Annotated in this window: 47 protein-coding genes (2 of these 47 only partly in view); 20 read left to right on the top strand and 27 right to left on the bottom strand. The window is 69.6% G+C overall.

The genetic code is table 11. From position 1 onward, the window contains the following. Positions 1-753 carry the 5' portion of a hypothetical protein gene (locus HUA74_RS06390; RefSeq protein WP_174453826.1) on the bottom strand. It extends 507 nt beyond the left edge of the window, so 753 of the gene's 1260 nt are visible here — the first part of the coding sequence; it begins with the start codon at positions 751-753; the stop codon falls past the left edge of the window. 261 nt (positions 754-1014) lie between these two features. Here HUA74_RS06390 and HUA74_RS06395 point away from each other — a divergent pair, with 261 nt between their 5' ends. The 5 genes from HUA74_RS06395 (at position 1015) to HUA74_RS06415 (ending at position 4835) form a co-directional block, all read left to right on the top strand. After that, positions 1015-1491 (top strand): hypothetical protein, encoded by a 477-nt coding sequence (locus HUA74_RS06395; protein ID WP_141640396.1) that lies wholly within the window; start codon positions 1015-1017, stop codon positions 1489-1491. A 182-nt stretch (positions 1492-1673) separates the two neighbouring features. Further along, positions 1674-2081, top strand: coding sequence for a DUF962 domain-containing protein (locus HUA74_RS06400; protein ID WP_141640397.1), 408 nt, complete (start codon positions 1674-1676; stop codon positions 2079-2081). 183 nt (positions 2082-2264) lie between these two features. Beyond that, positions 2265-2987 (top strand): YebC/PmpR family DNA-binding transcriptional regulator, encoded by a 723-nt coding sequence (locus HUA74_RS06405; RefSeq protein WP_174453827.1) that lies wholly within the window; start codon positions 2265-2267, stop codon positions 2985-2987. A gap of 280 nt (positions 2988-3267) precedes the next feature. Next, positions 3268-3918, top strand: a complete 651-nt coding sequence (locus tag HUA74_RS06410) for a hypothetical protein (RefSeq protein WP_371817202.1) — start codon at positions 3268-3270, stop codon at positions 3916-3918. Further along, positions 3915-4835, top strand: coding sequence for a type VI immunity family protein (locus HUA74_RS06415; RefSeq protein ID WP_254624185.1), 921 nt, complete (start codon positions 3915-3917; stop codon positions 4833-4835). The genes HUA74_RS06410 and HUA74_RS06415 overlap by 4 nt, the downstream gene beginning before the upstream one ends. 31 nt (positions 4836-4866) lie before the next feature. On the opposite strand, the gene HUA74_RS46585 is transcribed toward HUA74_RS06415, so the two are convergent. The 3 genes from HUA74_RS46585 to HUA74_RS06430 all read right to left on the bottom strand — a co-directional run bounded on the left by HUA74_RS46585 (position 4867) and on the right by HUA74_RS06430 (position 13896). After that, positions 4867-5343, bottom strand: a complete 477-nt coding sequence (locus HUA74_RS46585) for a hypothetical protein (protein ID WP_174453829.1) — start codon at positions 5341-5343, stop codon at positions 4867-4869. Positions 5344-5761: 418 nt separating this feature from the next. Beyond that, on the bottom strand, positions 5762-10135 hold the full coding sequence (locus tag HUA74_RS06425; RefSeq protein WP_174453830.1) for a discoidin domain-containing protein: 4374 nt from the start codon (positions 10133-10135) through the stop codon (positions 5762-5764). A 380-nt stretch (positions 10136-10515) separates the two neighbouring features. Then, positions 10516-13896 (bottom strand): peptidoglycan-binding protein, encoded by a 3381-nt coding sequence (locus HUA74_RS06430; protein ID WP_174453831.1) that lies wholly within the window; start codon positions 13894-13896, stop codon positions 10516-10518. A 335-nt stretch (positions 13897-14231) separates the two neighbouring features. Here HUA74_RS06430 and HUA74_RS06435 point away from each other — a divergent pair, with 335 nt between their 5' ends. Next, positions 14232-15590: a hypothetical protein gene (locus HUA74_RS06435; protein WP_174453832.1), complete on the top strand. Its 1359-nt coding sequence runs from the start codon at positions 14232-14234 to the stop codon at positions 15588-15590. Then, a complete protein-coding gene (locus tag HUA74_RS06440; protein WP_174453833.1) occupies positions 15587-15937 on the top strand; it encodes a DUF2019 domain-containing protein in 351 nt (116 codons plus the stop codon). The genes HUA74_RS06435 and HUA74_RS06440 overlap by 4 nt, the downstream gene beginning before the upstream one ends. A 98-nt stretch (positions 15938-16035) precedes the next feature. Here HUA74_RS06440 and msrA read toward each other — a convergent pair whose 3' ends face one another. Then, entirely contained in the window at positions 16036-16692 is a 657-nt protein-coding gene (gene msrA, locus HUA74_RS06445; protein WP_141640403.1) for a peptide-methionine (S)-S-oxide reductase MsrA, read from the bottom strand. A gap of 136 nt (positions 16693-16828) precedes the next feature. On the opposite strand from msrA, the gene HUA74_RS06450 reads away from it, so the two are divergent. Next, on the top strand, positions 16829-18436 hold the full coding sequence (locus tag HUA74_RS06450; protein WP_174453834.1) for a Sapep family Mn(2+)-dependent dipeptidase: 1608 nt from the start codon (positions 16829-16831) through the stop codon (positions 18434-18436). A 3-nt stretch (positions 18437-18439) separates the two neighbouring features. Here the strand turns inward: HUA74_RS06450 and HUA74_RS06455 are convergent, their stop codons facing one another. After that, positions 18440-20506: an ATP-binding protein gene (locus HUA74_RS06455; RefSeq protein ID WP_174453835.1), complete on the bottom strand. Its 2067-nt coding sequence runs from the start codon at positions 20504-20506 to the stop codon at positions 18440-18442. A gap of 278 nt (positions 20507-20784) precedes the next feature. Here HUA74_RS06455 and HUA74_RS06460 point away from each other — a divergent pair, with 278 nt between their 5' ends. Both HUA74_RS06460 and HUA74_RS06465 read left to right on the top strand, forming a co-directional pair. Next, positions 20785-21747, top strand: a complete 963-nt coding sequence (locus HUA74_RS06460) for an ornithine cyclodeaminase family protein (protein ID WP_174453836.1) — start codon at positions 20785-20787, stop codon at positions 21745-21747. Then, the gene (locus HUA74_RS06465) at positions 21744-23111 is read left to right on the top strand and encodes an MFS transporter (RefSeq protein WP_174453837.1); all 1368 of its coding nucleotides are present in this window, start codon (positions 21744-21746) and stop codon (positions 23109-23111) included. Before HUA74_RS06460 ends, HUA74_RS06465 begins: the two co-directional genes overlap by 4 nt. A gap of 3 nt (positions 23112-23114) precedes the next feature. On the opposite strand, the gene HUA74_RS06470 is transcribed toward HUA74_RS06465, so the two are convergent. Then, positions 23115-23357 carry a hypothetical protein gene (locus tag HUA74_RS06470; protein WP_141640408.1) on the bottom strand — a complete coding sequence of 81 codons (243 nt, stop codon included), beginning with the start codon at positions 23355-23357 and terminating at the stop codon, positions 23115-23117. A 312-nt stretch (positions 23358-23669) separates the two neighbouring features. Here HUA74_RS06470 and HUA74_RS06475 point away from each other — a divergent pair, with 312 nt between their 5' ends. Together HUA74_RS06475 and HUA74_RS06480 are read left to right on the top strand one after the other, a co-directional pair. After that, the gene (locus tag HUA74_RS06475) at positions 23670-25601 is read left to right on the top strand and encodes a glycoside hydrolase family 15 protein (protein WP_174453838.1); all 1932 of its coding nucleotides are present in this window, start codon (positions 23670-23672) and stop codon (positions 25599-25601) included. A 100-nt stretch (positions 25602-25701) separates the two neighbouring features. Next, positions 25702-25995: a hypothetical protein gene (locus HUA74_RS06480; protein WP_174453839.1), complete on the top strand. Its 294-nt coding sequence runs from the start codon at positions 25702-25704 to the stop codon at positions 25993-25995. Between the two features lie 41 nt (positions 25996-26036). Here HUA74_RS06480 and HUA74_RS06485 read toward each other — a convergent pair whose 3' ends face one another. Both HUA74_RS06485 and HUA74_RS06490 read right to left on the bottom strand, forming a co-directional pair. Then, positions 26037-26762, bottom strand: a complete 726-nt coding sequence (locus HUA74_RS06485; RefSeq protein WP_174453840.1) for a hypothetical protein — start codon at positions 26760-26762, stop codon at positions 26037-26039. A 96-nt stretch (positions 26763-26858) separates the two neighbouring features. Beyond that, positions 26859-27785, bottom strand: a complete 927-nt coding sequence (locus HUA74_RS06490) for an NmrA/HSCARG family protein (RefSeq protein ID WP_174453841.1) — start codon at positions 27783-27785, stop codon at positions 26859-26861. 197 nt (positions 27786-27982) lie between these two features. Between HUA74_RS06490 and HUA74_RS06495 the strand changes: the two genes are divergently transcribed. Next, complete coding sequence (locus tag HUA74_RS06495; protein ID WP_141640413.1) at positions 27983-28588, top strand: hypothetical protein; 606 nt, start codon at positions 27983-27985, stop codon at positions 28586-28588. A 14-nt stretch (positions 28589-28602) separates the two neighbouring features. Here the strand turns inward: HUA74_RS06495 and HUA74_RS06500 are convergent, their stop codons facing one another. The 10 genes from HUA74_RS06500 to HUA74_RS06545 all read right to left on the bottom strand — a co-directional run bounded on the left by HUA74_RS06500 (position 28603) and on the right by HUA74_RS06545 (position 39379). Continuing rightward, on the bottom strand, positions 28603-29043 hold the full coding sequence (locus HUA74_RS06500; protein WP_254624955.1) for a DUF2203 domain-containing protein: 441 nt from the start codon (positions 29041-29043) through the stop codon (positions 28603-28605). Positions 29044-29107: 64 nt separating this feature from the next. Then, positions 29108-30064 (bottom strand): hypothetical protein, encoded by a 957-nt coding sequence (locus tag HUA74_RS06505; protein WP_174453842.1) that lies wholly within the window; start codon positions 30062-30064, stop codon positions 29108-29110. A 143-nt stretch (positions 30065-30207) separates the two neighbouring features. Continuing rightward, complete coding sequence (locus tag HUA74_RS06510; RefSeq protein WP_174453843.1) at positions 30208-31371, bottom strand: alkaline phosphatase PhoX; 1164 nt, start codon at positions 31369-31371, stop codon at positions 30208-30210. Positions 31372-31487: 116 nt separating this feature from the next. Further along, entirely contained in the window at positions 31488-33425 is a 1938-nt protein-coding gene (locus tag HUA74_RS06515) for a beta-propeller domain-containing protein (protein WP_174453844.1), read from the bottom strand. A gap of 123 nt (positions 33426-33548) precedes the next feature. After that, complete coding sequence (locus tag HUA74_RS06520) at positions 33549-34046, bottom strand: endonuclease V (protein ID WP_254624956.1); 498 nt, start codon at positions 34044-34046, stop codon at positions 33549-33551. A 70-nt stretch (positions 34047-34116) separates the two neighbouring features. Further along, the gene (locus HUA74_RS06525; protein WP_174453845.1) at positions 34117-35403 is read right to left on the bottom strand and encodes a DUF1444 family protein; all 1287 of its coding nucleotides are present in this window, start codon (positions 35401-35403) and stop codon (positions 34117-34119) included. Positions 35404-35424: 21 nt separating this feature from the next. Continuing rightward, positions 35425-36150, bottom strand: a complete 726-nt coding sequence (locus HUA74_RS06530; protein ID WP_141640419.1) for a c-type cytochrome — start codon at positions 36148-36150, stop codon at positions 35425-35427. Next, entirely contained in the window at positions 36147-37388 is a 1242-nt protein-coding gene (locus tag HUA74_RS06535; RefSeq protein ID WP_174453846.1) for a YncE family protein, read from the bottom strand. The genes HUA74_RS06530 and HUA74_RS06535 overlap by 4 nt, the downstream gene beginning before the upstream one ends. Beyond that, positions 37385-38014, bottom strand: a complete 630-nt coding sequence (locus tag HUA74_RS06540; RefSeq protein WP_141640421.1) for a hypothetical protein — start codon at positions 38012-38014, stop codon at positions 37385-37387. The genes HUA74_RS06535 and HUA74_RS06540 overlap by 4 nt, the downstream gene beginning before the upstream one ends. Before the next feature lie 12 nt (positions 38015-38026). Next, positions 38027-39379: a hypothetical protein gene (locus HUA74_RS06545; protein WP_174453847.1), complete on the bottom strand. Its 1353-nt coding sequence runs from the start codon at positions 39377-39379 to the stop codon at positions 38027-38029. Between the two features lie 218 nt (positions 39380-39597). Between HUA74_RS06545 and HUA74_RS06550 the strand changes: the two genes are divergently transcribed. Beyond that, positions 39598-40812: a cyclic nucleotide-binding domain-containing protein gene (locus HUA74_RS06550; RefSeq protein WP_174453848.1), complete on the top strand. Its 1215-nt coding sequence runs from the start codon at positions 39598-39600 to the stop codon at positions 40810-40812. Positions 40813-40839: 27 nt separating this feature from the next. Then, a complete protein-coding gene (locus HUA74_RS06555) occupies positions 40840-42018 on the top strand; it encodes a cyclic nucleotide-binding domain-containing protein (RefSeq protein WP_141640424.1) in 1179 nt (392 codons plus the stop codon). Positions 42019-42129: 111 nt separating this feature from the next. Here HUA74_RS06555 and HUA74_RS06560 read toward each other — a convergent pair whose 3' ends face one another. Next, entirely contained in the window at positions 42130-43323 is a 1194-nt protein-coding gene (locus HUA74_RS06560) for an OmpP1/FadL family transporter (protein ID WP_174453849.1), read from the bottom strand. 27 nt (positions 43324-43350) lie between these two features. Further along, positions 43351-46233 (bottom strand): hypothetical protein, encoded by a 2883-nt coding sequence (locus tag HUA74_RS06565; protein ID WP_174453850.1) that lies wholly within the window; start codon positions 46231-46233, stop codon positions 43351-43353. A gap of 192 nt (positions 46234-46425) precedes the next feature. On the opposite strand from HUA74_RS06565, the gene HUA74_RS06570 reads away from it, so the two are divergent. Continuing rightward, complete coding sequence (locus HUA74_RS06570) at positions 46426-46950, top strand: hypothetical protein (protein ID WP_174453851.1); 525 nt, start codon at positions 46426-46428, stop codon at positions 46948-46950. Here HUA74_RS06570 and HUA74_RS46590 read toward each other — a convergent pair whose 3' ends face one another. Beyond that, complete coding sequence (locus HUA74_RS46590; RefSeq protein WP_141640427.1) at positions 46951-47766, bottom strand: flagellar motor protein MotB; 816 nt, start codon at positions 47764-47766, stop codon at positions 46951-46953. Between the two features lie 131 nt (positions 47767-47897). Further along, complete coding sequence (locus tag HUA74_RS06580) at positions 47898-49892, bottom strand: patatin-like phospholipase family protein (RefSeq protein WP_141640428.1); 1995 nt, start codon at positions 49890-49892, stop codon at positions 47898-47900. A 177-nt stretch (positions 49893-50069) separates the two neighbouring features. Here HUA74_RS06580 and HUA74_RS06585 point away from each other — a divergent pair, with 177 nt between their 5' ends. Beyond that, positions 50070-50387: a CBS domain-containing protein gene (locus HUA74_RS06585; RefSeq protein WP_141640481.1), complete on the top strand. Its 318-nt coding sequence runs from the start codon at positions 50070-50072 to the stop codon at positions 50385-50387. A gap of 257 nt (positions 50388-50644) precedes the next feature. After that, on the top strand, positions 50645-51340 hold the full coding sequence (locus HUA74_RS06590) for an NTP transferase domain-containing protein (protein ID WP_141640429.1): 696 nt from the start codon (positions 50645-50647) through the stop codon (positions 51338-51340). Between the two features lie 109 nt (positions 51341-51449). On the opposite strand, the gene HUA74_RS06595 is transcribed toward HUA74_RS06590, so the two are convergent. Further along, on the bottom strand, positions 51450-52379 hold the full coding sequence (locus tag HUA74_RS06595; RefSeq protein ID WP_174453852.1) for a hypothetical protein: 930 nt from the start codon (positions 52377-52379) through the stop codon (positions 51450-51452). A gap of 347 nt (positions 52380-52726) precedes the next feature. Between HUA74_RS06595 and HUA74_RS06600 the strand changes: the two genes are divergently transcribed. Next, positions 52727-53137 carry a response regulator gene (locus HUA74_RS06600; protein ID WP_174453853.1) on the top strand — a complete coding sequence of 137 codons (411 nt, stop codon included), beginning with the start codon at positions 52727-52729 and terminating at the stop codon, positions 53135-53137. Here the strand turns inward: HUA74_RS06600 and HUA74_RS06605 are convergent. The 3 genes from HUA74_RS06605 to HUA74_RS06615 all read right to left on the bottom strand — a co-directional run bounded on the left by HUA74_RS06605 (position 53127) and on the right by HUA74_RS06615 (position 56381). Then, positions 53127-53996 (bottom strand): hypothetical protein, encoded by an 870-nt coding sequence (locus tag HUA74_RS06605; RefSeq protein WP_174453854.1) that lies wholly within the window; start codon positions 53994-53996, stop codon positions 53127-53129. The two genes, HUA74_RS06600 and HUA74_RS06605, sit on opposite strands and share 11 nt — an antisense overlap. A 186-nt stretch (positions 53997-54182) precedes the next feature. Beyond that, positions 54183-55685, bottom strand: coding sequence for a hypothetical protein (locus tag HUA74_RS06610; RefSeq protein WP_174453855.1), 1503 nt, complete (start codon positions 55683-55685; stop codon positions 54183-54185). Between the two features lie 315 nt (positions 55686-56000). Further along, positions 56001-56381, bottom strand: a complete 381-nt coding sequence (locus HUA74_RS06615) for a hypothetical protein (RefSeq protein WP_141640434.1) — start codon at positions 56379-56381, stop codon at positions 56001-56003. 178 nt (positions 56382-56559) lie between these two features. Between HUA74_RS06615 and HUA74_RS06620 the strand changes: the two genes are divergently transcribed. Further along, positions 56560-56658: the 5' end (the start) of an HAD family hydrolase gene (locus HUA74_RS06620; protein WP_174453856.1), read on the top strand. Its footprint extends 750 nt past the window's final position; 99 of the gene's 849 nt are visible here — the first part of the coding sequence; the start codon lies at positions 56560-56562; its stop codon lies off the right edge, out of view.

The raw sequence follows: 56658 nt of genomic DNA on the forward strand, positions 1-56658 counted from the left end.
GTGGTTGCGCGCGATGAGCCGCGCATGCGCGAGCCCAACACGAGAGTTCTCCAGCACCGCCTTGACGACGGAAGGCAGCGGGTCGAAGCACAGCGCGGACAGCTCCGGGTCCTCACACGCGCGAGCCAGCGCCACGCGTTGATCCTCCGTTTGCGGATGCAACCGCGTCTCGAAGAGCTGGCGGAAGTTGCCCAGCGCGACTTCAGGCACGTCCTCCGTGTCCTCTTCCGGAGCCTCGCCGTCAGGGGCTCCGGACTCCGAGGAGTCGGGCTCCTCCGCCTCCTGGGGCAGCAGGTCGAGCATCGGCAGCTCCTCGTCGTCCGGCGACGAGGCTTCCGTGGCGGGTGCGGCGAGCGGCTCGTAGCCCGGGCTCACCGTGGAGGGCGAGGCGGTGCGTGGTACGGGCGCCGAGCCGCCGGAGAAGGCCGTGACAACAGGGCCTCCCGCAGAGGCTCCACCTGGGGGCATCGTGGCCAGGGGCCTCGCGGTGCCGGGGAGGGGCGACGTGGGGCTCGCGGTGGGACTCCTCGCGGCGGCGGGCGCTGCTTGCTGCGCGGCGGGGAGCAGCGCGCCTTGCGACACCAGTCGAGTGAGGATGCCCTGGAGTCGTTCGGGCGGCAGACCGGTGAGGGCGGGCAGATTCCGCGCGGCGGTCGCTCCATCCAGCCGCGAGAGCACGAAGCCTTCTTCCGCGCTGAGCACCAGGGAGCGCAGGTCCACCTGGGGGTTCGGCTTGGGAATCCAATCCGTCATCAGCTCCGAGTCTCCCACGACCCGTGTACGAGGTGGAGAGGGCCCGTCTCGCGATGCATGACGAGCGGAAAACTGTGGAGCGACGGCATGCGCCAGGGGCGACGAGGGGGCGAGAAGCCGTCCCAAGAGGCCGCGAGCCCTCATACGAGAGGTACTGGTTTTCCTGCTTTTTCTAGTGCTGTCCCTGGCGCTAGAACTTCAGGAGAACGCCCGGACGTCCACGGCGGCACCCTCTGGTGGGCGGGGCACCAGGAGCACGACATGTCGAGATTCGCGGGAGTGCTGTTCGTCGCCGTCATCGCCATCTGTCCGTTGCGGGCACGGGCCCAGCAATGTCCCGAGGTGGCGGGGGCCACCATGTCCACCACGCTGGCGCTCTTCAAGACGATTCAAGAGGACCGGGCGAAGGTGTGCGCCGTCGTCGGTGAGAAGCCGCTCCCGGAGCGCTTCCTCAAGGAGGCGTCGGCCTGCTTCGACAAGCACCTGATGCCGTGTGCCCAGTCGACGGTGAAGGGGTTCCTGCCGCTCCTCGACAAGTGCATCCAGGGCCAGAACCTCTTCAGCGACACGGGCATGTGCTCGCGCTGGGACGCGGCGATGACGTGCATGGATACGGAGATCCGCGACAGGAGCAGCTCCGCCACGATGGCGATGATGAAGCACCTGGGCCTGGTCCAGAGCAAGACCCAGAAGTTCGAGGCGTGCTTCCGCGCCGCCGCGAAGAAGGTGAAGAAGTAGCCCCGGGCTCGGAGTCCGGTCGTCCCCGGCGGGGGAGGGGGCCCACCTGTCGGGAAATGCGCACCAGGGGGCCGCTTGCCCGCTCGCTGGCCATGCCCTCGGGGGCCGTCGAGGGCCCTGATTTCACGCTCCGACCTGGAGCGGGTTGACGGGATGCCCCTGCCTGGACACAACTTCACTCCATGCCCAAGCCCCTCCAGACCTATGGCGAGTTCTGGCCGTTCTACTTGCGCGAGCACTCACTGCCCGTGACTCGACGGTTCCACTTCGTGGGCACCAGTCTGGGACTGGCCACGGGCGTGGCGGCCATCGTCACCGGACGCGGGGCCCTGGTGCCGGCCGCCCTGGTCGCCGCCTACGGCTTCGCGTGGTTCAGCCACTTCTTCATCGAGCGCAACAAGCCCGCGAGCTTCAAGTACCCGCTCTGGTCCTTCATCTCCGACTTCCGGATGGCGGGGCTGATGGCGGTGGGGCAGCTCGACGCCCACATGGAGCGGGCCTTCGCCAACGGCGAGCAGGGGACGGGGGCCAACAGCCTCACGCCCGCGCAGCAGGCGCAGCCCCAGGCTCCCGCGCAGCAGGCGCGCTGAGTCATTCGCAGGGCCCTTGGGATGGGACTGGCGCGGTGGCCTGGAGGTCGCCGCCCGCCCGTTTCGTGGACCGAGCGCCGGGTAGGCCGCCGCCCCGCACACGAAGCGCGGGCGCCCCACCCGAGTTGCGCTAGATTGGCCGCACCGCTTCAACGCCCCCCTACCAAAGAGTCGCATCGACCCATGGGACGCATTTTCGAGACGCGCAAGGCCACGATGATGGCCCGCTGGAACAAGATGGCGAAGGTGTTCACGCGGATCAGCAAGGACATCGCCATCTCGGTGAAGTCCGGTGGGCCCAATCCGGACACGAACTCCACGCTGCGCCGGGTCCTCCAGAATGCCCGTGCGGCCAACATGCCGAAGGACAAGGTCGAGGCCGCCATCAAGCGCGCCAGCGGCCAGACGGCGACGCAGTACGAAATCGTCCTCTACGAGGGCTACGCGCCCCACGGCATCGCGCTGCTGGTGGAGACCGCCACGGACAACGTCGTGCGCACCGTGGCCAACGTGCGCATGCGCTTCAACAAGTACTCCGGGAACATGGGCAACGCGGGCAGCGTCGCGTTCATGTTCAAGCGGATGGGCGTCTTCCGCCTCAACCCGGAGGGGCTCAACCAGGACGAACTGGAGCTGGAGCTCATCGACCACGGCCTCCAGGAGTTGGGCGAGGGCACGGGTGAGAAGGGCGAGAAGCAGCTCATCATCCGGTGCGACTTCTCCGACTTCGGCAAGCTGCAGACGGCGATTGAAGCCAAGGGCCTGACGCCCATCTCGGCGGACTCCGAGTACATCGCGGAGAACCTCATCGAGCTGCCCGAGGACAAGGCCAACGAGGTCCTCGAGTTGGTGGACTCGCTGGAGCAGGACGACGACGTGCAGCGCGTCTTCCACAACCTGGGTTGAGTGGTCCGTGGGCCCGGGAGGGAGTGGGCGCTCGTCACGAGCGTCCCCGTCTCCGGGCCTGTGTTGGGCCTGCTCCAGCAGTTCGTCCCAACTTCTGGAGGCGCCCGTGCTTGTTCCTCGGAACCCACATTGGAAACGGGCGCTCCTGCTCCTGGCCACAGCCTCGCTCCTGGCTTGTGCTGGGAGTGCACACCAGGCGGCGTCCAAGGACTTGCGGTTCGATACGGAGACCGCCGCGCGCATTCGCCATGCTTCCGCGGTGGCGAGACAGGGAGCGCGCGTGCTCGCTCCCACGGCCACGCACGCATCATCCTCCATCCTTGCTGGGCTGGTCCCGTTCCTGGTGACGCTGCTAGGAAATGACAACGCAGTGGACGAACTCGAGGAGCAACTTGTCGAATGTGCTCATCAGGCCGAGCGCCTGGTGAACCTGGAGTTCTTTGGTCATCGGGCTCCGACAAGGCAGGAGTGTGGTGAGGAAGTGGAAGTGGATGGCTGCGGCGAACGCATCACCCGGGCCATGCTCCTGGGGCAACGCAAGCATGCGCTGGCGCTTCGATGTGCGAAGCAGGTGCTGGAGCAGCGCTGGCCCGCGCCATTCAGCATCGAGCAGAGATATCGCTTCTATCCCCATGCCCGGCTGCTGGAGACCGTCAGCAAGGAGGAGGAGGCTCGGCTTGTCTCACAAGGGTGTACTCGCGAGCTGTGGCGCACCATCAAGCCGGACCTCGTCCTGCATTCCGACTCGAACCTGCTGCGGTCCGCGCTCACGTTGGACTTCAAGTTCCCTTGTCCCGACACGAATGAACCCCGATGGACACGCTATGGGGAGAAGAGCGCCTATGCCGGCTCCAACCAGGGACGCATCTACCAGGAAGCTCTGCAGGGAGAGGCGGTCATGGTCTCGCCTCGATGGGGTATGACTCGATGAGGGAAGCGCTTCCGGTCATCCGTGTGACGAATGCGAGCGGGGACCTGGTGGTTCGCGAGGGGCTCGTCCTCTGCTTCTTCATGCGCCATTCTCATCGGGACGTGGCCGCCGGGGTGTGGCGCGCGCTGGAGCACTATCGGCGAGCGATTCCTCCCCAGGCCTTGGGTTGGTATGGCGCGGATGATGGGGACACCCTGCCGCTGGATGAGGCGGGCTGGAAGCACATCCGCGAGCAGATGGTCGAGCGTGCCTGGGGAATCGAATGGCTCGTCGAACTGTCCGAGTTCGAAAGCGGTGCAGGGGGCTACCACTTCGAGTACGACGGCCGGAAGCTCGATGCGCCGCTCTTCGACCAGGATGACGGCGCCACGAGCGGCATCTGTTTCTCGTTCCCCACCGAGTACCTCCTGTCACATGGCCCAGGTCACTTCCGTGCCCTGGCCCTCGACATCGCGCGTGAGCTGCCATTCAGCTTTGGCTATGCCAGCCTCGCGCTCAACTGCCGCCCGGGAGCCTGGTTCTCCGTGCGGAGGCAGCTCCTGGACACCCTGAGTCGCTATCTCGGGCTGGACATCCATCACATGGGAGAGACGAGCAGGCACATTGGCACCAAGGCTCGTGGCGCCTACTGGCTGACGTTTCTGGGCGAGCCGTTGCTCGCGCAGCTCGGAGGGCTTGAGTCCCTCCAGCAGCGGCTCGGAATGCCAGAGCTGTCCTTCCAGAGGATGGCGTCCGAACGCGTGCTGCTGACCTTGGGCGAGTGGCCTGATGCCATCGATACGGAGACTCAGTCCGTCCCGGTCCAGTACCGGGAGCTGGCGCGTGTTCTCGAACCCTTCCTCGGCGAAGAGAAATCCAGTTGGCCCCCGTTCGATACGGCGATGTGGCACCGCTGGCTTCGCAGACTGTGCCCCTGACTCGCTCATCGTCGGGCCTTGGCGTGGCCGCTCACTTCACGTCGTAGACCTTGTGCAGCGGGGCTCCGTCGCGGTGCAGGTCCACCTCCAGCCGGCGGGCGGTCTTCAAGAGCGCGTACGTCTCCAGCGCCTTCTCTGGCGTGTCGAGTGAGATTCCATTGACGCGCTGGATGACGTCGCCGTTCTGGAAGCCAAGCTTGTCGTAGAGCGAGCCCTCGCGAATGGAGAAGAGCTTGAAGCCCTGCGCCTTGCCATCCTTGAAGGCGGGGACGATGCGGGCCTGCATCGCCATCTCCGAGTGCCGGGGCTGCAACGTGTCGACGAGCGGGTCCTTGCTGGTGATTTCGTAGGCGTTCTCGCCCACGCTTCGGATGTCCACGCTCGAGTCGGAATCGTCGAGCGGGGGCTTGGTGAAGAGATGGAACGTGCGTGCTGCGACCAGTGCTCCCGCGAGGATGAGCGCGCCAGAGAGGAACCACGCGTACCGCCGGAAAGTCTTGTGCTTCATCGTGTCCTGCCTCCTCCCCCGTGAAGGGTGAAGGAGACAAGAGCAAGCTCGATGCCAGGGACGTGCGCGTGTCTGTCTTCACTCGGGGCCGCGTCGCGCCGGGGCGGGCCCGCGTTGTCTTGCGGGCCTGGCGAAGACCCCTCCTGTCACGCGTCGCGGATTCACGGGTGACAGGGTGTCGTGACAGGTTGTCACGCGACGCGATGGGGACAGAGTGGCGTCGGTTGTACGACAGTTGACCGGGTGCTGCCGTGTCACATGCATCCGGAAGAAGCGCGGCTCGGAGAACCGGGCGCTCGCCATGAGCGAGCCCGTGCTGCTTCGTTGTGAGTATTGGCACCAGGGCTTGCCCCGACACGCGAAGGGAAGACGGCCGGGAGGTCAGCCGCCGTCTTCCCCTCGTCCCGGTGCGGGCCGACTACTTGGTGAAGGTGATGGGGCCGCTGGAGAGCGTGGTGTTGTTCGCTCCGTCGACCGCCCGCACCCGCCACGTGTGGCTGCCCGCCGCGAGGCCCGTCAGCGTCGTCTGCTCGGTCCCCACGCCGTACACCTCGAACTCCCACAGCGAGTACCCATAGCCCGTGGCGCGCTGGATGCCTCGCATGCGCACGTAACGGCCCACGCCGCTCAGGTTGAGCAGGTCATCCTGCGCGCCATTGCCGTTGGCCTCGGTGTACACGGCCCTCCACGTCGTGCCGTCCACGGAGGCCTCGATGGCGTACTGCTTGCCGTACGCCGCCTCCCAGAACAGGTTCACCCGCTTGATGGAGTACACGGCGCCCAGATCCACGGTGATGGACTCCGTGTCAGGGCTGGCCACGTCGGTGCGGCTGGACCAGCGCGTGGCGGTGACGTTGCCGTCCACCGCGTCGTTGGGGCTGCCGAACTCCGACGACGTCGCGGAGACGTTCTTCGCCAGCGCCAGGTTCGTCGACGTGCCCACGTAGGCCTTCGGCGTCACGTCCGGCGCGCGGTCCGTGCCGTCCACCACGAGCACGTACCTGGACACGCCCGCGCCCACGTCCGTCGTCTGCTCCCAGATGAACGTCGTCGACGCACCCGGCACCGCCGCGCCCGCCGCGGGCACCAGCGCCGCGAAGGCCGCCGGAGGCGCCGTGTCGTTCAACGTGAAGGTCGCCGTGGCGGACTGCGTGACACCGCCCGCCCAGTTGTAGGCCCTCACGAACCACGTGTGCGCGCCGTTGCCCAGCGCGGCGTTGATGACGGGCGCGGAGTTCGTGCGCGTCGTCGCGACAGGGAAGGGGCTGCCGTCCAGGAACACCTCGTAGCGGTGGATGCCCGTCTGCGGGTCGCTGCTCGCCGTCCACGTGAAGTTCGGCCGCGTGGTGATGGTGGAGCCCGGTGCCGGCGTCTGCAACGTGAACGCCGTGGGCGGCGTCGCATCCGTCAGCCCGAAGCCCTGGATGCCCGCGCCGTACTGGAACAGCGGGTTGCCATAGATGGGCAGGATGGGCAGGCCCTGGGCAATCCGAGACTTGATGGCCGCCCGCTCGGCGGCGGTGGCGCCCAAGTCGAACGGGATGTCCCACTGCTCCAGTTGGTTGTTCTCCACGTCGGTGCCGACCTGGTCCATGCCCCTGGGCAACTGCCACGGCAATTTGCCGCGCGGGAACACGTCGCCGAAGAGGATGTCCGCCACGGCCGGGCCTCCCGAGTCTCCAGGCCGGTACGCCACCAGGAGCGCATTGGTCTGCGGGACGACGTTCGTCAGCACATACGGACGCGGCAGGATGAGCACCGTCGTCGTGGGAATGTTGCGCGCGCGGAAGCCGGTGATGAGGCCGTACTGGTTGCCCCACTTGGCATCATGCGCCGGGCCAATCGGGTCTCCGGGCAGGTAGGGCTTCTCCTTGTCCCACTCGGTGCCGTGGGTGAAGTAGCTCTCGCCCACCACGACGATGGCCGCGTTGGGCGTGACTCCCGCCGGAGCGTTGTCCTTGTAGACGGTGATGCCGGCCGCCTCGGCGCGCTGCTTGATGGCCTGGTAGATGGTCAGGTCCCCGAACTCCGTGCCGTGGAAGTCCGAGCGCCACGTCACCATGCAGGGGCCCGCATCCGCGCAAGGCCCCGCCACGACGATGCTCGAGCCCGCGCCCAGCCGCAGCGGCAGCGCACCGTCGTTCTTCAAGAGCGTCATCGCGTTCTGCGCCGCGCGCCGCACCAGCGCCTTGTGGTCCGCCGTGTGCCACTCGGAGGTGCCCGCGAGGCCCCTGCGGTACGGGTCCTCGAAGATGCCCAGGCGGAACTTCAGGTCCAGAATCCGGCGCACGGAGTCGTTGATGCGCGCGATTGGCACCGCCGTCTCGAAGTCGCCCATCTGCGCGGGATTCGCCCCGCCCATGACGTCCGAGCCCGCCGTCGCCGAGCGCGTCCACGCACCCGACGGCAGCCAGTCCGAGCAGATGACGCCCTGGTACCCGAGATTCACACGCAGGTAGTTGAGGATGCCCACGCTGTCACCGGCGCCGTAGCCCTCCGGGCCCAACAGCCAGCTGCCCGCGTAGCCGGGCATGATGCCGCTGGTGCCCGCCTCCAGCGCCGCGTGCCACGGACGCATGTGGTAGTGGATGGTGGTGCCGTCATAGGTGATTCCGGCCTCGCCGCCCGCGCCCTGGCCGGGCCAGTGCTTGGTGGTGACCCAGATGGAGTGCGGGTTCACCTCGGGACCGCCCTGCAGGCCCGCGATGAGCGCGCGGGTGAGGCCCGCCGACAGGTCCGCGTCCTCACCATTGCCCTCCTGGATGCGCGGATAGAGGACCTTGGTGCCCACCTCCGCCAGCGGCGACAGGGTGCCTCGGCTGCCCACCGCGAGTTGCTCGCGGCGTTGCATGTCACCCAGCTCGTAGACGGTGTCCAGGTCACGAGAGGCGGCCAGCGCCGGCTGCGTGGGCCAGCTCGTCTTGTAGCCGTGGATGGAGTCACCCGCGTCGACGTTCGGGATTCCCAGCCGCGTGCCCGCGGAGGCGCGCTGGAAGCTGACGATGTCCTCCGGGCTCAGGGGGCCCATGGTGAAGCCCGCCTCCGGAAAGGTCTTGGCCTCGTAGAACATCTGCAGCGCCTTCTCGCGCGTCGTCATTCGCGCCATCAAGTCGTTGACGCGGGTGGCGATGGGGTTGTGCCAGTCCTCGTACGGGTCGATGACGCCGTTCTTGTTCAAGTCGCGCATGCCGTTGATGAGCGCGACGCCGTCCGCCGCCGTTTCGACGACCGGCAGGTACACGCTGAACTGGCGCAGGTCCGAGCGACTGGTGGCGCCGCTGGCCTGCGTGGCCACGACGTACCACTTGTATGTCCAGCGGTCCGGCAGGTCCTGCGTCAGGGTGAATGACGTGCCCGTCGTGGTGGTCATCAGCGTGTAGCGGTCCAGCAGGCTGCCGGCGGCCATCCAGTCGTAGTCGACGCGGCTGATGTTCAGATACAGCTTGTAGTTGGCCGCGCCCGCGACGGCGGCCCACTGGAACGTGGGACGGCGCGTGTTCGTCACCATGGCGTTGTTGGCCGGAGCGACGACGGCGAACGCACCCGCGATGGCGGGAGGCGCGGGCGCCTGGTACGGGTCCGGGATGATGGTGCGGTCTCTTCCGTCCGGAGGCCCGCCCGTGGTGAAGATTTCGACCTTCCACTCCGCGCCCTGCACCGCGAGCGAGGTGACGCTCTGCCCGCGCAGCACCGTGCCGGTGGACGTCGTCACCGCCAGCCGGATGTCCGTGTTGGGCGCGGTGGGCGAGAACTGATTCTTGGAGAGCGTAATCGTCGTGTTGGGAGCGAAGGTCAGCTCGTAGGTGAAGGGCCCCGGCGGGTTGCGTACCGACGGCGTGGTGTTGCCTTCCTCCGGCGTGGGCGTGACGCTGATGGGCGCGGGCGAGACATTGATTTTCGCGTACGCCAGCTCCGGGAACATCAGCTTGATGGTCTGGTTCGTCGTCTGCGGCGGCGGCTCCTGCGGTCCGTCACCGGGCGCGTAGACCTCGAAGTCCCAGAGGGAGATGCCGTAGCCGGTGCCTCGGGTGATGCCGCGCACGCGTACGTAGCGGGCGGAGCCGGACACGGTGACTTCGCGGCGGCCCGGCGCGCCGTCGGTGATGTTCGTCGCGAGCGGTGACCAGGTGCTGTCATTCGTCGAGCCTTCAATCGCATACGTCGACGGATAGGCGCCCTCCCAGTTCAGCACCACCTTGCCGAGCGTCCTCGCCGAGCCCAGGTCCACGCGAATCCACTGGCCGTCCAGCGGGTCCGAGGACCAGCGCGTCGTCGTGTTGCCGTCCACCGCATAGCCCGGCGTGAGGTGGGCCGCGTTGCCCTCCACCGTCGATGCCGTGGCGGGACGGTTCTTCGCCAGGTCGCCCGTGGTGGCCGTGCCGCTGTAGACGGCGAACTCCCACAGCGAATAGCCGTAGTCCACCGCGCCGCGCACCGTGCCGAGGATGCGCACGTAGCGGCCCGTGCCTGACACCGTCAGGTCATCCGTCCCGCCGTCGCCGTCGGTGATGGTGCGGAGGTCCGTCCAGTTCGCCGCGTCCGGGGACGTCTGCACCTTGTAGCCGATGGCGTACGCCGTCTCCCACGTCAGCACCACGCGGCTGATGGTGGTGCTCGCTCCCAGGTCGACGTAGATCCACTCGTTCGCGGTGAAGGTGCTACCCCACCGCGTGCCTCCATCTCCATCCACCGCGTAGTTGCCCGTGAGTCCCGGCTCCGCGGACGACGTCACCGTCGGTCGGTTGAGCGCGAGGTTTCCGGCCTGGGCGCTCGCGTCCGCGCCGAACGCCATCACACCCACTGCTACCGCTGTCGCACACACCCGCGTCAGCAGACTCCTGACACGGTGCGTGGCCTGCACAAAAGGGGTTGGTAATCGCATGGGGACGAAAAGCGGGCCGCTGGAGAAAGTAGGGGATGGGGTGAGCCAGCGCATACCGAGACGGTTCTGCGTCCGAGCGGTCCTTTCCTTTCAACCCACGATTCTATTTCTTCGGACGACAAAGAAAGTCAAACCAGGACCCGCTAACGCGGCAAGTCGCGAAAGGCATGGCGGTGCTCCGCGTTGAAGTTTCATCAGGTTACGCGGGTGCCGCGTTGCGTTGTCGACAAGGGCGTCGGGTGCGGGCGCGCGGCGAGTGTTGTCGCGCGCCCACTTCGACCGATGCGGGTTCAGCGCGTCTCGTTCTGCTTCGCCCACGCGGCGACTTCGGGCGTGCGTGACTCCACCCAGGCGCGGAACTCATGGGCCTGGGAGAGGTACACCTCGCCGCCGCCCGCGCCACTGGAGGGTGGGTGTCCGAAGAAGCGCGTGTGCACCTCGCGGGCGAGTGTGCCCACGTCGACGCCGTGGGCCTTCGCGAGCCGCTCGAGGAACTCCTGGAAGCGCGCGCCGTCTATCCTCATGGCGTCGGCGGCCTGCACGAGGCTGTCCAGGTGGGTGGCGCTCTGCCCCAGCGACGGGTGGTCCGCGATGAGCTTCTGCACCTGCTCCGGCGACATGGCCAGGTCCTGGCACAGCCGTTGGTCGAGCAGCTCCGGCCCCAGCGTGACGAGGTTGCGCGCGAGCGTGGCGTCCATGCCGCTGGCGGTGAGCAGCTTCACCTGCTCCTCGCGGGTGCGCTCCTTCTCCGGGTCCAGGTACTTGGCGCCGAGTCCTCCGAGGAACAGGGCCGCGCCGAGCACCTGGAAGCCCGGTGCCCAGCTGAAGAGCGCCGCTCCCGCCATCAACGCGCCGCCCAGGGCCTGGGCTCCGGACGCGCTGGCCTTCCAGCCGTCGCCCTCGCGCAGGTACTGGAAGCTCTGCAACGCGTCTCCCGCCGCGCCCAGCACCGCGCCGATGGCGGACGCCTTGCCGAGCGCCGCGACGGTAGAAGCCGCCGTCGCCGTCTTGCCGAGCACGCCAGCGAGGAACACTCCGCCGTCCGCGGTGAAGCTGAGGCCGTCGCCGACAATCTTGAGCTTCGCGGCGAGGTCCGCCTGACTCCAGTTGCTGGCGTCTCCGGCGAACGCCGTGCCGACGACGAGCAACCCCAGCCCGCGCAGCGCCTGTCCCCGAGGAGAGTTCGCGCTGTAGGGCAGGCCCGTCTCCTGTTCCGTCAGGAGGGCGTTCAGGGACTGCGTCGTCTTGCGCACGTCCGCTTCGGAGGTGCCTGGCTTGATGGTCCGCAGCAGGCGGACGTAGGCCTTCATGTCGTCCGGCTTCATGCCGAACACATCCGAGCAGCGCGCGAGCCCGTCGAAGATTTTCTGGGCGGTGCCCGGGGACTTGCCGCCGGCCGCGAGCAGGGCGCCGGTGCCCGCACTCTTCACGAGCGCGAGGGCGAGCTTCTCGTCGAAGTCCTTGCCGTCCTTCAGCTTGCCCACGACGTCGAGGAAGAGCGGTGCGTCCTCCGCCTTGGCCGCGAGCTGTCCGGCGAGGTAGCTGGCGCCGCCCTGTGTCTCCGCCATGCGGGGCAGCTCGCGAGCGAGCGCGGCGACACGCGGGTCATCCGAGCCTTGAGGCACGCCGTCCGGCGCGGCGGTGGCGAGCAGCTTGCCCAGCCGCTCGAACTCCGCGAGGTCCTTCTGGATGCCGGCCTGCCCGACGTAGGTGGAGATGAAGTCCTTCTGCTGCTGGGGCGTGAGGATGGCGGAGGGGCCGCCGAGCAGCGCGGTGAGCTTCTTCTGGTGCAGTTCCGCCTTCTCCGCGGCCACGGCGAAGTCGCCGCGCACGCCGTCGATGGCACTCCACAGCGTGCGGTGAAGCGCCGCCTGGTCCTTGCCGTAGGTGGGCGCGGTGCTGCCCGGCGCAATCACTTCCCTCCGATTCAGCGAGCGCTCGATGTCGAACGCGAGTCGGGTGCCGAGCCCGAAGTTGACGGCGGTGCGCACCGCGCTCGTCATCGACATGTTCACCAGACCCGGAGGCGCATCGCGCGTGAAGGCCTTGCCCACCATTCCCGCGGCGGGGTCCTTCAAGAACTCCGTGGCGCGCGTCAGGGAGTAGAACGTCTGGTGCTCGATGCGGTTCTCCTGGTCCGCGAGCTTCTTGAGCACCTCCGGATTGTCCAGGTCGGGCTGGCGCAGCGGCGGACGGGGGTGGAGCTGGCGGTTCGTCTCCGGAGACACGCCGGCGAAGAGCTGGCCCATCTTCGCTAGGGACGGCTCGGCGGCGCGGACGAACGCCTCCTGGTAGACGGGGTCCGGGTTGCTGGCGATGAACTGCTCGAACTGACGCGCGCCCTGCTCCAGGCTGTTCTTGAGCGTGCCCTCCAGCGCCTTCGCGTCTTGCGCCGCGCGCGTCTTCACGTCCGTGCCAGCGGAGACGCTGACGATGCCCACGCCCGACTTCGGAGTGGTGAGCTCGGGCTCAGGGACAGGGAGTCCCTGGGCGGCCTCGTCGAGCCTGCCCGCGATGGAGGCTCCAACGCTCTTGCCCGCGCTCACGCCTGCGTTGGCGGCTGGACTCGTGGCTCGCGAGGCGCCCTCCAGCGCGGTGAAGGACGGCTGTCCCCGAGTGGGAGAGAAGAAGACGCCGAGCTGCTCGCGCGTCATCGCCACGGGGCCACCGGTATGCAGTGGGTCCGCGACGAGGTACTTGCCGTCGGGTGTCTTGCCGAGGATGGCGTTGAGGTGGCCGATGTCTCCGGAGCCCATGCGCTCGGGGAACTGGTCGCGCCACTTCGCGTTCGTCTGGCCATTCGCGATGACAGGGTTTCCCGCCGCGAGCTGCTGGTCCAGCGCCTCCCAGCCCTGGCCGTAGCGAGAGCCGAGGCCCGCGGCCTTGATGCCATCACCCACCATGGTGCCGCCCGTCAGCTCGCGGTCCCTGTCCAACTGCGGCACGCGCGTGCCGTCGGACGCCTTCACGTGGGCGAACTCGCTCTCGCGACGTGGGCTCATCAGCGCGCGGGCGTAGTCCACCTGTTGCTCCTTGGAGAGCCCCGGGGGCATGTGGCCCGTGTATGCCAGTGACATCGCGAGGCTCGCGGGCCCGCAGTTGGTGCTGCCGCGCGGACCGGTCGGGTTGTACTCGGAGGTGAACTGGGTGATGAACGCGGCCTCGGCGGACATGGCTGGCCGCCGTGCGCCGCCCTGGGTCGTGAGGGCCTGGGTGAGTGCCTCGCGTGTCCCCGCCGCGTACTGGCCGGTGGCCGTCACGTCGTGTTCTGTCTGGAAGCGCTCCAGTGCCGCCGCCGTCTTCGGGCCGAACTGGCCTGGCCCCGTGGCGACCTGCTCCTCGGTGAGATAGCCCAGCGTCACCAGTGCGTCTTGCAGCGCCTTCACCTCGGGGCCGGAGTCGCCGCGCTTCAGGTCCTTCAGCGGAAGCGTGACGGGGGCTTCCTCTTCTTCTTCGGGAGGAGGCGGAGGCGGTGGTGGCTGGAGCCGCTCGCGGTGGACTGCGCCGCCGTCACCGTCCTCGAAGCGGGAGGTCGCGTCGAAGCCTTCCGTGCCGGAAGTGTCTTCCTGCTCGACGACGTGGTTCTGAGACGATGTCTCGTTCCGGGCTGTTTCAGTCGCGCCTTCGGATGAGATGGTTTGAGTCGGACGTGATGAGCCGTCGACACGCATGGTGTGTTGCTCCCCCTCTGATATCCAACGCACCTACGGCTCAGCGGCGGCTCGATTGCGTGGCCGTGTGTCGCTTCGGTGCGCTCGCGGGGGAGAGACAACGTTTCAGTCGCCACCTCGTCCAGCCGGGGCGAGGGGCGTGCCCGCACCAACATGGCCCGGGCCGCGTTGGAGAAGCCCAGACCTGAGCCCTTCCTCAAACGCCAGCGCCCCGAATCGCCAGCTCACGGGCTCAGCTACCTCTCGGAGTGTCTGTCAGCTCTATCTGGTATTGCACGACCTTCAGTCGACGGTGGGCTCCCGACGAATGGGGGCCATCGCCAGGAGGGCTTCGCATGTCGCCGCGATGGTCGATTCCGCTGCTGCTCGTGATGATGGCCGGATGCAGCGGCACCACGAAGTCCGTGCGCCTGCACACGGGCAACGGCGAGCCCATCGTCTTCACCCCACTCAGCGGCGATGCCGCGCCGGTTGAGTTGGACGAAGACGACTTCGTTGAAGCTGTAGAAGCGCTCGCCCAGAACGTGCGGCCGTCCACTCGTCCCCAGGAAATGGCCCGGCGGTTGTTCGAGGTGGGTTCGCGCAGTGGCTCGTACCTGTACGAGCCACGCGGCCACCGCGTTATCCCGTTGGGACCGGGCGAACACCTGGAGGGCGAACAACCCGCGACAGAGGTGGAGCTGACGCGCGCATACCTGCGCTGGTGCGAGCGCACGAACAAGCCCGGCGATTGCCTGCGCCTCCTGGTGGAGAGCCCCACGGTCACCGGGGATGGCCGTTACGCCCTGGCCATGGCCTTGGCACAGGGCGTCGTGTTGGACGAGATGCTGGATGCCTTCAAGGACATGACCGACCCCCAGGCCATGCTGTCGGCGGTTCTTTGGACGTGGACCACGTACTGCATCTTGCTCGCGGTGCCCGAGCCTTTCTCGAAGGGCGTGGCCGCCGTGATGACCGCCTCCCTCATTGCCTACGTGGGGGTCGATACGTTCTGGACCCTCATCGTGGGCTTCAAGCAGTTGGTGGAGGAGGCGGAGCGGGCCACCACGTTTGACGAGCTCCGCGAGGCGGGCGAGCGCTACGGCCAGGTCATGGGCCGCAACGCGGCGCGCGCGTTCGCCATGTTGGCCGTGGCCGCCATTGGAAACACGGCGGCGGGGGTGGGGTCGAAGGTGCCAAGGCTCCCAGGCGCCGCGCAGGCAGCGGTGCAGGCCGAAGCGCAGGTGGGCCTCAGGCTCGCGGCGGTCGCGGACGTGGGAGCGGTGACCGTGAGCGCCGAGACCGTCACCATCGCCCTCGCCCCCGGTGCCGTGGCCATGGCGGCCAAAGACACGGGCGGCGGCGCCTCCGCCAAGGCGCGTCCCATGGGCTACAGGGCCTGGGGCTCGTTCAGTGGCTTCAAGAAGGCCATGGGCCCGGCGGGCAAGAACAAGGAGTGGCACCACATCGTCGAGCAGACCCCGGGCAACGTGAACCGCTTTGGCCCCCAGGCCCTCCACAACACCGAGAACATCATCCCTTTGGACAAGAGCCTGCACGCCGACGTCAGCGCTCTCTACTCGTCGATCCGGCGTAGTATCACGGGCTCCAGCACCTTGACCGTGCGGCAATGGTTGAGCACGCGGTCCTATGAGGCCCAGCGTGACTTCGGGCTGCAGGCCATGGAGAACGTGGCGAAGGGGTTCTGGCGATGACGTTGGAGACACTGGTCGAGCAGTTCGCGCTGAACGTGGCGGCGCAGACCGAGGCCATCTTTCGAGGAGATGCCAAGACCGGGAACAAGCACGCCAGGAAGTACGGTGCCGCCGTCGACGAACTCCTGGCCAATGGAAACGCAGGGCGTGATGCCCTCCTCGTCCTGCTCAAGCATGAGCGCATGGATGTGCGTGTCATGGCCGCCGCCCATCTGCTCCGCTACCGGACGGCCGCGGCGAAGGCGGTTTTGGAAGAAGCCGCCCAGGGCAAGGGGCTCGTGCCCTTCGAAGCCGGGCAGGCATTGAAGCGCTGGGAGGAAGGGACCTGGGCACTCGATCCAGAGTAGCCGCATCGGTCGAACAGAAGGGCCACCCGACGCCCAGGCTGACCCCCGACGGGAGGCACCCAAGGTGCCTCCCGGTGACTCCTGTCACGGACTTCGGCTCAGGCGCTGACGCCCACGCCGATGGGGCAGCTCACGCCGGTGCCGCCCAGGCCGCAGTACCCACCGGGGTTCTTCTCCAGGTACTGCTGATGGTAATCCTCGGCGAAGTAGTACTCGGGCGCCGGGATGATTTCGGTGGTGATGGTGTCCAGGCCCTTCGCGGTGAGCGCCTTCTGGTAGGCGTCCCGGCTGGCCTCGGCGGTGCGCTTCTGGGACTCGCTGGTGGTGTAGATGCCGGAGCGGTACTGCGTGCCCTCGTCGTTGCCCTGCCGCATGCCCTGCGTCGGGTTGTGGCTCTCCCAGAAGACTCGCAGCAACTGCTCGTAGCTGAGCTTCTTCGGGTCGAACACCACGCGGACCACCTCGTTGTGGCCCGTCATGCCGCTGCACACCTCGCGATAGGTGGGGTTGGGCGTCAGGCCCCCCGCGTAGCCCACGGACGTGCTGTACACGCCGGGCGTCTGCCAGAACTTGCGCTCGGCGCCCCAGAAGCAGCCCAGGCCGAAGATGGCGACCTCGTGGCCCTCCGGAACAGGCCCCTTCAGCGGGGTGCCCAGCACCTCGTGCTTGGGGGGAACGGACATCTCCTCCGTACGGCCCGGCAGCGCCTCCGCCGGGGACGGCATCCGCAGCTTCTTGGTGGAGTTGAAGAACATGCCCTAGGAATAGCCTCCCGCCCGTCTGGTTTCACCCCTAGAAGGAGCAGGCGGCCAATCAGGCGGTGTTGGGGCCACAGGCCCTCCTCCACCAAGGTAGGCCGACCTGCCCCGCTGAAATAGGGTCTCCCACCGAATGCGCCTCCCCACCGCCACGGCCTTGTTGTGTCTCGTCCCTTCCCTCGCGCTCGCGGGTGCGGATTCCCGCTGCCGCGCCAGCCGCTTCTCCGCGCAGGAAATGAAGGGCGCCTCCGCCCAGCAGCGCCATGCCGCGTATGTGCAAACATGTGCGCTCGACGAGGTGGTGGAGCTGACGAAGCAGCTGGTGCGCTTCAAGACGGTCAGCAGCGAGGCGCCTCCCGCGAAGAGCCCCGACATCGCCGCCATGGGCCGCTTCCTCCAGAAGTGGGCCAAGGCCCATGGCATGGCGTACCGCGTCGTGGGCGACAACGACGTGTTCGAGATTGCCTGGGGCGAGGGCGCGCCGACGCTGGGCCTTGTCTTCCACGGTGACGTGGTCCCCGCCCCCGTGCACGAGTGGAAGCGCCCGCCCTTCGAACCCTATGTCCAGGAGGGCCGCCTGTTCGGCCGGGGCGTGGAGGACGACAAGGGGCCGCTCGCGTCGGCGCTGGTGGCGCTCGACCACGCGCGGAGGCTCGGGCTCAAGCCCCAGGGCAAGGTGCTCGTCATCGTCGGCAACGGCGAGGAGAGCGACTGGATCGGCATGGCGAAGTACGCGGCCACCGAGCCCAAGCCCACGCACGTCATCTCCGTGGACTCGGGCTACCCCGTCGTCGCCGCGCAGTCCGGCTTCGTCGCGTGGAACCTCGTCGCGCCCGTGGGGCCGGCTCTGCAGTCCTCCAAGGTCGCGCTGCGTCCGGTGGACGTGAAGGCCGGCGAGTTCCTCACGCAGGTGCCCGGCACGGCCACGCTGAAGCTTTTGCCCGGTGAGGAGGGCTCGCTCGCCGTCGCCCTGGAGACCGTCAGGAGCGCCGTCACCGAGGAGCAGCGGGTGCGCCCCGGGCTGAAGGCGGACGTGAAGGAGGAGGGTGGGGCGGTGGTGCTCACCGTCCACGGCAAGGCGGTGCATGCCTCCATCGCCGACGAGGGAAACAACGCGCTGTGGGGCCTGTCCGGTGTCGCGGCGAGGCTGCTCATGGAGGACAACGGCATCGCCGCCATGCTGCACGTGCTGTCCACGCGCTTCGACCGCGACCATCACGGTGAGAAGCTGGGTCTCGTGTACTCGGATGGCGGGCTGATGGGGACGCTCATCGTCTCGCCCACCGTGCTGCGCGTGGCGGATGGCAAGGTGAGCCTGGGCGTCAACATGCGCCGTCCCCAGGGGAAGGATGCGGCGGCGTTCAATGCTTCGCTGGACCACGCCGCGGAGCGCGTGGGCCAGGACTCCGGAGGCCGCGTGAAGGAGGGTGGCGGACGCTACGTGGGAGACGCGCACGTGGCCGACACGTCCGGGCCGCTCGTCACCACGCTGCTGGACATCTACAAGCGCCACAAGAACGTCCCGGACGCGAAGGCGACGTCCGTGCGCGGCGGCACCTACGCGCGGCTGTTCCCCAAGGCCGTGGACTTCGGCCCTGGCTTCCCGGGCGAGGAATACACCGGCCACGCGCCCGACGAGTCCATCTCGCTGGAGAGCCTGGACCTGGGCACGCGCATGCTCGCGGAGGCCATCCACGCGCTGGCCCTCACGCCCGCGCCCGTCTCCGCGCAGGAGAAGTAAGGGCTACACCCGCGCGGGTGGGCTCTTCGCGCGGGGCCAGTACACGCGGAAGGTGGTGCCCTCCTCCTCCGAGGAGCGCACCTCCACGCGGCCGCCATGCGCACGGGCAATCTGGTGGACGATGTAGAGGCCCAATCCCAGGCTGCGCTGCTTCTGATACGTCGAGGCCGACTCGGACGTCGCCACCGGCGTCTTGAACGGGTCGAAGATGCGCGGCAGCAGCTCCGCGGGAATGGGCTCGCCGCGGTTGTGGACCTCCAGCACCACGTCGTGGGCCTCTCCACGCACGCGGGTGTGCACCGGCGTGTCGCCGCCTCCGTGCTGAAGTGCATTGGACACCAGGTTCCCCAGCACCTGCGCCACCCGGTCCGGGTCCCAGTCGCCCGACGTGTCTCCCGACGATTCGAACAGGAGCGGACGCCCCGGGTGGCTCACCTGGAGTTCTTCCAGCGTCGCCTGACACACGTCCGCCAGGTCCATCGGCTGGGGTGAGACGGGGATGCCCTCGCCCAGCTTGCTGCGCGCGAAGTCGAGGATGTCCGTAATCATGCGCCCCATGCGCCCGGCGGACTTGCGGATGCGCTCCACCGCGCGGCGCTCCGGCGCCTCCAGCTCCTCCGCGCGCGCCAACTGGAAGGCCGAGGCGCCAATGGCGTTGAGCGGGTTTCGCAGGTCATGTCCCAGGACGGCGAGGAGCTGTTCCCGGAAGTCCACCGCGCGCTGGAGCGAGGCCTCCGTCTGCTTGTGGTGGGTGATGTCCACCAGGACGCAGCCCAGGCCCAACAGCCCCGAGGCCTGGGGCTCGCGCACCGGATAGAAGGTCACCTGCCACATGCGCTTGCCTCGCGGCGGCATCAGCGAGGTCGGCGTGGCGAACTCGAAGGACTGCAGGGGCTCGCCCGTCTCCAGCACGCGCCGAAGCAAGGGCTCCATCAGGTCCGCCACCGCCTTCGGCTGCATCTCCCGCAGCGTCCGGCCCAGGTGCGCCTCGGGCGGGAAGCCGTTGATGTCCGCCAGCGTCTGGTTGATGCGCAGGTAGCGCAGCTCCGGGTCCAGGAAGGCCATGCCCAGGGGCGAGGCCGCCAGCAGCGCGTCGAGCAGCGCCAGCGAGCGCTGGGCCTCCACCCGCGCATCCCGCTCCATGTCCTGGAGCCGGGCCTGGAGGATGTACGCGGCGGCGCGCTGACACATGGTGCGAAACAGCAACAGGTCCGCGTCGGAGAAGCCAAAAGACGTACGCGAGCCCAGGTATGCCACGCCCAAAAGCCGCGTTCCTTCCACCAGGGGCACGCCGTAGACGGCGCGCAGCCCCACGTCGCGCAGCACCGGCAGCACGACGCGCGAGTCCGTGGAGGCCGAGCGCAGCGTCATGGGCTGGCGTGTCGCGGCGACCTCGCCGACGAAGCCCTCGCCCAGCGCCAGCGAGCTGCCCAGGGCCTTGTCTCCGCCCAGCCCCACCGCGGCGCGCACCACCAGGCGGTCCGCCTCCAACATCAACACCCCCGCCGAGTCCACGGTAAGGGTCGACTCCATCACCACGTTGAGCAGGCGCACGAGGAGCGTGTCCACCGCGGGGCCGTCCAGCGTGGCCTGTGCCATGCGGTCCAGCGCCTGGAGGCTGCGCTGTCGCTCCTCCGCGAAGCGCTGCACCGTCCGCACCACCGTCCGGTCCAGGGCGCCTTCCAGTCGCTCCAACTCCCCGGGTTCGAGGGGCCGGGCCTGGGCCTCCAGCCTCCGGAGGATGCACTTGCGAAGGAGCGCGTACTCGGCCACCACCTCGCCCAAGTCGAAGCCCTGGTCCAGTCTCACCACCGCGTGCTCGTCCGCCAGCGCGGTGTCGGGGCCCTGTTCGCCCTGGTCGAGCGCGTCCGCCAGCGACACGAGCAGCCCCGGCATGTGGTCCAGCAACCAGGAGGGCTTTTCGCGCAAGCCGGCGTGGAGCGCGTGCATCGCATGCTCCCACTCCGACAAGAGGGCCTCTCGATTCGCGCGCAGGAAGTCCGACGCCCTGAGCGGTGTTTCCCGCTCGGGCTCGCCGTGCTCCGTGGAGCGTGTTTCCGGCTCCAGCATCACCGACCTCCTGAGGCCCCGCCCCCTCGCGCCGCCCTGACTTGAATCTGGGCACCTGGGCAGTTGTATGTATGTCCGGCCCCTCCGTTTGGCGGGAGTCGCGCGTGCGAGGGCCACCCCGAACCCTCGTCATCCGAGGAGCCCGCGTGGCGCCCGCCGGAGTCGTCCGTCGCTCCCCGCTGGACGAGGCCTTCGTCCGTCCACCGGCAATCGGTTGACCCCGAAGGACGACGTCGGGGGCTGTCGGAGTGCACGCGCTCGGTTAGGGTGAGTGGCAGATGCGCACCCTCCTGCTGACCCGCTCCGATGTGTCTCGCAATCTCCAGGCGCTCACCCTGCTGGAGGATTTGCGAGAGTCCTTCCGCACCGATGCCCTGGCACGCACCGTGGCTCCCCAGCGCGTGCGCGCGTCGCTGCACGCCGAGGGCACCGTGATGGCGCTCCTCCCCGGCTGTCTGCCCGGCATCCCCGCGTACACGGTGAAGGTGCACGCGAAGTTCCCCTCGAGCACGCCGGCCATCCAGGGTGTGCTGCACCTGAATGACCTGGCCACCGGTGAGCTGCTCGCGGTGATGGACTCCGGACACCTGACGGCGGTGCGCACGGGGGTGATGGGCGCGCTGGCGGCGGACGTGCTGGCGAGGCCGGACGCGAGCCGGGTGGCCATCATCGGCGCGGGCGCGCAGGCGGTGATGCAACTCAAGTCGCTGCGCCTGGTGCGCTCGCTGTCCCACGTGCGGGTCTACGACACGGACCCCACGCGCGCCTTCGCCTTCGCCACGCGAATGTACAAGGAGCTGAACCTGCCGGTGCGGCCCGAGGACTCCGTGGCGGACGCGGTGGCGGACGCGGACATCGTCATCGCCGCGACGTGGAGCCGGCAGCCCTTCCTCCACCCCGGCATGGTGCGACCGGGCACGCACGTCACCACGCTGGGCGCGGACGAGCCGGGCAAGGCGGAGGTCTCCGCGGAGCTGCTGCGACAGGCGCGCTTCATCTGCGACCACCGGGGCCTGTCCGTCACCAGTGGGGCCGTGGGCAACGTGGGGCTGGGCGAGGACGCCATCCACGCGGAGCTGGGCGAGGTGATTGCCGGGCTGAAACCCGGCAGGACGTCTCCACAAGAGGTGACGGTGTTTGGCGCGGTGGGGCTGCCCTTCCAGGACCTGGCGGCCGCGTGGCACGTGTATCAAGCCGCGCGGGGTGATGACGCCATCCAGGGCCTGGACTTCAGCGCATGAGGGTCTGGGACTCGCTCATGTCGCGGTTGGGGCTCACGCGGCCGGAGCTGCGCGCGTGGGCGATGTACGACTGGGCGAACTCCGCCTACGTCACCACCGTCATCGCGGTGGTGTTTCCCATCTACTACGCCTCCGTCGCGTCGAAGGGGCTGGAGCGTGAGGTGGCCACGGGCCGCTTCGCCGCCGTCACGGCCGTGGCGCTGGGCACGGTGGCGGTGTTGTCGCCCGTCCTCGGCGCGCTGAGCGACAGGGCGGGCCGACTCAAGGCGCTCCTGGGTGGCTTCCTTGCCTTGGGGTTGCTGGCCACGGTGGGGTTGGCCGGCGTGGGGCCCGGTGACTGGGCCTGGGCGCTGGTGTGCTTCGGTCTGGGCAACGTGGGGGTGACGGGCAGCATCGTCTTCTCCGACGCGTTGCTGCGGCACATCGCCAGGGACGAGGAGCTGGACCGGGTGTCCACCGCGGGCTACGCGCTGGGCTATCTGGGGGGCGGGCTGCTGTTGGCCGCGCAGCTCGTGTTGCTGGTGAAGCCCGGCTGGTTCGGGCTGCCGGACGCAGCGGCGGCCTCGCGCGTGTCCTTCGTCACGGTGGCGCTGTGGTGGGGCGCGTTCTCGGTGCCGCTGTTCCTGCGCGTCCCCGAGCCTCGGCCCCCGAGCGGCGCGCCCCTGCCCCGGCTGTCGCTCACCGGCGTCTTCTCGCAGCTCACGGAGACGCTGCGGGCGCTGCGGCAATACCGGCAGGCCCTGCTGCTGTTGGTGGCGTATCTGCTCTACAGCGATGGCATTGGCACCATCATCCGGCTGTCCACGCTGTATGGGACGGAGCTGGGCATCGGCCAGGGCGCGTTGATGGGGGCGCTCCTGATGACGCAGGCGGTGGGCGTGCCCTGCGCGGTGTTGTTCGGCAAGGCGGCGTCGCGGGTGGGCTCGAAGCCGGCGCTGATGTTCGCGCTGGCGGTGTACGTGGTGGTGACGTTCCTGGGCTACTTCATGAGCTCGCCCGTGCACTTCTTCGCGCTGGCGCTGCTGGTGGGCATGGTGCAGGGCGGGAGCCAGGCGCTGAGCCGCTCGCTGTTCGCGCAGATGATTCCGCGTCACCGCGCCGCGGAGATGTTCGGCCTGTTCAGCGTCTTCGAGAAGGTGACGGCGGTGGCGGGCCCGCTGGTGTTCGCGGCCACGGTGGAGCTGACGGGTTCCAGTCGCCTGGCGGTGCTGTCGCTGCTCGGCTTCTTCGGCGCGGGCGCGGCGGTGCTGTGGCGCGTGGACGTGGAGGCAGGCAAGCGCGCCGCGCGCGAGGACGACGCCCGCGCGGGGTGGAATGATGCTCCGCTGACGACCGCCGCTCCCGGGGCCGCGCGCGCGGACTAGCGCTCAGTGTTCGACAGGGGGCACCTCTCGGGGGGCGGAGAAGAGGCTGTCGCGTCCATGGCGCAGCACCACTTCTCCGTGGAGGACCTCTGTCACATCGTCGAAGGACACCGCGAAGTCATGGCGGCGCAGCAGGCCCTTTTCCACGATGAGCTCCTTCTCCGTGATGTCGATGATGCGGCCAATGGTGTGGCCATCATTGCCGCGGACCTTCATTCCCTTCTGAATCTCGGCTCGGCTGAACATGGGAGCTCCCTGGGGGCGTGGGAGAAGCCCCTCGTGGCCAAGCTGGAGAGGGACCTCGCCCCGCGCAACGCCCGCACGGTGAGACGGCCCCTCGGAGGCTTTGCGGGAGACGGCTACCCCCGCGACTCGGCGCCCGGGCGTGCGGGTGATGTTTCAGTCGACAGGGATGTTTCACAGGAGGCAGGCGACCGACGCGGTGAGTCCGGGAATGGGCTGAAGCCTGGTTGCACCCGCGCCCGCGCGTCCCCATCGGTGTGAGGAGGTCTGTCGCCAGGACTGAAACAAGCGAGCCTTCCTGGGAAGGAAGCGTGGATGCGACGCATCGCCGACTATGCCCTCCTGGGTGACTGTCATTCCGCGGCGCTGGTGGGGCGGGATGGCTCCATCGACTGGGCCTGCTTCCCACGCTTCGACGCGCCTGCTGTCTTCTGCCGCATCCTGGACGCGCGGCGGGGCGGCAGCTTTGGCGTGTCACCCGAGGGCCCCTTCACCGCCACGCGCGCCTACGTGGAGGACACCAACGTCCTGGCCACCACCTTCACCACGTCGCGCGGAGTGCTGGAGGTGGTGGACTGCATGCCGGTGTCGCCCGGCGCGGCGGGCGGAACGAGCGTGAGCACGCGTCACGCGCTGCTGCGGCGCGTGCGGTGTCTCGACGGCGAGGTCCGGGTGCGCGCGGTGGTGGCCCCGCGCTTCGAGTATGGCGCCTTCGTCCCTCGCGTGCGGCTGACGTCATGGCGCACCGCGGAGGTCGTCGGCGGCGCGGACGCGCTGTGGATTGCCGCCACGCATCCGCTCATGGCGCATGAGTCCGCCCTGCGCGCCCGCTGGACGCTGCGCGCGGGAGACGAGGCGTGGATTGAAGCCGCGTGGACGCCGTCCTTCGTCGAGCGGGTTCCCACGGACGCGCCGGCCCTCGACGACTTCCGTCGCCGCCTGGAGGACACGCTCACCTTCTGGCGGACGTGGATTGGCCGCTGCGAATACACGGGCGAGCACGCAAGGGCGGTGCGGCGCTCGGCGCTCACGCTGAAGGCCCTGACGTACGCGCCCACCGGGGCGCTCGTGGCCGCGCCCACCACGTCGCTGCCCGAGGAGCTCGGGGGCTCGCGCAACTGGGACTATCGCTTCACCTGGTTGCGGGACGCGTCGCTGACGCTCATCTCGCTCCTGGTGCTGGGCTACCGCGAAGAGGCGGATGCCTTCCGGTACTGGCTGCGGCGCACCAGCGCGGGGCGCGCGGAGGACGTGCAAATCATGTACGGCATCCAGGGCCATCGCCTGATGCCCGAGGTGGAGCTGAGCCACCTGTCCGGACACGCGGGCTCGCGCCCGGTGCGCATCGGCAATGGCGCGGTGAAGCAGCTCCAGCTCGACGTGCCTGGAGAATTGCTGGAGGCGACGTGGCTGTATGCGCGCGCGGGCGGGCCGGTGACGCCGAGCAACTGGGCCTTCCTCTCCGGACTCGTGGAAGAGGTGTGCCGACGCTGGCGACTGCCGGACCAGGGGCTGTGGGAGATGCGGGACGCGCCTCGACACTTCATCCACTCGAAGCTCTTGTGCTGGGTGGCGCTGGACAGGGGGTTGCGACTGGCGCGGGAGCGAGGACTGCCGGTGCCGCTGGTGCGCTGGGCTCGGGAGCGCGAGGCCTTGCGTCGCTACCTGATGGAGTGCGCGGCGGACGGCTGGTTTCCGCAGTCGCGGGGCTCGGACGTGGCGGATGCGTCCACGCTGCTGGTGCCGGCCCTGGGCTTCCTTCCCCTGGCGCATCCGCTGGTGCGCGGCACGGTGCGGCGGGTGCGCGAGCGGCTGGAGTCCGGTGGCCTGCTGTACCGCTACCTCGCGCCGGACGGACTGTCGGGCGGAGAGGGCGCCTTCCTGCTGTGCTCCTTCTGGTTGGTGGATGTGCTGGCCCATGAGGGACGGCGGGAGGACGCGGAGGTGCTGCTGTCGCGGCTCTTGGGACTGGCCAACGACGTGGGGCTGTACGCGGAGGAGGCCGTCCCGCTCACCGGCGAGGCGCTGGGAAACTTCCCCCAGGCCTTCACGCACATGGCGCTGGTGTCTTCCTGCGCGCAGCTCTCCGCGGTCCATGCGCTGGAGCAGCGGCGCCCGCCCGAGCAACCTCGGGACTTCGCGGCCGTGGCCCTGGAGCACCTCCTGGAGTCCCGGGGCAGGCTGGGGCGGGAGGCCGCCGCGGCGTTGCCCTGGCCGCTCGAGCCAGACGCGGTGGCCACCCACTGAAGAGGGCGCTTGTCCGGACGCCCGCATGGCATCCGAGCGGAGAGGTCAGGCCCGTGGTCGCTCGCCGGAGCGTGTCCATCTTCGCCCTGGGGAGGTGCGCATGGTCGTCGGCTTCATGGCATCGCGAACGGGGCGTTGGCTGCGAATCGTGACGGGCTCCTGTCTGGTGCTGGGCGGGTTGCGTACCGGGACGGCCCGGGGCGCCGCGGTGGCCCTGCTGGGCCTGGGACCCCTGGTCGCCGCATCACTGGACCTGGTGTTGCTGGGGCCCCTCTTCGGGCTTCCCATGCGCGGCTCGGACATCCGCCGCGAGCTGGGCGTCACGGGAGAGGCCTCGCTGCTCAACGGCCACCGGCGCGCGTCCTCGCGCTGCGTCTCGATGACGCTCCACTGACGATCGGCCCGCGCGCCGTCACGGTGACGGCGCGTGGGCGCTCAGCTCTCTCCCACCCGGAATGGGATGTTGAGCGTCCCCAACGACTCGCCGCTGTTCGCGTCCACGGGTCGCGCCTGGAGCACGACGCCGTTCTCCCGGCCGGTGACGACCTGGAAGTAGATGAAGCCCTGTACGGTGCCGCCGTCCGCCAGCGTGCCCTCGGGCAGGGACTTCTGGAGCATGTCCCGCGTGGGCAGGGGCTCCTCGCATTGATACGTCGTGTAGGGCCCCGGGTAGTACGGGCCATAATATGGGTAGAAGGGACTGCCCCACGCGCCTCGCGGTCCGTAGCTCCAGTTGCCGGTGCGCCATGCGGGCCCCGCGCCGATGTACACCGCGCCGCGCCCCGAGCCTCCCGTGCCCTCCAGCGTCCCCTCCATCGACGAGGACGACGCCACCGGCTGTCGCAGGGTGAAGGGTGGCAGCGCGGAGTAGCTGAAGCGCGACTCCGTGCCGACGAGCGAGAAGTCCTCGTAGCGGATGCGCAGCGTCCTGCCGCTCTGGTTCTCCAGTCGTACGTAGACGGGCGTGAGGGCGCGCTCCAGGTTGGAGGGGCTGCCCTTCCACGCGGCGCCATCCGCCACCAAGGTCACCCCCGAGGACTCCGCGACGGCGGTGTCCTTGTCTCCCTGGAGGACCTGGGCTTCCATCGAGGGTTTCAGATTCGATTCAGTGACACAGCCTGCCGCCAGCAACATCGCGGCGACGGGCACGAGCGAGCGCATGAGATGCCTCCTTCTGTTCGAAGGTAGGCAGCGGCAAGGCACGCCGAGCACGCGTGAGCGGCGCCACCCCGGCGCGTCGCCAGGGGGCGCGGGGCCTCACTGTTCGGCAGGCGGGGTGACCTCGGCGGCGGCGTGCGGCCAGGCGGGCGAGGTGAGCGCGCTCCAGTCCTGACGCCGCGCCCAGTCCTCGAAGGTGTGCCAGCGCAGGTCCGGATAGCTGTGGCGCAGCGTGAGGATGTCCGCGTGGTAGCCCACCCGGTCCAACCACTCGTACATGGTGGCCAGGTCCTCGCTGCGCTCGCGGATGAAGTCCAGCGGGAGTTGCTCGAAGTGGATGCGATGGCCGCTCACCATCGACAGGAGGCCCGCCGCCTGCTGGCCCGTCACCTCGTCCGACGCCACGTCGATGCGCTGGTCCGCGTGGCGCTCCGCGTCCTCCATCACCCGCGTCGCGAAGGCGGCCAGGTCGTCGGTCGTCACCATCTGCAACCCGCGTGAAGGGGGCAGCCCGAAGGCGAGCACTCCCGCCCTCAGTCCCTCCTCGAACATGGGGCTGGTGAAGTTCTCCATGAAGAACGTGGGCCCCAGGATGGTGAAGGGCAGGCCACTGCGGCGCACGTGCAGCTCCACCCGGTGCTTGCTGTCGAAGTGGGGGATGCCCGTCAGCCGGTCCGCTCCCGCCACCGACGCGTAGACCAGGTGCTTCACCTCGGCGAGCCGCGCGGCGTCCACCTGGTTCATGCCGTGGCGTATCTCCGCCTCGACACCTGATTCGAAGGGCGTGGCCATGGCGTAGAACGCATCCACGCCGCTGGCGGCCCGGGCGAGCGTGTCCACGTCGTCGAAGTCACCCACGGACAGCTCGGCACCCAGGGACTCCAACGCGCGCGCGGAAGGGGAGTCGGGTTGGCGGACGTAGGCCACGACGCGGTGTCCCCGGTGAAGGAGGTAGCGCGCCACGGCGCCGCCCTGCCGACCGGTGGCGCCTGTGACGAGCACGGAAAGGGAGTGAGCCCTGGGCATGTGTGAACCTCGCGACAGACAGGTCTGCTGGATGTCGGGAAGTTGGGGACGATGGGTGTGTCTGGCGAGCGTGGGAAAGGAGCCGCCCATGCCCACGGCCGGGCCCGCCGGGCAGGGGGGCAGGCGGGCCCTGGACGTATCCGCCGTGAAGTCCTCGCCCCGTGTGCCCCTCGCGCGTGCCATGTTCCCGCTCGCCCATGAGCAAGCGAGACAAACCGCAGGACTCCGAGCTGGTCGAGGCCGCCCGCTCCCTGGACGAGGGACTGGAGCGATTCGAGGCCCTGGCCCAACAACTCCAGGACGCGCCCCTCCAAGCGGAGAAACACCTGGAGCGAGCCTCCGCCACCTTGAAGGCCCTGGCCGACATGGACGAGCAGTTGCGGGCCCGGGTCAGCGCCCTGGTGGGCGCCATCTCCCAGGTGCGTGACAGGCAGCAGGCCCAGGCCGAGGCCGTGCACGTGCGCGCGCAGGAACTCCAGGCGCGCACCGAGACCTTCAAGGACCTGCTGGTGCGCTACGGCGGCCTGGGGCAGAGCGCGGCGGAGCTCAACGTGCGGATGCAGGAGTTCGCCACGCAGCGCCAGAACGCGAAGACGCCGGAGGAGCAGGCCGCGCTGGCCGTGACGTTCCAGTCCCTGCAGGACCGCATGTCCGAGGTGGCGGACGAGGCCCAGTCGTTGAGCCAGGCCGCGGAGCAGAGCGAGTTCAACGACATCGCCCGGCAGGCGGACTCCCTGCGTCAGCAACTGCTGGCCGCGCGCAACAAGATGACGTTGCTCCAGAAGAGCTTCAACGGAGGCTGAGCCGAGGGTGTGGCTCAACTGAGGTACGTGGGGGCGAACTCGTCCGGACTGTCGATGGGACGTCGCCCCGAGAAGCCGTCGTACATGCCATGCCAGTGCGAGACGGCGGACTCGCCGATGCGCCAGCACAGGTACACCGGCTCGTCACCGCGGTGGGCTCGGAAGTCGACGAGCCCCTGCGCGCCTTTGATTTCCAGGCCCATCTCGTGGAAGTGGTGCAGCTCGGTGCGGACCCTCTCCAGCAGGGCGTCGCGCTCCTCGCGCAGCGCCTCCTGATTGGACAGGGCCTTGCCCTCGGGGGTGCCCAGCGTCTCCACGAGCTGTTGCACGCGCTCCACCCACGGGCGGATGTGCTCGAAGGTGCGGCTCAGCAGGGGCACCAGTCGGTTGGCTTCGTCGACGCTGAAGTAGCGCATGGCCGTGGAGCATGCAGGGGTCTGCCACGCCGCCGCCATCGCTCGTTTTCCGGAGCGCGGACAACCGCACGGAGTCGGCGGGCGTGTGGAGACGTGTCGACGCTCAGCCGCGCAGCAGGGAGGTGTGGTTGTCCTGCAGCCAGCGTTGGGCGGTGTCTCGCAGCGGGAAGGTGTCTTCTTGCTGGAGGAATGCGGGCGAGTGGCCTGGGGTGCAGCGTCCCTCGGCGTCGAGGTTGGAGCCGCCCTCTTCGTGGAGGTCGGCGTGCAGCATCGAATGGAAGACGAGGTAGTCCACGACGAAGGCGGGGACGTGGGGGCGGTCCAGGGCGGGGTGGATGCGGATTTCCCGCAGCCGCGCGTCATAGCCGCCCAAGTGGATGGTGCGCCGGCGACCCTTGGAGGGGCGTCGCGCCCAGCCGATGTCCACGCGCACGCGGCCGTCGAACCAGTCCGCGTTGAGGCGTGACTGCACGGCGCGCAGGTCGTAGCAGCGGCCCCGGGTGCGCAGGGCCTTGCCGGGCCGCCGCTCGCGGCGCACGAGTCCCTGGCGTTCGCGGGCGTAGGCTTCCAGCAGTTCACCGGCGCTCGCGTCGGACCGGATGGCATAGCGGGCGATGGCGCGCACGACGTCGTCGGGGGCTTCGAGGAAGAGGTGGTGCACGCGCAGCCGCAGGCCCTGGGCGACGCGGCGGAAGCTGACCAGCGTGGCGCGGTTGTCGGTGAGTCGAAGGTGGACCGGTGCGCCCAGCTCCACGGCCAGGCGGCGCGCGAGGCTCGCGGCCTGGAGCAGCGCTTCTTCGCGCTCGGGCAGGCGGCGCTCGGGGGCGGGCTCGTCGTGCTCGGAGAAGAGCGGGGCGGTGGTCGCCTCGACATCCTCGGCGAAGCGAGGCGCGGGAGCGGGCTCGTCGCGAACGGGAAGTGCCGCCGCGCGCCGTTGCTCCTCGCGACCTGGTCGCGCGGTGGAGGCTGGCTTCTGCGCGCGGCCGGGCTGAGGCGTCGACGCGGGCCGTTCGGTCCGCACCGTGTCGAACAGCCCGAGCTGTGAGGGGGGAACTCCCATCGCTACCGGAAGGTATGCCTCCGGAGGGGGAGGTTTCCAGAGGAACGCTCGTCCGCCCGGTCACCATCCGACACGCGGGCTCTGAAGGAGGGCTGTCCCATCACGTCTGACGAGCCGTCTCGGGGGCTTGCTGCCACGGTCCCCTAGCCACGGGCGCGGAAGGGGCCCTTCACTTCGTACGTCACCCCGCGCCTGTCCGAGCCGCGCTGGGAGCTGAAGTACAGCCGCTTGCCATCCGGGCTGAACGCCGCGCCCGCGAGCTCCGAACCCGCGTGCCCCATCACCTGGAGGAACGGCGTCACCTTCCGGTCCGGCGTGAGCAGGCACATCTGCAAGTCATCTCCGTCCTCGCAGATGAACAGCTCGCGCGCCCGCGACACGGTGACGTTGTCCACGCCGCGCAGGGGCGCGTTCGGATACGTGGCCGCGTCGTACAGCACCTCCAGCCGGCCCGTCAGCGGCGTGAGCGCCCACACGCGGTTGTCGTGCTTCGTGGTGAAGTACACCACGCCGCCGTCGTACCAGCAGCCCTCACCACCCGGGAACGCGGTGGTCTCCCTTCCCGCCGCCTGCATCGCTGCCGGAGCCTGGGGCGACACGGGCACCCACTGCACCTTCACTCCCGTGCGAGGGTCTCCCGTGACGCGAGCCGCCTCCAGCGTGCCCTCCTCGAGCGAGGGCCACTTCGCCGAGGTGAAGCGGTAGAGCCGCCCCGTGGGCGTGTCCTCCGTGAGGTACAGCCGCCGGCCAATCGGGTCCACCGCCACCGCCTCGTGCGTGAACGCCCCCAACGCGGGCCGCGCGACGCCCTGTCCCGGTCGTGAAGGCTCACACTCCCAGACGAGCCCCCTCGGGTGCTCCTCGCAAGACAGCCAGGTCCCCCACGGCGTGGGGCCTCCCGCGCAGTTGACGTGGGTGCCGGAGAGGATGCGCCAGGCGCCCGTGACGTTGCCCTTCGCGTCGAAGCGCACCGAGGACACACCGCCATCCGGGGTCGTCTCGCTGTTGCACGCATAAATCCAACCACCATCCGGCTGGGCGAAGCAGGCGCCCCCATCCGGGGCCATGTGCCACGCGTAATCCGTGCCCGGCACCACGTCTCCACTCCGGGCAATGACGCGGGACGTGAAGCCGCGCGGCAGCCGAAGCCCCTGGGCATCCGGGCTGTCCGCCAGCGGCCCGTAGGGGCCCGCGCCGACGCTCGGTGTGGCTGGCGCGGCGTACACGTTGCGCCAGAAGCCGAGGCTCCCCAGGGCCAGCGTGCTGCCCCCCAGGGCGGAGAATCGCAGGAAGTGACGGCGGTGCATGGCCCGCGTTGTCTCGCAGGTCCCGCCTCAGGGGAAGCGCTTCGGAGTCATGCTCCGGTGGGCACCGCGCCCGTGTCATCCCGCGTGGTGCCTCCCTCCACCCCAGGCAGCCGGGCTCAGCGGCCCGGTTGCAGGTAGCTCACGCGGAAGGACTCCTCCACGGCGCGCTCGGTGATGTGGGCCTCCACCAACTCGTAACCCATCAACGCGAAGATGCGCTCCCGGTAGAAGATGGGGCGCGCGTTGCCGTACCAGTCCGTGCACGATTTCGTGCACGCGTCGTCGCCCGTCTCCACCGAAGCGCCCAGCGAGCCCAGCGTCGTCAGCTCCAACTCCGGGTCCACCCGCACGAAGGACACCTCCGCGGAGCCGTAGCGCAGCGAACTCCAGGCCCCACCCTGGAACCGCAGCGGGAGCCCCATCACCCCGCCCCCCGAGCCGTCCGGCTTGAAGAAGAAGCCATGGCTGCGAGACTCGCCCTGCTCGGCGCCGGGGCGCAGCAGCGTGCCTCTCAGCTCGGGCCCACCTTCCCCGAGCGCCACGGTGGTGAGTCGCAGGCCCAGCGTGTTCTCACCCACCACCAGCGCGCTGCCCGCGCCCAGCGGCTCCAGGCGCGTCACCGTGTGGCCCAGGGACAAGCGATGGACATCCCAGGGCGCGCGCACGTCCGTCACCCAGACCGCGCGCTCGCCCGCGGTGGTGCTGTCGTCGTAGGCCTCGCCCGAGCCCCACAGCACGTGGTTGCCCACGAAGCGATTCTGGAGCGTGCCCTCCTGGGGGCCGGGGAGCGTGGTGAAGTCCTCGGGGCGAAGGCTGGTCAGCTCCAGGGAGAACGCGTCCAGCGGCGCGCGCAGCAGCGCGAAGCGGCCGTCGCCCGGGGTCAGCTCGGGGCCCCACATCGAATCGCCCTTGCCCGTGGCCACGAGCAGCGCATCCAGATGTCCATCCTCGTTCTGCCGGAAGGAGAACTGGTCCACCGGGCCGCCGCGCGCGCGCAGGGCCCCAGGCTCGCCTCCGTCCAACGGCAGCCGGTACACCACGGAGTCACGCGGCGTCTTCGAGTCGGTCCGCTCACCCTCTACCGTCCACGACTCGTAGCCCGGGTTGACCCAGAGATACACCGCGTCGCGAGACACGTAGAAGGTCCGCGCGTGCGGCGCCATCAGCGCGGTCGCGGTGCAGGTGAACCCGGGGGCGTCCAAATCACAGCGCACCACCGTGTGCAGGATGGGCCACAGCGTCGTCTGCACGGGCTTGAAGACGTCGCCGCGCGAGAGGAGGGGCCGCCGTGGCGACGTGTCGTCGCCGCGCAGCCAGCCATGCGTGGACGGAAGCTCCATCTGGTCCACCGAGGCGCTATTCCAACCCAGGCTCAGGTAGTACGGCATGTAGAAGACGAGGGTGCCGTCCACCAGCCGGCTCGCGTAGTTGCGGCTGGAGTAGTAGTCGCCGGAGTGCATGAAGTGCGTGCCCTCGTGGGTGAGCACTCCCGCGTCATCCATGCGGAACAGGCCAATCTCCGTGGAGTACTCGGCGTAGCTGTAGCCGATGACGATGATGCGACGGCCATACACGAGCATCTCGTCGTACCAGGTGCCGCGGCTGAAGCCCGGCGCGTGGGCGTCCACCTGGCTCACCGGCTCCAACGCGCCCTCCGTCTGTCTCACGGTGAAGAGCCGGCCCCGGCGCAGCACCACGAACCAGTCCCCCACGGCCTTGACGATGTCGCCCTCGTCGACGCCAGCCTCCTGGTTGTTGGTGATGGAGGGCTCATCCGTCCCAGGCGCGGGCGGAGGAGAGACCGGGTCGGAGCTGGCGCCGCCACAGCCGACGACGGGGCCTCCGCCAGTGGACAGGGAATCTCGAATCGCCAGGAGCAGCTTCGCGTGTTTGTCGAACGCCTGCTCCGACCCGAAGCGCTCCAGCCGCGTGAAGGTGATGGCCGCGGCTTCCTCACGGGTCATCGGTCGGCGCTTCGCGGGACAGGCCGAGACGACGAGGACGAGCAACAGGCCCGCGAGGAAGTGATGTCTTTGGAGGCGGGGTGGACGCATGGGGTCCAGTCCCAGAGCAAGGCGCATACCAGGGGTATGGGCTCCTTCCTCCGAGGGAAGCCTCCCCCCACGGCTGCCTGGATGGCGAGTAAGCGCGACGCGCGTGTCAGGGGTGAAGCGGGCTCACGACTCGCGGCACAGCCGGTCCACGCGGCCCAGCAGGGTGGGCAGCCGGGAGGGGCCGTGCATGCGCTGGACGAACTCAGCGGCGGTGGCGGAGCCCAGGCCCACGGCGCTGACGAAGAGGGGCCGCTGGCTCTGGCCGCGCAGCACGGGCAGGGCGACGTCGCTGGAGTGGAAGGCCGTCTTGGCCACGCCGATGACGGGCACCGCGCGGCCGAGCGCCTCGTACAGGTGCGCGCCCAGGCCGGGCTTGTCCTGGCCCAGCCACACGTAGCCGTCGACGATGATGGCCTCCAGCGGCTCCGGCACCAGGGCGAGCACGCGCAGCAGGTGAGGCAACTCGCGGCGGTAGAACTGGCCGGGCTCATATGCCGCCGCGGGAGGGCCCCGGTCCACGTGGTGCGCGGCCTCCGAGGCATCGGCCCAGTCGCGAAACACGACGCACGCGGCCACGGTGACGTCATCGCGGTAGTCCACATCCACGCAGGCGAGCATCATCATCTCCTCGGGAGCACGGCCCCCGGCGGACGCGGAGGCGTTCGGTCGGCTGACGTCGTGCGAAAGGGCCTCAGTCGCCCGTGTACGCCGCCAGGTCCACCTGGGCGGCGCGCAGTTCGTTGAGCACCGCGTTCGAAGGCCACGCGATGGTGCGGTAGCGCGGCGGCCACAGCTCCGGCATGAACGAGAGGTATCTGGAGGCGATCCGCGTCACGTCGGGATAGGCGACCATGAAGAAGTCCTCCTCGCCCGCCTGGATGGCCACCACGTCCGTCACCGGCAGCAGCGTCTCCACGTCCTTGCTCCAACTGGACCAGCTGATGGGCCGGTTGTCCTGCTCGCGGACCAGGACGCCGAAGCTGGCGACGAACACGTCCACGTCTTCCGCCGCGTGCTGGGCCTCCAGCAACTGCTTCTGGGTGGCGTACTCGCCCATCGCGAGGCGCAGGTGGCCCCGGCGCACCAACTGCGCGAACTCGTCGTTGCCGGCGAGCCGGTAGGGCACCACGTGCCCGGCGTCGTCCACGGTGTAGAGCGCGGGGGAGATGCCGCGAGTGCTGGCTTCGTGCTCGCGCTCGGCGAGCGTGCACAGTCGCTTGAGCAGGGCCGGGTCCCCGTCACCCGCGATGACGAGCGTGGAGCGCGTGGGGATGATGGCGATGGGGCGGCCATTCACGCGGGGGGTGAAGGACGCGAGGAAGCCCGGGTGCAGCAGGCGAGAGGCCTCATAGGTGTCATTGGAGTCCACGGACCACAGCGGGCTCGGATTCTCTTCTTGGAGCTCCACGCCGGACGCGTGGATGCGGTCCAGGTTGGCGAAGGCCGCCTTGAAGGCCTTCGCCTCGGAGACGCCCCACTCCTTCAGGTGGTCGTGCTGCACGTACATGGTGGCGTCGGGCAGGTCCAACACCAGCAGCTCGCGCAGGAAGGGGATGGTGCGGCGCTCCACCATGGGGCGCGGGCGGGACTCTCCCGGTGGCGCCATCAGGCCGAACGTCGCCGAGCGCACCACGGGCAGCAGCCTCTTCCGCGCCTCCTTCCACGAGAGCTTGTCCCTGCTCTCCCCGGCGAAGGCCGACAGGAAGCGGCCGATTTGCTGGGCGCGCTCATCGGGAGACACCTCGCGCGTCTCCGCGAAGAGGTTGTCCAGGTACATCTGGACGGCTTCCCCGTTCTTCAAGAACCGCAGGCCGTAGTCATCCGGCAGCCGCGTCACTTCCGTCACCGTGGGGACGGCCTTCAGCGCCGCCTCCATCTCGCGCCACAGGTACTCGCGCGGGCTCACCGTCTCGGGCGGGCTCTTCGATGACTCCGAGCCCGCCTTCTCCAGACCGAAAAGCTTCTTCCAGAAACCCATGCGGGCTTCCTTACTACAGCACTACAGCCCCAGGTACGTGAGCAGTGCTCCCATATCCGCGTCTGAGAGGGATTCCAGGCTGTACGCGGGCATGTTGCCGCCAATGTGGAAGAACTGGCCGTGTCTCACCTTCTCGATGACGACGAGTGAGTGAGGAATCCCTGGAAAGAGCTCATCATAGTCATGCGTCACTTCCGGGAGGATGGAGGCCATCTCCGTCAGCCGCCCCTCGCCGGTGTGAAGCGCGCCGTGACACTCCTGACACGCGGCTTGATACACCACCTGTCCGCGCTCCAGGCTGCCGCGAGGGACCTCCTGGATGTCCTTCACCACCGTGTAGGGCAGCGCGGGGGCCTGGGCATCCGGGCTGATGCTCACCAGGTACTCATACAGCGCGCGGCTCTGCGGCGAGTCCTCTGGCAGCTTCTGCACGCCGCGCATGAAGCTGACGTAGCAGAAGTTCACCGCGTCCAGCAGGTTCGTCTCGTAGCCGCCCCACCAGTGGGGGCGCGAGGCCACGTTGTAGAGCGTGTAGCCGGAGTCCATCCGCCCGTTCAGCGGCGTGGGCGTCGTCGCGTGGCACGTCGCGCAGGAGAAGTCGTTGAACTGGCTCTCCGAGAATCGCGCGTCGCGGAACAGCAGCTCTCCGTACTCCGCCGCGTTCACCGGCTTCGCATCGTCACCGCATGCCGACGCGAGGGTGACGAGCGCCACGAAGGGCAGCACCTTCCAGGCCGTGTGGCTCATGGCTGCCCCCGCAGGATGCTCACCGAGTCGGGAAAGATGCCGACCCGCACCGTGTTCACGACAGTGCCCTGCGCCAGATTCACCGAGTGCAGCGTTCCGGGACGCACGTGGTCTCCCTCGCAGACGACCAGCGCGTGGCTTTCGTCCGGGGTCAGCTTCGCCTGGTGTGCGTTGAGACAGCCCGCGGGCGCCAGGTCCACCTCGCGACGGATGAAGCCCGTGGCCGCGTCGATGATGGCCAGGGCCTCCACGCCTTGATACGGCATGTACAGCGTCGCCCCGTCCGCGCTGATGTCACCGAACATCGGCGAGCCCGCGAGGCGAATCGTCCGGGCCGCGTTCATGGCGTGCGTGCGCGCCTCGAGCACCTGCACCTCGCGGCTGCTCATCGAGCTGACGAAGACATCTCCCGTGGTGGGCGACATCGTCAGCGCGTAGGGCTGGTGCCGGGGCGCCGTGGCGGTGCCCGCGTTGTTGGCCACCTTCACGCGAGGGGCCTCCGTGGTGGGCGCGGAGAGGTCGACGATGGCCACCTCGTCCGACCAGCAGGCGATGTAGGCCGTGCGCTCGTCGGCGGACAGCCGGATGGCGTGCGGCGCGGGGCACACGTCCACCATGGCTTTGCGAGTCATCGTCTTCGCGTCGATGATGGCCAGCCGCGCGTACATCTCCCGTTCAGTGCCGCCGCGACGCGCCACCTCCGCGATTTTCAGCGTGTCGAAGTGCGTCTGGTACAGCGTGTTCCCGTCCTTGCTGACGATGACGTCGCCGGGGTTGGGGTCCACGCGCACCGAGCCCACCAGCCGGTTGTCGCGCGCGTCCAGCTTCAGGCAGTAGCCATCATCCGCGCCGCTGCCGTGCGCGCCGTGAGGACCGGAGCCTCCGCCCGGCACGTAGTTGGAGATGCCGACGTAGTAGTGGCTCCCGTCCGGCGACACGGCGGTGTGGTGCGGCCCTTCCAGCTCCACCGGGTTGAGTCCCACCGGCACGCGCGCCAGCTCGCGCCAGCCCGGGGTCGTCGCGCCCTCCAACTCCAGCAGGCTCAGCGTGTCGTCCAGGCTGTTGGTGATGATGACGCGTCCACCGGGCCCGGGAGGCGGCACGCCCGTGCCCGTCACCCACGGCTCCGGATGCGCATACTCGAGGCCTTCGGGCGGCTTCACGCCGTCGAAGGGACTCGAGTCGTCGCTGCAGGCCGCGAAGGCGAGCCCCAGCGCGCAGACCCACGCGTGCTTCATGGTGCCTCCTGGATGCGGATGGTGACGGGCTGGGCCAGACGGTAGGGGCCCTCGGTGATGCGGTTCTGGAGCAGGTACGCGCTCACCACCTGGACGGAGAGGTCCTGTCCCGCGCTCGCCTTGAGCGTGTCCCAGGTCGCGGCGTCGAGCTGCCACTCCAGGTTCGACGTGAGCATCTCCACCGGGCACTCGCGCCCGGGCACGGTGACTTGCACCCAGTGGATGTCGCCGGTGAAGGGCGGCAGGTGAGCATGGGCGGTGGGCAGCACCCACTCGCCGACGCGCGCAAGCATGGAGCGGGCCGTGTCGAAGGGGCTCGCGGGGGACACGGGCCGGGGCAGCGCGCTGGCCAGGGACGAGGCCCACGTCCACTTCGGCGGCGCGTCGTTGACCGAGTACGTGGTGCCCGTCGTGGGCAGCGCGAGCTGCGCGGCCTCCGTGCTGTCCGCGGGCTGGTCCTTCGCGTCGACGAGGGAGCGCCACGCCTCGTCGGTGGCGTCACCGCCGTAGAGGGGCTCGCCGCACTTCGACTCAGGCTCCCCGTCGTCGCCACAGGCCGTGGCCGTCAGGGAGAGCAGGGCGACCAGGGAGGAGGTCCAGAGCGGCTTTCGCGAAAGGGGCTTCATGAGGGGACCTGTTCAGTTCTGGCGCCGCCGACCACGGCGCAGCAGGGTGAGGGTGGAGAGCAACAGCAGGACGGGCACCATGTTCCCACCCATGGCCCCGCATCCGCCCGAGCCCTTGGGGGTAGGCAATGGTTTGGGAGTGGAGCCCGCGTCCTCGGGGGTGCCGGCGTCCTCGGGAGTGCCCGCGTCCCCGGGAGTGCCCGCGTCCTCGTCGGGCTCCCCGGGGGGCCCTTCCGGGTAGAGCGGCGCGCCGAGCTGCTCCGCGAGCTGCGGCCACTGGCTGGGGCACAAGTCTCTCACGGGGGTGCCCTTCGGGCAGTGGTGCGTGCCCTGGATTTCGTAGAGGCCGAACAGGGGCTGCCAGGTGTCGCCCTCGTCGGTGCTGCGCGCCAGCGCCCAGTCATGCAGCCAGGTGGAGCCGCAGCCGTAGAGCGTCTGCCCGTCGCGCAGCACGCACGCGTTGCCCGTGGGCAGAGAGAGCATCTGCAGCGGGCCGGTGGAGGGGCCCCGGAAGAAGTGGTTGAGGGTGCCCACCCACGCCGTCTTCCCGTCGGCGGACAGCTCCATGTTGATGAAGACGTCGTTGATGGTGGAGACGATGTTCAGCGTCTGGCCCGCGTCGTCGCTGCGCAGCAGGTACGTGGCGCCCTGGGCGGACACGCGCGCCCACAGCACGTCCGCGGACGTCGGGTCCGCCGTCTCCACGAGCAGGTCATACGGCAGCATCAGCTCCGGCAGCGGGTGGGCCACCTCGGTCCAGGTCTCGCCCGCGTCATCGCTGCGAAAGAGCAGCAGCTGGTTCTCCGCGTTCTTGCCGCTCACGTAGAGGCGCTGGGGGTTGGCTGGGGACACGCGCACCGCGTTGAGCACCAGGCCCAGGCGCATGAGCGGCGAGGGGGCCCACGTCTCACCCCCGTCGTAGGAGCGATAGACGCCGTTGGGCCTGCCGTGGCGGGAGGTGACGACGTAGAGGATGCGGTCGTCGGTGGGATGCGCGGCCAGCCCCGCCACCCAGGTCTCCTTGAAGTAGGGGTGGGTGTTCCATACGCAGCCGCCGTCGGGCGAGCGCAGGAGCGCGCTGCCGGTGGCCGCCACGATGTCGCCCGCCTCGCGCCACAGGTAGGCGTTGGGGCTCCATCCGCCGTAGCCCATGGCCGTCGGGCATATCCACCGGAAGGTCTTCCCGCTGTCGCGCGAAATCACCGCGCCGAACGTCGCGCCCAGGAAGAAATCCTCCGGGTGACCTCGGCGGAGGGTGACGTTGGAGGTCTCCGGCAGGCCCGCGTGCGCTCGCGCCGTCCCTCCGACACCCAGGACCCACAGGGTGACGAACAGGCTCCAGCGGCGCATGTGGCGAGTCGTCATGATTCGGGCTCCAGGGGGTATGGGGGGCGGCCCATCCCGGACGATAACGCCTGGACGGCCGACATATAGCGGCGGGCCTTGGATGGACGGGTGTGGCGCTTCGCCACATGCGCGGAGTCCTGCATCCACCACTTCCACGCCGGGGGTGCGGGGGGCTCGCCTCCTGGCGGCCGGTCTGCTACGGACGCGGGAGACTGAGTCGCAGGGGGGAGCACGACATGGCGGGGGCCGCGAAGGTGTCCGACCTCATTCTGGACGAGGGCGCCAAGGGATGGAGTGTGCCCGTGGGAGGCCCGGGCCGTGCGGTGTGGGAGGCGCTGATGCAGGCAGCGGTGGATGTGGCGGTGCGGGCCTACGAGGACCTGTCGCCGGTGCAACGTGAGCGGGTGCTGGAGGAGTCCGGGAACGTGCCTGCCCAGGCGCGCTCGGCCCTGGTGGACGTGCTGCGGCGCGCCCGGGACTTCGCGGGCGCGGCCCGTCTCCTGGAAGCCCATGGCGCGGACGCGCAGGCCGCGGCGCTGCACGAGCAGGCGGGCGCGTTGATGCTGGCGGCCGAGGCGTGGCTGCGCGCGGGTGAGAAGGCGCGCGCGGCGGCGGCCTTCGAGAGCGCGGGTGCGCTGGAGCGGGCCCTGGAGCTGTACCGCGCGCTCGACGCGCGCGAGTCCATGGCCCAGTGCCTCACCCGACTGCAGCGTCCGCTGGAGGCCGCGGAGCTGTACCACGCGCTGGGCTACGCGCACGCGGAGCTGGAGGCGCTGCGCGGCGTGCCGCCCGAGCATCCTCGGCGGCGCGAGGCGGTGCTGCGCATGTGCGCGCTGCTCGACGAGCAGGGCGAATCCTGGCGCGCCCTGGTGCTGCTGGCGGATGCGCGGCAGGAGTCCGCGGACGCGCGCGCGGACGAGGTGCTCCAGGCGGAGCACCTGCGCCTCTTGCGTCACCTGGGCCTGGGGGACGGCACGTCCTCGTCCCACGAGTCCGCGCCCGTCACGGAGCGGGCGAGCGCCGCGCCCGACGGGTACGAGTACCTCAAGGCCATCCCCATCTTCGGCGAGCTGGCGCTGGAGGACCTGAAGGACTTGTTCCGCATGGCGCAGCAGGTGGCCATCCCCGAGGACACCACGGTGCTGGAGAAGGGCGCGCGGGGCACGGGACTCCTGGTGCTGCTGGAGGGCACGGTGGACGTGTCCAGTGGTCCGGGCCTGGACGCTCGCCGGCTCAACACGCTGGGGCCGGGCGCGTGGCTGGGGGAAATCAGCCTCATCCTGGATGGTCCCACGTCCGCGCACGTGCGCTCACGCTCGGCCGTCCGGGCACTGAGGGTGACTCGCGCGGACTTCCAGCACTACCTGGCCACGCACGAGGCCGCGGCGCTGCGCATCTACCGGCTGTTCACCCACAACCTGGCGGAGCGGGTGCGCGCGCTGAGCGCCTAGGACCCGGGGTGGCGGTAGGATGGCGGGATGGCGGACATGCGTGGCGTGGGGAAGGCGCGGGCCGTGGAGCTCGCGAGCCAGGGGAAGCTGGAGGAGGCGCTGGGGGAATACCAGGGCCTCTTGAAGTCCTCCCCTGACGACGCGGACGTGCGCCAGCGGGTGGCGGAGTTGCTGGAGTGGCTGGGCCGGACGGCCGACGCCGCGGCGGCCCACGAGACGGCGGCGCTGGCGTGGGCGAAGGTGGAGGAGCCCCTGCGCGCGGTGGCCGCGTGTGTCGCCCTGTCCCGGCTGGGTGCGTCCGACGCCGCGAAGCTGCGGTGCGCGCGGGCGCTGGCCGAGCGCTTCGCCCATTGTCCGGGGGTTGTCGCGGAGCGCCCCGTGCCGCTGTTCTCCCGGTTGAGCCGCGAGGACTTCGTGGCGCTGGTGGGCGTGCTGGAGGTGCGCGCCTTCTTCCCGGGCCAGGCGGTGGTGGAGGAGGGCGCGGCGGGCGCGTCCATGTTCGCGCTGGTGGAGGGCCGCGCGGAGGTGGTGCGCGCGCTGGAGGACGGTGCGCGCGGCGTGGTGGGCACGGTGGTGCCCGGGGACTTCTTCGGAGAGCTGGCGCTGGTGTCCGAAGGGCCCAGGCTGGCCAGCGTGGTGGCCACCGAGCGCGCCGTGCTGCTGGAGCTGACGCGCGCGAGCCTGACGGCGGTGGCCGTGCGTCACCCGGGCGTGGGCGAGGTGCTGGAGGACTTCTACCGACGGCGACTGGTGGACAACCTGCTGCGCAGCAATCCGCTGCTCAGTCGGCTCACGGCGGAGCAGAAGGCGGCGCTCTCCCACGACTTCATGCTGCGCGCGGTGGCGCCCGACGAGGTGCTGCTGGCGCAGGGCCAGCCGGGGGATGCCTTCTACGTGTTGCTGCGGGGCCGGTGCACGCCGTGGCTGGAGCAGCCGGGTGGGCGGCGCATGCCGCTCACGGAGCTGCGAGAGGGGGATGTGTTTGGTGAAATCTCCCTGCTCTTGGACAAGCCGGTGTCCGCGACGGTGCGCGCGGACGTGAAGGGCGTGGTGCTGCGGCTGCCGCGCGCCGCCTTCGAGAAGCACCTGCTCAGCCAGCCCGGCATGAAGGGGCTGCTCATGCGCATGGGCACGGAGCGGCTGCAGAACTCCGCGCGCGTGCTGGCCTCCGGCCGCGTGCTGCACGACGGGGATTTGCGCGTCTGAGCCGGGCCGTGGTGCGTGCCCTGGAAATGACAACGCCCGGGCTCCCATGAGGGAGACCCGGGCGTTTGGGACTTCCGGCTCGCGGTGAGGCGGGCCGGAGGTGTCAGCCGACTACATCGAGTAGCCGAGCGTCAGACCGAACACGTGCGCGGAGCCGTTGTACGTGCCGGAGATGCCCGGCGCGGAGCTCTTGTTGTCGGCCAGGCTGACGAACTGGTAGCCGAAGTCCGCGCGCAGCGAGTTCCAACGGTAACCCGCGCCCACGGAGACGCCGAAGCGGTCCGCGTCCGGGAGGTCCGGGGTCAGCGTGCCGCCAGGACCCGGAGCCGGGTCCAGGATGAGGCCGGCGCGGACCTGGAGAGCGGGCGTCACGCCGTACTCGGCACCCAGGTGGTAGTTCCACTTGGCGCGCCAGCGCTTGGGCAGCGGGTTGTTGATGGCCGGGTTCTCCGGGAACTCGATGGCGAGCTCCTGGAACGAGGACCAGTCCACCCAGTTGGCGTCGAACGCAATCGTCAGGTTCTCCAACGGGGTGACGGCCAGACCCCACGCCACCGTCGCGGGCAGCGTGACGTCACCTTCCACCGGACCGTCCGGCAGACGCGACTGGAACTCCGCGGGCACGTTCTGGAAGTCCGCGTTGCCCTTGAAGGTCAGGTCCGCGGAGCTGCGGTAGTGCAGGCCCATGGTGACCCACTTGGGCAGCAGCACCGCCTGCACGCCCAGGTTGTAGCCCACGCCCCACGACGCGCCGCCCAGGTGCACCTGGCCTTCGCTTTCGACGAAGCCCAGCGCGCGCTTGAGCTCCAGCGTGCCGCGGTAGATGTTCAGACCCGCGCCGACGCGGAACCGCTCGTGGAGCTGGTACGCCGCGGTGGGGTTGATGTTGTAGACGGCCATGGCCGACTCCTGGGCCTTGAAGCGGCCCACGAAGTCATCCACCCAGCGGCTGTTCGCGCCGAACGGCGTGTACACGCCCACGCCGACCGCGAAGCGGTCGAAGGGCTTGTACACGGCGAACAGGTGCGGAGGCGGCGACAGCGTCGTCTTCTGGCCCTGCTCGGTTCCGTTCACCGGGGTGAACTTGATGCCGGGGAGGATGCCGGTGTCGCCAATCTGCACGTCCAGCTTGTTCACACCCAGGATGTTCGCGGCGTTCGAGTAGATGGCGGACGAGTCGTCCAGCCACGCGGCCGCCGCGTTGCCCATGCCCGTGGAGCGGGCGCTCTGGGTGTTGATCTGGAAGCCGGCGGCCTGGGAGGAACCCGCGGCCAGCAGCGCTACGAGGGACAGTGTCTTCTTCATGTGAGTCATTCCCCTGAGTCCTGTCCGTTACGGAGTGGCCGCGTCGCCCGTGTTGAAGAAGTTGACGACCTGGGCCTGAGCCGTGTCGCGCACGGACTTCAGGAACGGGTTGCCCGGGTCAGACGGGTCGGAGATGAGCAGGAACACGTGGCGCGTCTGCGTGGGCAGCAGGTCGACTTCCGCCATGTAGCTCTGCACCGTGCGGGTGCTGTCGCGGTTGGCCGCGGCGATGAGCCCTTGCGTCACGGGGTTCGGAATCACCTCGTCACCCTCGATGTACTGGATGAACGCCTCGCGCTCGGCGGGAGCACCCTCCAGGTTCTCCAGCTTCCAGCCGTAGTTGCGAGGAGCGGCCGGGTCCAGGATGGTGCGAGCCAGGACGATGAACTCGTCGAAGGCCGGGGTGCCGGAGACTCGGCCCACGGACTCCAGGAAGCCCAGGAAGCCCTCGCGGCGGGCGACGAACGTCGGGTTGACGGACGTCAGGAGGGTGTCCACCAGGTCACCGCCCGGGACGTTGAGGACGGTGCGGCGCACGCGCGTGTTGACGGACGCGGACAGGGCGCCCTGGAAGCCGCCCAGGCTCTGACCCACGTAGTCCACCGTGGCGGCGTTGAGCGTGGCGCCCGGGACGACGGTGCCCAGCTGCGTGCGCAGGCCGTCGCTGGCCAGCACGCGGGTGAGCTGCGAGAAGTCCACCACGTGGTGGCGGAAGTTGTCGCGCGTGGCGAACAGGTTGGTGAGGTTGAGGAAGTTCCAGCTGGAGACGAGCGGCGGGGACGATGCGGACGCGCGGCGGAAGTCGCCGCCCTCGCACTTGGCCGTCGTCACGCTGCACACGCCCTGGCCGGCAGCCTGGCACGCCAGGTCGCCACCCGCCTGCGGGTTGCAGGCGTTGGGCGACGCGGAGATGCAGCGGCCGTACGTGGGGCTGTTGGCCGTCACGTCACAGGTGGAGCCGGTGGCGCAGGCCTGGTCCGGGGTGGTGATGGCGCCCAGCCCCGACGCGGCGGTGATGCCCGCGCAGCTGGTGCGCTCGCCGTGGAGCACGGTGTCCATGGCGGCCACCGCGTAGCCAGCCTCGTTGAGCTTGTTGACGATGGGGAGCACGGAGGTGCGGTTGCTGCCCAGGCCGTGACCGAAGACGACGACCTTGTAGCCGGTGGCCGGAGGCGCCGAGGCGGGCAGGAACAGCCAGAACGGGATGTGGTCCAGGCGCGTGGGACGCAGGGGGTTGAGCGCGCCGTTGACGTCGTCCAGGAGGATGGGCGACAGGAACGCGCCGACCAGGGCCTTGCCCACGTGCGGGTGCTCCAGGCCGTTGGCGTCCATGGCGCCGGTGAGCTGGGCCGTCTGGTCCACCATGTACAGCGGCGTGGTGGGCACCGGGGTGGGCGCCTGGTTGAGCTGGGCCAGCACGGTGTGGGTGCTCTGCGTGGTGAACGTCCACGCGAGCAGCACGTCCTTGCGTTCAATCTTGAAGTTCGCGGCCAGGCTGTCGAACAGCGGCTTCATGCCCGCGCGGATGGGCTCCAGCGCGGCGGCGGTGCCGTCCGGCACCGCGGCGACCTGGCTCTTGCCGTCGACGAACAGCGGCGACGACAGGCGCATCAGGGCCTGGGGACCGGTGGCGGCGACGAAGTTGCCCTTTTCGTCCTTGGCGCCACGCAGGAGGATGACCGCGTACTGGGTGGCGGGGTCGAGCGGAACCTCGGGGATGATCTGCAGCTGCTGGGGCGCGGGGTCCGCGGCGCTGCCATCGCGCTTCCGGCTGGAGGCGCAGTTGAGGCACACCTTGACCTTGGGCGTGGTTCCGCCCGGAGTCAGCTTGACGAACAGCAGCTCCTTGCCCAGCCGGACGGTGTTCATGTCCAGCTTGGCGTCATTGTCGATGACGCCGCGGGTGGCGCTGTTCTCGGAGATGATGGTCGCCGTCGTGGACCAGCCGTCCAGGGTGTTCAGGCCCTTGATGAGGTCCTGCACCGTGCCGGCGGTGGGGGGCACGGGCAGGCTCAGGTGCGCCGCCGCCGTGGCCGTCTTCGGCGTGCGCAGCAGGTCGTTGGGGAAGGGGATGGTGCTGGTGCTCGGATCGAACGTCGCTTCCGGCTGGTTCAGGATGGAGAAGGTCCACGCCAGGACGATGTCGTCGCGGTTGACGGAGAACTTCGCCGACACCGCGTTGAGGACGTCCTTGTAGCCCAGGCGCAGCTGCTCCAGGCGCTTGGCGCTGTTGAGCTGGTCCGCCAGGCGCTCGGCCGGGTCGGTCTTGATGGACGGCAGCAGCTCCGTGTTGAGGCGGCAGTCCGGGGACGCCAGGTCCTGACCAGGACAGGTGACGAGCGGCTCGCGCGAGCTGGCGAAGGACCAGGTGGCCGAGGCGATGATGGGCTTGTCCTGGTTGGTCCTCACGCCATCCTTGCCACCGATGATGGCCACCGCGTAGCGGCCACCCTTGGGCCAGCCCTGCGGCTGCGGCGGGATGACGGTGATCTGGTTGGTCTCCGGGCGGTAGCCGATGGTCGCCGTGACGGGCTTCGCCAGCTCCGTGCCCTCGTAGAGGTCGATGACCTTGACCGTGTCCGAGTTGACCGTCGCCGGGTTCAGGTCCTTCACCAGCGTGGTGGCGATCGCGGACGTCGGGAAGCCATTGAGCGTGTTGAGGTAGTCCCGGGTGAACTCCTGCTCGGCTGCCGGCGCCTTCGGGTTGATGGGCGCCGCGACGATGTTCGAGCCATCCGGCAACTTGGCGATGGCCAGGTCATTCGGAGACGGCACGACAGCCGGAGACGCCGAGGGGTCGAACTCCGCCACGACGACATCCGCCGCGTTCGGAGGTGGGTCCTGCGCGATGTCTGGATCACACGCTACCGTGCCCAGGGCCAGGGCCCCGAGGAACAACGCCTTTTTCATGGGTACAACCCCCTCCGAGTCCAGGTTTGGACTTCAGGACTAGGTGACAGTCGCGTGGCGTACCACGTCCGTGGGTTGGCCGGAAGCGACGGGACTTGACGCGTTGTGTCACTCATGCATCAGCGTATGCGGGAGTGGCACAGACTGTCTTTGACACACTGCGCTGGAGCCAATCACCGGTACGCTGAGCGGATGAACCGACTGCTGAGTGTGCTGGTGATGTGCATGGCGATGGCGGCGTCCGCGGAGGAGGCCGGGGGCCTGGCGTGGACGGCGCCGGCGGAGTGGGCGGCGCAGGGCGAGCGGCCGATGCGCGCGGCGACGTACAAGCTGCCGGCGGCGAAGGGGGACACGGAGGGCGGGGAGCTGGCGGTCTTCTACTTCGGGCAGGGGCAGGGCGGCGCGGTGGACGCCAACGTGAAGCGGTGGCTGGGCCAGTTCCAGACGGCGGATGGCAAGCCGGTGGACAAGGTCGCGAAGACGAAGGCGGAGAAGCTCAACGGGATGCCGGTGACGACGGTGGACGTGAAGGGCACGTACATGGGCGGCGGGCCGATGATGGGCCCCTCCACGCCGAAGCCCGGCTTCCGTCTGCTGGGCGCGATTGTGGAAGGCCCCGAGGGCGCCCTCTTCTTCAAGCTGACGGGCCCGGAGAAGACGGTGGCGGCCTCGGAGAAGTCCTTCCGCAAGTTGTTGGAGTCGGTGAAGAAGAAGTAGCTAGCGGCTGTCCCGGGCCGTCTTCAGGGCGGCCTTCTTCGCGGGCAGCTCTGGAATCAGCAGCACCTCGATGCGCCGGTTGCGCGCGCGGCCCTGAGGGGTGGCGTTGGCCGACACCGGCCGCGTCTCTCCGTAGCCCGCAGCGATCATCCGGCGCGAGCGCACCCCGCCATGCTCCTCCAGGAAGCGCACCACGTTGACGGCGCGCGCCACGGACAGCTCCCAGTTGGTGGGGAAGGTGGCCTGCAGCTTCTGCGACGGCGGCGAGTCATCCGTGTGGCCCGACACCTGGATGGCCTTGTCATCCACCTTGGCGAGCACGCCGCCCAGCCGCTTGAGGACCTCCTGGCCGCGCTTGCTGATGCTCGCGTCGCCGGAGTCGAAGAGCACCTTGTCCACCAGGTCCACCTGGATGCGGCCCTTGGCTTGGGACAGCTTGATGGCGCCCTCGGCGATCTCCGACTTCATCTTGTCCTGGAGGTCGTCATAGGTGTCCTTGAGCTTGGCCAGCTCCGCCTCCTGCTCCTGCACCGTCTGGGAGAGCTGCTCCTTCTCCGTGCTGAGCTGCTCCTTCTCCGACGACAGCTTCGCGTGCTCCGTCTCCAGCGCGGCGAGCTTCTCCTCCGCCTGCTTGCGCGCGGCCTCCGCGTCACGCGCGCGCGCCGTGGCCTCGTCCGCCGCCTTGCGCGCCTCTTCCGCTTGCGCCTGCGACTGCGCCGAGCCTCGGTGCGCCAGGTACAGCACTCCGCCCGCCAGCAGCACCACCAGCACCGTCACCAGCCAGGGCACCCAGGCCCGCCCTCGCTCCGCTTGCATCAAGACCTCCCAGGGGGATGTATGCGAGCCACCGTAACGACGGCACCCAGGTGCGCCTCAAGGCGCCCTGGGTGCGTGAAGGTGTCTGGAGGTTCAACCTTGCAGCAGGGGCGCAAGCCCCACACCGTGTGTCAGAAAGGGAACCAGGAAGGCCGCACGCTGCGCACGTCGCTGAGCGAGTGAGACAGCTGCGCGCCGAAGTCGTTGAACGCCTGGCCATCCAGCCACATGGATTCAATCTGTTTCTGGCCGAGCCGCACTTCGTGACGTTTGCCATTGGCGGCGGTGGCGACGACGGTGTCTCCGCCGTTGTACGTCACCTGGAATTTCTCGCCCCAGATCTGGACGGGCTCGCTGAACTTCAAGTCCTTGGGCACCTGGGTCACCATGTTGGTGCCGCGCGAGCCGGGGACCTTCATGTCATCCATGAACTCGCGCAGGAAGTCGCGCGTCACTTCGCGCGTCTGCCCATCCAGGATGGGGTCCACCTTGTTGTCGTAGCCGAAGCCCAGGATGCTGTTGCCCTGCTTGGGGTTGTCCAGGTTCCACGTGGGGACGCTGAGCATGAACTGGTTGGCGCCGGGCTTCGCCTTGTCGCGCCAGTCCTGGGCCTCGGTGGCGTTGTCCTTGAGCAGGGCCAGGCCGTTGAAGCCGTTCCACACCACATCGTCCGTGTCGAGCTGGCCGGTGGGCAAGGGCTTGGGCTGGGCGGTGCCGTTGGACGGGTGCGTGCCGCCGCGCGGCTGGAGCGACGCGCCAATCTGCGGCAGGTCGTTCTTGTTGTAGCCCATGGGCAGGTTGTCCAGCGTGCCACCGTCCACCAGGTGCATCTGCCGGCCGGTGACGGGGTCCACCACCTGCACCGGCTCGAAGACGCCGGGGATGGCCATGGAGGCGCGCATGGCGAGCGCCACGGGCGTGTCCGGCGTCGTCTCCTGGCTGAAGACGAAGATGCGGTCCTGCGCGCTCTTGAAGCCGCCGTTGGGGACGGCGCTGTCGTAGGCCTTGGCGGCGACGAGCTGGAGGGGAATCTTGAGGTCGGCGAACGTCACGGGCCGGTCCGTGATTCCGGTCAGCTCGCGCAGCTTCTGGTCGAAGAGGTCATACGCGGCCTGGCCATCCAGCAGGCCGCCGTCGTTCAGGTCCAGGTCGGCGTCATACAGCTTGCCCAGGCGCGGGTCCTTGGCCACGTCCTCCACCTGCTTCGGCGTGGCGCCCGTGGCGGCGAACGCGGCGGCGATGGAGCCCGCGGACGTGCCCGTCAGGCTCACCGGCACCACGCCCATCTCGCGCATCTCCGTCAGCATCGCCGCGTAGCGCTTGCCCTTGCCGCCACCGCCCTCCAGGCTCAGGTGCACGCCCATGGGCTCGCCGCCCTGCACCGGCATGCCCGCCTCGGCGCGGTTCTGGGCGACGGAGGCCGTGTACTCGGCGGCCTTCTTCGCGTCGCCCCCCGCGACGATGTCCAGCGCCGCGGGCGGCTTCGTCACCGGCGTGCCCGTGGGGAAGCGGCTGGCGTGGACCTGTCCGTTGGGCAGCTCCTTCGCCAGGAACTGCGGATCCAACCAGAGCGAGCCCGGGCGCGGCGCGGTGGCCTTCGTGTAGCCCGTCTGCTGCGTCAGCGCCCCTTCCGCCTTCTCCAGCGCGGCCTTCACCTGCGCGTAGCGCGGATGCGTGGAGGGCAGCATGTCCAGCTGCGCCGACAGCGAGCGCACTTGACCCAGCGCGTCACGGAAGCCCTTCGTCTGTTCGACGAGCTGCTTGCCCTGCTTGTCGTCAATCTTGGGGGGCAGGACGCGCTCGAGGACCTTGCGCAAATCGCCCAGGTCCACGTCCAGCAGCTTGTTCAGCGGAATCTGGAGCGGCTTGCCGGTGAGGGTGATGCCCTCCCAGGGCTTGCCGCCGGTGCCGGCGAGCTGGGGCAGACCCAGCTTGGACAGGTCCGGCAGCTTCGCCTCGAAGCGGTCCACCACCTGGTTCGCCGCGCGCGCCACGTTCTGCAGGCCCTGGCCCATCCGCTCGAGCAGGTTGGGCTTGGGGGCCTCCGCCTTCTGCGGCTGCACGGGCTCCGGGGTTCGACGCGGTGCGGCAGACGGTGTGGAGGACGGCAGGGACTTGATGCTCATCGCGGTGGCTCCACTTCGGGACGCGTCGAGGGGGTGGCGGGCTGCCTGGAGATTATCGCCCACCAGCCGTCCCAGGTTGTGTGTCGCCTTTCGGAAGTCGTCCGGGCCCGGCAAGGGCCTTGCTTAGGGGTGGATCAGAGGCGCCTGACGCCTGCTTTATGGAGGCCTTCCGTGACGATGTGCCGCAGCCCCGAGTTCGAGATGCTCGTTGCCCATGCCGTGACGCTCTTCCCCGAGGACACCGTCCTCTCGGCGCTTCAGGTCATGCACCGTCACGGGGCGCACGCGCTGCCGGTGGTGGATGGCCGGGACGGAGCGTGGTTGGGCGAGGTGTCCCAGCATGAGCTGCATCGGCTGTCTTCCTTTGCGCCGCTCGCGCGGCTGGCTGAAATTCTGACCGCCAAGGCGCTGGCGAGCACGGAAGAAAAGACCGCCGCGTCCGTGCCCGCCTCGGCGCTGCTGCTGCACACGCCGCCGCCCCGGTGGCTGCATTGAGTCTTCCGCGGGCAGGTGGCCGGAGGGCAGGGGAGGCGAGCCTCCGGGGTGGTACGAACGAGCAGGCGGCCCGTGCCTCTTCCGGCGCTGCTCGCGCGTGCTCGCGCTCCTCTCACACGGCTCGCGAAGTGACTGGGGGCCGTCTGACGGCTAGCACCGGGGGGTGGGCTCAAAAACCACCGCGGAGGCCACAGCCTGTTCCCGGTGGCCCCGGGCCAGCTGGCACTCGATTCCCCGGGGGACGGAGGAGGCTTGGTATGAAGGCAGTGGCGATCATCCTCGCATCGGGCGAGGCCCGGCGGATGGCCCACCCCAAGGCGCTCATCCTGCACGAAGGCGACAAGAGCTTCCTTCAGTCGCTGGCGTCGACCTTTGGCAAGGCGAGCTGTCAGGTGCTGGGTGTGGTGGGGAAGGATGCTGAGGCCGTGCGCGAGCAGCATCCGGGGCTGGACCTGGTGGAGTCCGAGCAGTGGAAGGACAGCCAGATGGCCTCGGTGAAGGTGGGGTTGGACGCGGCGATGGAGGCCGGAGCGGACGTCGTGCTCCTGCATCCGGTGGACATGCCAGCGCTCCGGGCCACCACGGTGAAGTCCTTGCTCAAGTTGATGGGAGAAGCGGAGGAGGCGCTGCGTCCGGAGTTCGAGGGGGCACCTGGCTGGCCGGTGATGTTGTCGCGGGCCGCGGCGGAGCGGCTGCGGGCGGCGGAGGGTGACCAGCTGGAGGTGGTGCTGAAGAACATGAAGGTGCGTCGGGTGCCGTTGAAGGACCCGGGCGTGATTGTGAACATCAACGGGCCGGAGACGTACGAGCGGCTGTTCGGCTCGGAGCCGAAGCTGGCGCCGCCGCCCAAGCGCCGAGGCACCGGCAAGCGGCCGTCCTCGGGGCTCACCACGGTGGCGGATATCGGCGGCGGGGGCGGTTCGGTTCCCATGGCCGCGTCGCCGGACGAGTAAGAACTGGAGGGCCGGGGCTCCCTCAATCGGGCGGCTCCGGCCCGTCGTGTGAGCAGGGCATGACGGGCCGCTCGTGCGTGCGCGCGGCCCGTGGAGAGGTGCCCGGGGCCTAGAAGGTCAACCCGAGGCCGAAGTACGGCCCGCCGAAGCCTTCCTCGTGCTCGACGCCGTCCACGTGTCCGGCGTCGTTGAGATACAGCGCGCGCCAGCCGCCGCGCAGGTTGAAGCCTCCCAGGTGCAGGGCCATGCCCGCCTGCGCATCCACCTGGCGGTGGGGAAAGGGCGTGGCGTTCACACGCGCCTCCACGTCCAGCGGTGAGGCGCCGATGCAGGCCTCCACGGACGCGCCGAAGCTGGGGCCCACGAAGATGACGCTGGGGGCGTGGGCGCTCGTCAGGCCCGCTTCGACCCGCACGCGCCCGCGGGCGCTGGCCCACAGGGCCGCTGTCACCCGCGCGCTCAAGAGGGTGATGCGGTCCACCTTGTCGGAGCCGTCCTCCGCCCGGAGCGTCAGGCCGGTGATGCGGGTGTCCAACCCCATGCGCCGGCCCTCCATGGCCATGAAGAGGCCCATGGCGCCGCCGCCAGTGAGCCAGTCCGCCTGCGCGCCCAGGCGCACCAGGAGCGGCACGGGCTCGTCGCGCCGGCGCTCCGTGCGCGTGGTGGCGTTCAGCCGGGGCGAAGCCGAGGCCCCCGCGGCGCCCACTCCGACGACGGCGGTGCTCACGGGGACGCGGGCCCGTCGCCGCCGCCTGCGGGGAGCGTCGTCCTGGGCGTCGCGCTCCTTGCCAATGGCTGTCGCGGGGTGCTCGCGCGCGGGGCGCCCGTCGTTCGAGCCCTGTCCGACGGGCGTGGCGGGATGCTCACGCGAGCGGCGCTCGTGGCTGGCGTCCGGGCGGTCCGCGCCGCGCTCCGGGCGGGTGGTGCCTCCAGACGATGACGGCGTGGAGCGCTTGCCGAAGCGGGCCTCGGCGGGGGCTCCGCCGAGCAGGAGGGTGGCGGTGAGCGCGGAGCCGAGCACGGCCTTCGATGAGGGCAAGGTCCACTCCTCTTCCTGGCGGGGGACGACGGGGGAGCGACATTCAAGGGCCGCCGGCCCCGCGCGGCCATGGTCCCCCGGGGTGGGCGGGCGTTGGCCAATCGCGCTTGTGTGGCATTGGGCAGCGCGCCGTCCAATGAGTGCGCACGGCACGACACGTGGGAGGAATCGCCATTCACCGGCGGACGCTCGCCGTGCATCCCGGCCGTCCCCGCCCCATCTCCTGGGCTCATCGCGCGGGGGAGCTGGGACTATCTGCCTGTCTGGACCGGGCGGATGCTCACGGTTCGACAGTGGGCGAAGGCCTCGCGGTGTGAACTGTGTCAGCGAGCTACGGAGGCACTAGGGTGGCAATCGTGACCCATGTGGTGATGCAGCCGACCGTGCTCCTGGTGGAAGACGACCCGGACCTGCGGGGCGCGATGGCGGAAGCGCTTCAGGACGAGGGCTACGACGTGGCCATGGCCATCAATGGCCGGGAGGCCCTGCGCGTGCTCGTGTCGCTGGAGGTGCCGTGTCTGGTGTTGGTGGACCTGGAGACGCCTCGGGTGCAGGGCCTGGGGTTGCTGGAGACACTGCAGCGGGACGCGCGCTTCGAGCAGTCGCGGGTGGTGGCCATGGCGGCGGAGCCGGGGCCCCGTCCGGCGAGCGTGGTGGCGCTTTTGCGCAAGCCCGTGCGGCTCAAGGACCTGATGGCCACGGTCCAGGAGCACTGCCCGGGACCGAGGCCGGAGGTGCCTCGACGAATCAGTAGGTGAGGCCCAGGCCGAAGAAGGGGCCGTGGAAGCCGTCGCGGTGGACGACGCCGTCCACGTGGCCCGCGTCGTCCAGCACCATGCCCCGGTAGCCGCCGCGCAGCACCAGCGCGCCCAGGTGCAGCGCCAGCGCGGCGCTCGCGTCCACCTGGCGATAGGGGAAGGGCGTCATCTGCGCGCGCGCCTCGAAGTCGAGCGGTCCCGCGAGGCACGCCTCCAGGGACATGCCCAGGCTGGGGCCCACGAAGGCGATGTCCGGCGCGTTCGCGGTGCTGACACCCGCCTCCACGCGCAGCCGGACGCGCTCCAGGGAGAGGAGCGCCCAGGTGAGGTGCGCCTCCACCAGCGTGATGCTGTCCGACGCGTCCGTGCCGTCATCGGCGTCCACGCTGATGCCGGTGATGCGCGCGTCCACGCCGAAGCGCCGGCCCTCCAGGCCGATGAAGAGGTCGCCCGCGCCGCCGCTGTTGACGGGCCCGGCCTGGAAGCCCACGCGGAAGGACAGGGGCGCCGCGTGACGCTCCTGCCGCAGTTCACCGCGGTGCCGGGGCTCGTCCACCACCATCAGCCGGTGGTTGCCGCCGGAGAACACGAAGGCGAGGAAGCCGATGCTGTCCGCGACATCCGACGCGACGTGGCGCGAGTTGTTGCGCCGCCGCCGGGGCCTGTCGTCATCGTCATCGTCGTCGGAGTCCGAGTGGCCCACCGGCGTGGCCTCGTGCGTGTCGTTCTTGTCGTCGTCCTTCTTCGAGTCGCTCTGCGAAGGACGGGAACGCTTGCCGAAGCGCGCCTCGGACGGCGTCGAGCCCAGCAGCAATCCCAGGGCAAGCACGGCGCTCAGGACGGAACGGAAAGAGAACACGGTGGGCTCCTCGGCGGTGGCCGGAACGAGGCAACGCGAGTCAGGACGGCCGGCCGCCTGCTTTATTCATACACCCATGGTGTATGGGATGCCGCCTGCCCCCTGGCCGGGCAGCCCTCGCGAGCCCACCGTGTCGCCGGGCCCGGGAGGTGGAAGCCGACCCCCCGGGCTGGTCGTGACGCGGTGCTACTTCCGGACGCAGAGCTTGGGGTTCTTCACGCAGGCCACGGCCAGGCATTCGCTGGCGGAGCGCGGCTCGCAGCCCTTCTTGCACTTGGGGGGCGAAACGCTGAAGTCGCACTCGCCGCCGCCGCACGTGCTGCGGTCCGTCACGGGCAGCGCGTCGCAGGGGCTGTTCAGGTAGGTGGTGATGGGTTCGGGGTGGAAGACGCCGTCATCGTCGGAGCAGACCTCGAAGTCGCCGTCGCCCTGGACCTTGAAGCCATCGCCCACGGCGCAGCGGGGCGCCTGGGGGCTGGCGCTGCCGAACTCGCAGGGCCCCACGGTGCGGGCCAGGCAGCCGAAGGCGGTGTGGTCGCCGATGGTGGTGTTGGCGCAGATGCGCGAGGCCAGGTGCACATCTCCGGCAATCCAGTCCTTGGCGAAGCAGGCGTGGACGTTCTGGTACGGGTAGCCGGTGAAGTTCGGCTTGGAGAGCTGGGGCAGGTAGGTGTCCATGTTGATGCTCACCTCCACGGACAGGGCCTTCGAGTCGAAGATGTTCCCGAAGAACGCGCCCTCGCGGAAGGTGAAGGCGCCGAAGGATGCGACGGGGTAGCGGCCCTGCGTGGTGCCGGGCCTCACCCACGAGCCCGGCGCTTCCATGCGGTTGAAGGGCGCGGACATGACGCTGTACCTGCCGCCGCGGGGGCAGAAGAACGTGGCGCTGGGGGCGTCGCCGCCGCAGTCGTTCTTCTCGGCCGCGGCCAGGGCGTCTCCGGCCTCGCAGCCCCAGGGCTTCTCACACACGCGCAGCACGCGGTGGCCGGAGATGGCGCCGAGCAGGCCGGTGCACGTGTCCGGCCTCGGCGCGCCGGCGGCCACCGTCACCTCCAGTCCCGGAGTGCAGGCGCCCACGCCCTCGCCCACCCAGCCACACTCGTCACCCAGGCCGGAGCCGCCCTTGTCGCACGGCAGGAACATGGGGTGCCATTGCTTGGTGTCGCCGGTGGGGTTGAAGCGCAGGTCGTCCCGGGGGTCCTCGCCGCGCAGGGAGATTTCCACGGTGTGGCCGTAGGCGTTGTTGCGCGACAGCAGGCACGCGCTCACGTAGCCCAGGCACTGGGGGCTGGGCGCCGTGAAATCCCACTCCGGACACAGGGCCGCGCCTCCGCTGAAGGTGTACACGTTGCCCAGGCGGTCCTTCCACTCCACCTTGGAGGTCGGGCCCAGCGCGCACTCGACCAGGTAGTGCATGACGTTGCGCGCGGCCGGGTCCTCGAGCTGGTGCCTGAGGCGCCAGTCACCCGCGAAGGCGCTCGAGGTCAGCGGCTGCGAGATGAGCGCCTCGATGGAGCCCGCGTTGGTGGTGAGCGCGTTGAAGGCCAGGTCGGCGGTGGAAAGCGAGTTGAGGATGCGGATGCCCGGCTCTGCCTCCGCGCGGGAGAGCGGGAGCAGCGCGGCCACGCACACGAGGGCGGCCAGCGCGGAGCGGAGGGGGGCGGGGAGTCGGAGGATGACGGAAGACATGCGGAAGGGACCTCGCGCGAAAAGGAGACTCGGAGTCGCGAGGTAGCACGTGGCGGGCCGACGCTCGCCTCGCAGTATTTCCGTGAGGTTGCGCGCGCGGCTCCAGCGCCCTGTTGCCCCCAGGTCCACAGTGGCGAGGGCAGGTGTGGACCTGGCGGCCACGTCGAAGCGCGCTCCCTGGATCGAGGCACAGGGCTGAGGCGCGAGAGGCCTCGCGGGGGGGAGGCCACGTCGAAGCGCGCTCCCCGGACTGTGGCGCAGGGCCTCGGCGCGAGAGACCTCGCGGGGTGGAGGCCACGTCGGAGCGCGCTCCCGTCAGCGGCGCGCGCTCTTCTTTCCCTTCGCGGAGCCCGAGCGGCGCGGCTCCGAGCGGCCCTGGCTCTGGGGTGCCTCGGGTGGCGCCAGGGAGCAGGCCGCCGCCGCGGTCAGCACCTCCGCCCGCGCGCTCTGGTGTTGCTGCTCCAGCACGCGCAGTCGTCGGGCCATGGCCTCGCGCAGCGCCTGCAGCTCGGCCACGCGGGCCTCGGACTCGGCCGCCTCGCGCTCCAGTTGCGCCCCGCGCTCCGCCAGCGCGGACACCGAGCGAGAGCTCGCCCAGGCCGCCGACCCGCAGAGCACGCACACTCCGGCGAGCAAGCCCCAGGGCAGCCACGCCCGGCGCCACAGCGCCGCCTCGTTTCGCCGCGTCGCTTCCATGCCCGCCCAAGGCTAGCGAGCCACCCGCTGTAGGACTCAAGGCGACGGCCCTGCCACTCGGGATTTACAGGGCGGCCTCAAGTTTACAGGGCCGAAATGATGTCACAGGCTTGATTCGGAACCCGGGCCGGGGCGTCATCCGGCCCCTTTTCCTCCAACTTCGGGAGTCGGTGGGCTGATGGCGATTGCTTGCGTGGTGCTGGACTTCGACGGGACCTTCACGGACGTGGCGACGGAGAGCGCGCCCTTCTTGAAACACTTTCGTGACGGACTGGTC

It is taken from the genome of Myxococcus sp. CA051A, assembly GCF_013336705.1.
GTDB classification, from domain to species: Bacteria; Myxococcota; Myxococcia; order Myxococcales; family Myxococcaceae; genus Myxococcus; species Myxococcus llanfairpwllgwyngyllgogerychwyrndrobwllllantysiliogogogochensis.

Coding starts and splice junctions, on each gene's coding strand:
- HUA74_RS06610 (WP_174453855.1), bottom strand. CDS start 55,685: ATGTCTTCCGTCATCCTCCGACTCCCCGCCCCCCTCCGCTCCGCGCTG.
- HUA74_RS06465 (WP_174453837.1), top strand. CDS start 21,744: ATGAGGGTCTGGGACTCGCTCATGTCGCGGTTGGGGCTCACGCGGCCG.
- HUA74_RS06585 (WP_141640481.1), top strand. CDS start 50,070: ATGTGCCGCAGCCCCGAGTTCGAGATGCTCGTTGCCCATGCCGTGACG.
- HUA74_RS06535 (WP_174453846.1), bottom strand. CDS start 37,388: ATGAAGCACGCGTGGGTCTGCGCGCTGGGGCTCGCCTTCGCGGCCTGC.
- HUA74_RS06560 (WP_174453849.1), bottom strand. CDS start 43,323: ATGAAGAAGACACTGTCCCTCGTAGCGCTGCTGGCCGCGGGTTCCTCC.
- HUA74_RS06405 (WP_174453827.1), top strand. CDS start 2,265: ATGGGACGCATTTTCGAGACGCGCAAGGCCACGATGATGGCCCGCTGG.
- HUA74_RS06530 (WP_141640419.1), bottom strand. CDS start 36,150: ATGAGCCACACGGCCTGGAAGGTGCTGCCCTTCGTGGCGCTCGTCACC.
- HUA74_RS06590 (WP_141640429.1), top strand. CDS start 50,645: ATGAAGGCAGTGGCGATCATCCTCGCATCGGGCGAGGCCCGGCGGATG.
- HUA74_RS06550 (WP_174453848.1), top strand. CDS start 39,598: ATGGCGGGGGCCGCGAAGGTGTCCGACCTCATTCTGGACGAGGGCGCC.
- HUA74_RS06615 (WP_141640434.1), bottom strand. CDS start 56,381: ATGGAAGCGACGCGGCGAAACGAGGCGGCGCTGTGGCGCCGGGCGTGG.
- HUA74_RS06440 (WP_174453833.1), top strand. CDS start 15,587: ATGACGTTGGAGACACTGGTCGAGCAGTTCGCGCTGAACGTGGCGGCG.
- HUA74_RS06490 (WP_174453841.1), bottom strand. CDS start 27,785: ATGCCCAGGGCTCACTCCCTTTCCGTGCTCGTCACAGGCGCCACCGGT.
- HUA74_RS06485 (WP_174453840.1), bottom strand. CDS start 26,762: ATGCGCTCGCTCGTGCCCGTCGCCGCGATGTTGCTGGCGGCAGGCTGT.
- HUA74_RS46590 (WP_141640427.1), bottom strand. CDS start 47,766: ATGCAAGCGGAGCGAGGGCGGGCCTGGGTGCCCTGGCTGGTGACGGTG.
- HUA74_RS06540 (WP_141640421.1), bottom strand. CDS start 38,014: ATGAAGCCCCTTTCGCGAAAGCCGCTCTGGACCTCCTCCCTGGTCGCC.
- HUA74_RS06545 (WP_174453847.1), bottom strand. CDS start 39,379: ATGACGACTCGCCACATGCGCCGCTGGAGCCTGTTCGTCACCCTGTGG.
- HUA74_RS06495 (WP_141640413.1), top strand. CDS start 27,983: ATGAGCAAGCGAGACAAACCGCAGGACTCCGAGCTGGTCGAGGCCGCC.
- HUA74_RS06460 (WP_174453836.1), top strand. CDS start 20,785: ATGCGCACCCTCCTGCTGACCCGCTCCGATGTGTCTCGCAATCTCCAG.
- HUA74_RS06470 (WP_141640408.1), bottom strand. CDS start 23,357: ATGTTCAGCCGAGCCGAGATTCAGAAGGGAATGAAGGTCCGCGGCAAT.
- HUA74_RS06555 (WP_141640424.1), top strand. CDS start 40,840: ATGGCGGACATGCGTGGCGTGGGGAAGGCGCGGGCCGTGGAGCTCGCG.
- HUA74_RS06455 (WP_174453835.1), bottom strand. CDS start 20,506: ATGCTGGAGCCGGAAACACGCTCCACGGAGCACGGCGAGCCCGAGCGG.
- HUA74_RS06510 (WP_174453843.1), bottom strand. CDS start 31,371: ATGCACCGCCGTCACTTCCTGCGATTCTCCGCCCTGGGGGGCAGCACG.
- HUA74_RS06570 (WP_174453851.1), top strand. CDS start 46,426: ATGAACCGACTGCTGAGTGTGCTGGTGATGTGCATGGCGATGGCGGCG.
- msrA (WP_141640403.1), bottom strand. CDS start 16,692: ATGTTCTTCAACTCCACCAAGAAGCTGCGGATGCCGTCCCCGGCGGAG.
- HUA74_RS46585 (WP_174453829.1), bottom strand. CDS start 5,343: ATGAAGCACAAGACTTTCCGGCGGTACGCGTGGTTCCTCTCTGGCGCG.
- HUA74_RS06525 (WP_174453845.1), bottom strand. CDS start 35,403: ATGGGTTTCTGGAAGAAGCTTTTCGGTCTGGAGAAGGCGGGCTCGGAG.
- HUA74_RS06500 (WP_254624955.1), bottom strand. CDS start 29,043: ATGGCGGCGGCGTGGCAGACCCCTGCATGCTCCACGGCCATGCGCTAC.
- HUA74_RS06475 (WP_174453838.1), top strand. CDS start 23,670: ATGCGACGCATCGCCGACTATGCCCTCCTGGGTGACTGTCATTCCGCG.
- HUA74_RS06450 (WP_174453834.1), top strand. CDS start 16,829: ATGCGCCTCCCCACCGCCACGGCCTTGTTGTGTCTCGTCCCTTCCCTC.
- HUA74_RS06505 (WP_174453842.1), bottom strand. CDS start 30,064: ATGGGAGTTCCCCCCTCACAGCTCGGGCTGTTCGACACGGTGCGGACC.
- HUA74_RS06480 (WP_174453839.1), top strand. CDS start 25,702: ATGGTCGTCGGCTTCATGGCATCGCGAACGGGGCGTTGGCTGCGAATC.
- HUA74_RS06515 (WP_174453844.1), bottom strand. CDS start 33,425: ATGCGTCCACCCCGCCTCCAAAGACATCACTTCCTCGCGGGCCTGTTG.
- HUA74_RS06565 (WP_174453850.1), bottom strand. CDS start 46,233: ATGAAAAAGGCGTTGTTCCTCGGGGCCCTGGCCCTGGGCACGGTAGCG.
- HUA74_RS06435 (WP_174453832.1), top strand. CDS start 14,232: ATGTCGCCGCGATGGTCGATTCCGCTGCTGCTCGTGATGATGGCCGGA.
- HUA74_RS06400 (WP_141640397.1), top strand. CDS start 1,674: ATGCCCAAGCCCCTCCAGACCTATGGCGAGTTCTGGCCGTTCTACTTG.
- HUA74_RS06395 (WP_141640396.1), top strand. CDS start 1,015: ATGTCGAGATTCGCGGGAGTGCTGTTCGTCGCCGTCATCGCCATCTGT.
- HUA74_RS06580 (WP_141640428.1), bottom strand. CDS start 49,892: ATGAGCATCAAGTCCCTGCCGTCCTCCACACCGTCTGCCGCACCGCGT.
- HUA74_RS06520 (WP_254624956.1), bottom strand. CDS start 34,046: ATGATGCTCGCCTGCGTGGATGTGGACTACCGCGATGACGTCACCGTG.
- HUA74_RS06425 (WP_174453830.1), bottom strand. CDS start 10,135: ATGGCGTTCGGCGCGGACGCGAGCGCCCAGGCCGGAAACCTCGCGCTC.
- HUA74_RS06430 (WP_174453831.1), bottom strand. CDS start 13,896: ATGCGTGTCGACGGCTCATCACGTCCGACTCAAACCATCTCATCCGAA.
- HUA74_RS06415 (WP_254624185.1), top strand. CDS start 3,915: ATGAGGGAAGCGCTTCCGGTCATCCGTGTGACGAATGCGAGCGGGGAC.